The following is a 41895-nucleotide window of genomic DNA, read 5'->3' as shown; positions in this document are numbered from 1 at the left end:
AGTTTACTGCTGGGGGTGATGGCGTGCCTTTTGAAGAATGAGCCTGCGAGTTAGTGGCATGTCGCGAGGTTAACCCGTGTGGGGTAGCCGTAGCGAAAGCGAGTCCGAATAGGGCGATCGTAGTGGCATGCTCTAGACCCGAAGCGGAGTGATCTACCCATGGCCAGGTTGAAGCGACGGTAAGACGTCGTGGAGGACCGAACCCACTTAGGTTGAAAACTGAGGGGATGAGTTGTGGGTAGGGGTGAAAGGCCAATCAAACTCCGTGATAGCTGGTTCTCCCCGAAATGCATTTAGGTGCAGCGTCGCGTGTTTCTCACCGGAGGTAGAGCTACTGGATGGTCTAGGGGGCCCACAAGCTTACCGAAATCAGCCAAACTCCGAATGCCGGTGAGTGAGAGCGCGGCAGTGAGACTGCGGGCGATAAGGTTCGTAGTCGAGAGGGAAACAGCCCAGATCGCCAGCTAAGGTCCCTAAGCGTGTACTAAGTGGAAAAGGATGTGGGGTCGCGAAGACAACCAGGAGGTTGGCTTAGAAGCAGCCACCCTTGAAAGAGTGCGTAATAGCTCACTGGTCAAGTGATCCTGCGCCGACAATGTAGCGGGGCTCAAGTACACCACCGAAGCTGCGGCATTCACGCAATAGCCCCCAGTTGATCCACGGATTTTCTGGCAGGTGTGTGGATGGGTAGGGGAGCGTCGTGTGGCCATGGAAGCGGCAGGGTGACCTAGCCGTGGAGGCCACACGAGTGAGAATGCAGGCATGAGTAGCGAAAGACGAGTGAGAAACTCGTCCGCCGAATGACCAAGGGTTCCTGGGCCAGGTTAATCCGCCCAGGGTGAGTCGGGACCTAAGACGAGGCCGACAGGCGTAGCCGATGGACAACGGGTTGATATTCCCGTACCCGTGTGAACGCGCCCATGGTGAATCAGTGATACTAACCATCCTGAAGCCACGAGAAGACCTTCGGGTCTCGAGTTGGTGGATGCATGGGACCTGATCTGGTAGTAGCCAAGCGATGGGGTGACGCAGGAAGGTAGCTGAGCCAGTCAGTGGTAATACTGGTGTAAGCGTGTAGGGCGTGACCTAGGCAAATCCGGGTCGCACATAGCCTGAGACGTGATGCGTAGCCGATTGAGGCGAATTCAGTGATCCTATGCTGCCGAGAAAAGCCTCTAGCGAGCTTTCACACGGCCCGTACCCCAAACCGACACAGGTGGTCAGGTAGAGAATACTAAGGCGATCGAGATAACTATGGTTAAGGAACTCGGCAAAATGCCCCCGTAACTTCGGGAGAAGGGGGGCCCTGTCTGGTGACGACATTTACTGTCTGAGCTGGGTGGGGCCGCAGAGACCAGTGAGAAGCGACTGTTTACTAAAAACACAGGTCCGTGCGAAGTCGTAAGACGATGTATACGGACTGACGCCTGCCCGGTGCTGGAAGGTTAAGAGGACCGGTTAGTTCTTCGGAGCGAAGCTGAGAATTTAAGCCCCAGTAAACGGCGGTGGTAACTATAACCATCCTAAGGTAGCGAAATTCCTTGTCGGGTAAGTTCCGACCTGCACGAATGGCGTAACGACTTCTCAGCTGTCTCAACCGTAGACTCGGCGAAATTGCATTACGAGTAAAGATGCTCGTTACGCGCGGCAGGACGAAAAGACCCCGGGACCTTCACTACAGCTTGGTATTGGTGTTCGGTTCGGTTTGTGTAGGATAGGTGGGAGACTGTGAAGCGGTGACGCCAGTTATCGTGGAGTCGTTGTTGAAATACCACTCTGATCGAATTGGACCTCTAACCTCGGACCATGATCTGGTTCAGGGACAGTGCCTGGTGGGTAGTTTAACTGGGGCGGTTGCCTCCCAAAATGTAACGGAGGCGCCCAAAGGTTCCCTCAGCCTGGTTGGCAATCAGGTGTCGAGTGCAAGTGCACAAGGGAGCTTGACTGTGAGACTGACAGGTCGAGCAGGGACGAAAGTCGGGACTAGTGATCCGGCACCGGCAAGTGGAAGCGGTGTCGCTCAACGGATAAAAGGTACCCCGGGGATAACAGGCTGATCTTCCCCAAGAGTCCATATCGACGGGATGGTTTGGCACCTCGATGTCGGCTCGTCGCATCCTGGGGCTGGAGTAGGTCCCAAGGGTTGGGCTGTTCGCCCATTAAAGCGGCACGCGAGCTGGGTTTAGAACGTCGTGAGACAGTTCGGTCTCTATCCGCCGCGCGCGTTAGAAACTTGAGGAAGGCTGTCCCTAGTACGAGAGGACCGGGACGGACGAACCTCTGGTGTGCCAGTTGTTCCGCCAGGAGCACCGCTGGTTAGCTACGTTCGGAAGGGATAACCGCTGAAAGCATCTAAGCGGGAAGCCTGTTCCAAGATGAGGTTTCTCACCCCCTCGAGGGGGTAAGGCCCCCGGCAGACCACCGGGTTGATAGGCCAGAACTGGAAGTGCAGTAATGCATGCAGGTGACTGGTACTAATAGGCCGAGGACTTACCACAAAGAAGCTACGCGTCCACTGTGCGGTATCTGAAACAACACACAGATACTGATGAGAAACCCTGTTTTCTCCATCCCCCAACACCAGAAACTGGTGTTGACGGGTGGTGAAACCAGGTGATCAGAAGAAGGTTACTGTGACAGTTTCATAGAGTTACGGCGGTCATAGCGAAGGGGAAACGCCCGGTCCCATTCCGAACCCGGAAGCTAAGCCCTTCAGCGCCGATGGTACTGCACTCGACAGGGTGTGGGAGAGTAGGACACCGCCGAACACACATTAGAGAAGCCCCCCAACCAGTGATGGTTGGGGGGCTTTCTCGTACCCAAAACACCCCACCACCACCACCATCACCCGAAAGCACCGCCGCCGGCACCCCCGACTTCGAGCGAACGGCACGTTCGTCGCCTCAGATCGACCCAACGCACCGTTCACACCATCAAAGGGGCGGGCACGCCGCCGACTCACCACCCCGCCCGGGATCGAGCGAACGACACGCTCACCCTCTTAGGCGAGGGGAACGGTACGTTCACACCATTAGGGGCGTGAAAACGCCTGAGGACGACAGGCACTTTGCCCGGATCAGTCGATGCCGTCGGCCGTGGCAGTCGCTTACTTCGGCCGGCCAGCCGGCAGATACCTCTGAATCGTCACGCCCTTTGATGTGGCTCGCGATTCGGCCAGCTCTAGTGCGATGTCCGGTCCGGAGTCGGGAAACAGTCGCGTGCCCTGGCCTACCACCACCGGAACGATCAGCAGGATCATCTCGTCGACCAGATCGTTCGCGAAAAGCCAGCGGCACAGGTTGCCACTGCCGTGCACCTGAAGCTCACCGCCGGGTCTGGCTTTCAGTTCGCCGAGAGCTGTGGCGGTGTCACCTGAAAGGGCTGTCGTGTTCGTCCATTGCGGATCGGTGAGCGTCGTCGACGCAAGGTACTTGGGCCGCGAATTCAGTGCGCTTGCAATGGGGTTGACGTCGGGATTCTCGAACGCGCCCCAATAGCCGGCGAAGATCTCGTACGTGTGTCGCCCGAACAGGAACGCGTCAGCTCGCTGGTAGACCTGGACGAGGTAATCCATGGCTTCGGTGTCCACTAATGGCGCGGACCAGCCGCCCCGCTCGAATCCGCCACGGCGATCTTCGTCCGGACCACCGAGTCCTTGCATCACCCCGTCGAGAGTGACGATGGTAAAGGTCGTCAGTTTCATAGTCGTACCCATCTCCCAGGCGTCGTCGGATTTTCGCTGTGCCGATATAGACCGTCGAGAAGCGGGAAAGTCATCGAGCGAACGTGGCGTTGATCGCCTTGGACCGACCGAACGTGCCGTTCGCTCAGGGGGGAGGTGGGGTCAGGGCTGAACGGGCACGGAGTCTGACGGGCTGGTCTCGGACTCCAGAGCGTCGCACGGAATCGCGAGCTCGGTCTGTTCGAGGCGGCCGCGAAGGGTGATGTTCTCGGTGATCGACCACTGTGCAGCCTCGGCGCTGTCAGCGGCAGCCACAGCCCGACCGGATGCGGCGACGTTACCGGGAACCGTCTTGGCAACTTCGGACAGTCGCGCCGCCTCGTTGACGGGATCACCGATGACGGTGTACTCGAATCTCTCTCGCGCACCGACGTTCCCGGCTACGGCAACACCTGCGGCGACGCCGATTCCCGCGCTCACTTCCGGAACCTCGGCACGCAGGCGCTGCTGAATCTTGCGGGCAGCGGCGAGTGCGCTGCCGGCGTGATCGTCGAGTGTCGTCGGCGCTCCGAAGATCGCCAGCGCTGCGTCGCCCTCGAACTTGTTGACGAATCCGCCGTGTGCGTCGACCTCGTCGACTATGACGTCGAAGAAACGGTTGAGTAGAGCGACCACCGCCGTAGGGGAGTTGGTGGCCGCGATGGTGGTCGATCCGATGACGTCGACGAAGAGTACGGCAACGTCACGTTCTTCACCGCCGAGTTCCGGGTTTCGGCGAACCGCGTTTGCGGCAACCTCGTGTCCGACGTGGCGCCCGAAGAGGTCGCGTATTCGCTCTCGCTCGCGCAGACCCTCGGCCATGCGATTGAAGCCGGCCTGCAGTAGTCCCAGTTCCGTTCCGTCGTACACGACGACGGACGCGGTGAGGTCGCCACGGGTGACTTGTTCCATGCCTCGGCGTACGGACCGAATGGGAGCCGCGGCTGATCGGATGTTGATGTACGTCAGCCCGAGTCCGACGCACAGAGTGATTCCGCCGATGACGAGGATCGCGGTCGCGAGGGCTTGCCACGAAGCAGGCCGGATGAAGCTGAAGACCGCTACGAGCATCAAGCCGGTGACGGGGACTCCGCTTCCGAGCAGCCAGACGAGGATTGTCCGGCCGGTCAGTCCGAGAACGGCAGCCTTGCGGGGTGCTCCGGATTCGAGTGCACGCGCAGCAATCGGGCGGAGTGCGAACTCGCTGAGCAGGTAGCAGAAAGCGCACGTGGTGATACCGCTGAAAGCCACGGTGAACAGAACTTTCGGAATAGTGTCGGGGTCGACGATTCCGTACATGGTCGTGAAGGTGATGAGCGCGGCCGTCCACAGGACGGCTTGCACTCGGGTCAGTCGCCACGGCCCGCGCAGCGCCGCGCGTTGATTCTGCTCTGTCGGTGGGTGATCCTCGGTGGCCCATCGAAGATCCCGCATCAGCCGTTTGGTGCCCCACAGCAGTCCGATGAGAAAGACACACCCGATGAAGACGGGCACGGCAATGAAGTTGATCCATGCGAATTCGGGGTGGATGATCGCGGGTCCGGGAACCACGAATCCGATGAGCACGATCGCCAGTACCGCTCCGATCAGGTTTGTGACCAGGAGGGGGGCGGTGAGTAGTGCCTGGACGCGGATTCGGCGGCGCCTGGGGCTTTCGTCGGTGGATCCGAGCAGCCACGACCCCAGGGGCGCACTCGGGACACGGCTTCGCTGCATAGTGTGTCGAGAGTAGTCGTAATGATCGCTTAGGGTGGTCCGGTGCGCCTAGTTATTGCTCGTTGCCGTGTCGACTATGTGGGACGCCTGACCTCCCACCTCCCTACCGCAAGACGACTGCTGTTGGTCAAAGCCGACGGCTCGGTCAGTATCCATGCCGACGATCGGGCGTACAAGCCGCTCAACTGGATGAGTCCGCCGTGCTGGTTGGTCGAGACCACCGGGGACGGCGACGACATCCTGTGGGTCGTCACCAACAAGGCGGGCGAGGAACTGCGGATCACTCTCGAAGAGGTCGAGCACGATTCGTCGTATGAACTCGGTCTCGATCCGGGATTGATCAAGGACGGTGTCGAGGCACACCTTCAAGAACTTCTGGCGGAGCATGTCGAGACACTCGGCCCCGGCTACACGTTGGTGCGACGTGAGTACATGACGGCCATCGGGCCGGTCGATCTTCTGGTCCGAGACGCGGACGGTGCATCGGTGGCGGTGGAGATCAAGCGTCGCGGTGAGATCGACGGCGTCGAGCAGTTGACGCGCTACCTCGAATTGCTCAACCGCGATCCGCTGCTCGCGCCGGTCACGGGAGTTTTTGCAGCGCAACAGATCAAGCCGCAGGCAAAGACTTTGGCCAACGACCGTGGGATCCGTTGCCTGGTCCTTGACTACGAGGCCTTGCGGGGCACCGAAAGCACCGAGTTCCGCCTCTTCTGACGCTGTTTAGACTCGAACCATGCCGCGCCGCAAACCTTCGCCGAAGCAAACCCGTCGAACGGATACTCGGCGTGCTCGGGATTCGAGCGCGGAGTCGGCGTCACCAAGCGGCGTGTTGTTCGGCGGAGCGCTGGTCCGGGAGGAACCCGGGCCGGGCGGTGAAATGTACATGGTGAGGCCGATACCCGGCTCCAACGCGACGAAGTTCTATCGATGCCCCGGTTGTGATCACGACATCAGACCCGGCGTCGCTCACGTGGTGACGTGGCCTTCGGAACCGGGCGGCGCGAACGAGCGTCGACACTGGCATACCGGATGCTGGTCAGGCCGCGGTACGCGCAGCCTGACCAGACGGTGGTCCTGAGCGTCGATCAGTTCCTGGACTGGGCTCGCTGCTCGACGGCGCGGGTGTCGATCTCGGCGGTGTTCGTCTCGTCCGAGTCCTCGAGAACGTCGTCTTCGTCGATACTCGGTTCTGATTTGACCGGATCTGCGTCGACCTTATCTGCGTCGGCCTTCTTGTCTTCGATCTCGAGATCTTCCTCGGCTTCGACGATGACCGGAGCGGGCGGTGCATCGAGGAGTTCGCTCTCCCGGTTGACCGATGCGAGCATAGCCGGAACCGAATCGAGTTGTCCGCGAATGCCCAAGAGCTGAGCCAGGATTCGGCCACGGAGAACGCGCAGTTCTTCGGTGAGTTCCTTCGCGTGAGCGATCTTGCGCTCGGACTGATCAGTGGCGGCCTGCAGCCTGCGCTGAGCCTCGTGCGACGCATCGGCGAGTCGACGCTCGGCCTCTGCTTTGCTCGATGACTCCAGCTCGTTGACGGCGGCGACGACCTTGGCGCGGCGCTCCGACATCGAGATGTCGAAGTCTTCGCGGATCTGAGTGCGCTTGGCCTCGGACTCGGCAGCCAGTCGATCCCGCTCGGCCTGCGCGGCTTCGACGATCCGGGCGGCTTCGGTACGGGCCTGCGCCATGGTCTGCTCGTGCATGGTTTCCATCGCGTTGCGACGGTCCTCGAGTTCGGCGATCAGCGACTCGTAGTGACCACGAAGGCGGGCGCCGTCCTGTTCGGCGATGGAGGTCATCTCGGCTGCGTCGGCCTCGGCCTTCGCGCGCACCTCCGAGGCCTCGTCGGAGGCAAGGCGCAGCATGCGGCTGATGCGATCGCTCATGCCCTCCGCAGTGGTGGGCGGTACCGAGAGGCGGTCGACGTCCTTGCGGAGGTCGTCGATGTCGTCGCGTGCATCGTCGAGCTGCTTGGCGAGGTCACGGGCCTGCGCAGCGGCAGCATCACGATCTGCCGCGGTAACTCGCAGCTCCGCGTCGAATCGCTCGAAGTAGTTACGTACCTCGTCGCGGTCGTATCCCTTCCGTGCGATCTGGAACGGAAGTTGGATCGAACCGCGGTCCTGCTCGTATGCCATGGCGACAATCTACCTGGCATACGAGCTGGAGTCGGGTCTGCTAGTGGCTCGCGTCGGGTTCGACCAGTTCCACCAGGACGCCGCCGGCGTCCTTCGGGTGGATGAAGTTGATGCGCGAGTTGGCCGTACCGCGTCGGGGAGCGTCGTACAGCAACCGAACCCCGCGGTCGCGAAGCTCGGCGGAGATGGCGTCGATGTCGGTGACCCGGTAGGCGAGCTGCTGGAGTCCGGGGCCGCTTCGGTCGATGAACTTGGCGATGGTCGAATTCTCGTCCAGAGGCGCGAGCAGCTGAACGGCAGTGGATCCGGCGGGGGAGCCGACGACGGAGAGCATGGCCTCACGCACGCCCTGCGATTCGTTGATTTCCTCGTGGGTCGACACCATGCCCAGGTGCTGCGTGTACCACGCGATTGCCACGTCGAGATCGGGCACCGCGATTCCGACGTGATCGATCGCGACGACGAGGTCGGACGACAAAGGTGCGAGTGCAGAACTGGGGGAGGTCTGTGTCATACCTTTCACGGTAGCGCTACCGTTTGAGGAGTACACGTCGGGATGTGACTTGGCTCTTAGGCCGCACGGAACCGACGACTATCTCTCTTTTGCAGCCGGAGGAAATCGTGACCAGTTCTGTGATTGTTGCGGGAGCTCGTACCCCGATGGGTCGACTCCTCGGATCGTTGAAAGACCTCTCCGGGTCCGACCTCGGCGGCATCGCCATCAAAGGCGCCCTCGACAAGTCCTCAGTCGCCCCCGAACAGGTCGACTACGTCATCATGGGACAGGTCCTCACCGCCGGCGCCGGCCAGATGCCCGCCCGCCAAGCCGCCGTCGCCGCCGGCATCCCCATGAACGTCCCCGCCCTGAGCATCAACAAAGTGTGCCTCTCCGGCATCGACGCCATCGCCCTCGCCGACCAACTCATCCGCGCCGGCGAATTCGACATCGTCGTCGCCGGCGGGCAGGAATCGATGTCCCGCGCACCCCACATGCTCGAAAAAAGCCGCGAAGGCTTCAAATACGGCGACGTCACCCTCCGCGACCACATGGCCTACGACGGCCTCCACGACATCTTCACCGACCAGGCCATGGGCCTGCTCACCGAACAGGTCAACCAACAAGAAACCGCCCACATCACCCGCGCCGAGCAGGACGCCTTCGCCGCCGCCTCACACCAGAACGCGGCCCGCGCCTGGAAAGACGGCCTCTTCGACAACGAAGTCGTCCCCGTCTCCATCCCCCAACGCAAGGGCGAGCCCATCGTCTTCGCCCAGGACGAAGGCATCCGCGCCGACACCACCACCGAATCCCTCGGCAAACTGCGTCCCGCGTTCAGCAAGGACGGCACCATCACCGCCGGCTCCGCCTCCCCGATCTCCGACGGCGCCGCCGCCGTGATCGTGATGAGCAAAACCAAAGCCGAAGAACTCGGCCTGACCTGGATCGCGGAAATCGGCGCCCACGGCGTCGTCGCCGGACCCGACTCCACCCTCCAGTCCCAACCCGCCCGGGCCATCGCCAAAGCCTGCGCGAAGGAAGGCATCGACCCCACCGACCTCGACCTCGTCGAAATCAACGAAGCATTCGCCGCCGTCGGGATCGCCTCCACCCGCGAACTCGGCCTCGACCCCGCCAAGGTCAACGTCAACGGCGGCGCCATCGCCGTCGGCCACCCCCTCGGCATGTCCGGCGCCCGCATCGCCCTGCACCTCGCCCTCGAACTGCAACGCCGCGGCGGCGGCATCGGCGCAGCCGCACTCTGCGGCGGCGGCGGACAAGGCGACGCACTCATCGTCCGCGTCCCCAAGGCCTGAGTGTCTAAATACACCTGAACGAGCGCTCTCGCTCTGCGACGCCCCGTGGTTTTGCTCACACAACTACGGGGCGTCGTAGTTGTTCGGGCACAATGGCCTCATGGCGAACATCTTTGACGTATCCACTCCCGCGAAACGCTTCCGTCTGGTGGCGTGGTGGGAAGCTGTGACCTGGGCGGCCTTGCTGGTTGCCATGTTCTTCAAGTGGGTCCTCGGACACGAAGAAGCGATTCGCATCCCCGGAATGGTCCACGGAACCGCCGGCTTCCTGGTGTTCATCGTTGTTGCACTCCTGACCGCGTGGTCGCTCAAGTGGGACGTCAAGACCACGATCCTTGCGCTGATCTCGAGCGTTCCGCCCTTCGGCACCGTCATCTTCGAACGCTGGGCAGTGCGAAACGGCAAGCTCGGTGAGCTGTCCACGGAGTTCGAGGCGTCCAAGGGCAACGCGGCGCTCGTCTGAGTGCTGCATCCCTCTACGTAGCTTCTCGCAACTCGTGACAAACTGGGAGCCGTGACTCGACCAGGTTCCAGGCCCCCCGCGCGTTCGTCCGCAGTTGCTGCCGCCATGAGCGGCGCAGTCGACTTGTCCGCCTTCAAAGAGCGGGCCACGGCCCCACCACCGCCGCGTAACACCAGCGGCGACGGGGCCGTTTCTGCTGTCTCCGGGGCAGTGATCGAGGTGACCGAGGAGAACTTCGAAAGCGAAGTCCTGCTGAAGTCGAGCCAGGTGCCGGTGATCGTCAACATCGGTGGCCGCGCATACGAGCCCTCGGTCGTATTCACCGAAGTTCTCGAATCATTTGCAGCGCGAGCCGGCGGCAAGTGGATTCTTGCCAACGTCGACGTCGACGTGAGTCCTCGCATCGCGCAGGCTTTCGGCGTCCAGTCGGTGCCGACGGTTGTTGCCGTCGCGGCCGGTCAGCCGTTGGCCGATTTCCAGGGCGCTCAGCCGGAGGCGCAGCTCAGCCAGTGGTTCGACGCAGTCCTCCAAGCTGTCGAGGGCAAGTTGAGTGGGCCGGTCTCCGACGCGGACGAACCGGTGGAGGAGGTCGAGGATCCTCGCTTCGTGGCCGCTGAAACCGCGCTGGACGAGGGCGATCTCGACGCCGCCATCGCTGCGTACCAGGAAATTCTCGACGCCGAACCCAACAATGCGGAGGCCAAGAGCGCTGTCCGCCAGGTGAAGTTCATGGCTCGGGTTCAGGGTGTCGATCCCGAGTCGATTGCGGCCGCGGATGCTGATCCGTCCGATCTCGAACTGCAGTTCGCTGCGGCCGACCTGGAAATGTTCGCCCAGCAACCCGAGGCGTCGTTCGCGCGCTTGATCTCGGTGGTCTCGCGAACTGCCGGCGACGACAAGGCTGCCGCTCGGACGCGCCTGCTCGAACTGTTCGAACTGTTCGACCCGGCAGAACCGATCGTCATCGCGGCCCGTCGTAAGTTGGCTTCCGCTCTCTACTGACGTGTGGACCGGCAGTCGCTACTCCGTGTAGCGGCTGTCGCACACTTCCCGGCCACCGAGAACGCCGGTTCGGAACGCGTCGACACGTGCGAACCCGCTCGGAACCGTCTCACCGTTGACGTCACTGGCAGCCAGGCCGTCGGTCAGCAGCCCCGATACGGCTTCGTCGAGGTCGCCGGGGGAGAGTGTGACCTGTGCTCCGGACGCCGCGGCGTTGGTGGGACTGAGCGCTGCGGTGATGACGCCGGACAGGCAGGCGGCGCGCAGGGCAGTCTGCGGAGTGTCGAGCGATTGGCCGTTCTCCTTCTGCATCGCGAGGGTGTACCTCGACGCGAGCAGGACATAGGCGTTGTAGTCACCGGTGATGTTGGTCTGGATCAACTCGCGTCGCCCGACGCGACCCGGCGTGCCGCGCTCGGCAAGGTCGTCGACGCTGATTCCGATGGTGTTCGTCGACGGGCAGTACGAGACGGGTTCGGTCGCAACGGCATCGCTGCACCCGGTGTCTGCGCCGGTGAACACGACCTTCGGCGGCTCGGGTAGATCGAAGATCGCTTGGAAGGTCTTCACGAACTCGTCGAGAGTTGCCTCGGTGACGGGCAGTTCTCCGGAATCGTTGCCTTCGGCGAACTGCTGCGGGAGGTCTGCACGTCGTGACTCGATTTCGTCGGCGTCCATCTTCGCGCACGCACCGGCGCCGTCGGTGAAGCCGATCTGAGTGGCGGTGACGCGCTCGAACGCCGAACCATGGTGGCTCTCAGGATCATTAGGGTCTTCGTCGCGGATGGCGACCGCCGACGCCAACACCTTGTTGAGTCCGTCGGAGGTGTTCATCGTGAAGTGCGCGGCCTTGTCCTCGGCGACGTGCCGCAAGAAGGCGCCACCGAAACAGTCGGCTTGCTGTTCGCGCACCAGGGCTGCGTCTCGTTTACCGCCGACGATCCCGGCCTTGCGTTGAACGGCATGGCCGTACTCGTGCGCAAAGATGAACGCGACGGCCACATCACCGAACTTCTCCCGCACCTCGGGCAGCAGCAATTCACGATCCCAACCGATGGTGTGATCGATGCTGCAGTACCCGGCGTTGATGAGTTCTTCGGTGGTCTCCTCACAGAAGTCCGGGCCGTTCGATTCGGTGGGGTCCCACGAGATCAGCTCGTCGACCGGTTCGAAGGGCTTGTCGAACAGAGCCGGGTACTCGGCGGCCCAGTAGGTTTCGATGTCTGTGATGGCGTTGGCTGCCAGCGCGTCGATGTCCCCGCCGTCGGTGCCGGTGATTGCTCGGTCGGCGTTGGGGGCTCCCGGACGCAACCCACTTGGTCCTGCCGTTGCGTCGAGTCCGGCGACGCGGAAGGGATCGTGATAAATCGAGACGGCGTGGCCACTCGTTCCCTGGGCACAACCGGCGAGCAGTGCTGCCACTGCCAACAGTGACGACGTGACAATGACTACTCGCCGGCCGACCATCAACGCTCCAGACTTATCCAAATCGCTCCAGCAGCTGGCAGCGCCACCTGTGCGGAGGCTGGCCGACCGTGCCACGAATGCGACGTTGCTGTGACCGCTCCGAGGTTCCCGACTCCGGAGCCGCCGTACACCTCGGCATCGGTGTTGAGAATTTCCACCCATCGGCCGGGCTCTGGTAGCCCGACGCGGTAGCTCGAGTGCTCACTGCCCGAGAAGTTGAACAGGCAGGCGACAATCGAACCGTCAGTACCGTAACGCAGAAAACTGAGGACGTTGTTCTCGGTGTCGTTGGCGTCGATCCAGGAGTATCCACCGGGCGAGGTGTCGAGGGTCCACATGGCCGGATGACGTCGGTACGCGGAGTTGAGATCGCCGACCAGTCGCTGGACGCCGCGATGGAGAGTGCCGGTGTACTGATCGTCGAGCTGCCACCAGTCGAGGCCGCGTTCTTCCGACCATTCCGCACTCTGACCGAATTCCTGTCCCATGAACAGCAGTTGCTTGCCTGGATGCGCCCACATGTATGCAAGCAGTGAGCGCAGGCCGGACGCCTTGGCGAAGTCGTTCCCGGGCATCCGGGTCCACAGAGTTCCTTTGCCGTGCACCACTTCGTCATGGCTGATCGGTAGCAGGTAGTTCTCACTCCACGCGTACATCAGTGAGAACGTGATCTCGTGATGGTGGTAGGTCCGGTGTACCGGGTCGTGACCGAGGAACCCGAGGGTGTCGTGCATCCACCCCATGTTCCACTTCATGTTGAATCCGAGGCCGCCGACATTGGTCGCCCGAGTGACTCCGGGCCACGCCGTCGACTCCTCGGCGACGGTGACGACTCCTCGATGGTTCTTGTGGACGGTGGCGTTCATCTCCTGCAGGAACGCAACGGCTTCGAGATTCTCGCGGCCGCCGTGAATGTTGGGAGTCCATCCACCTTCCGGGCGTGAGTAATCCAGGTACAGCATCGATGCGACGGCGTCGACGCGCAGTCCGTCGATGTGGAACTCCTCGAGCCAGAAGAGCGCGTTGGCGACGAGGAAGTTTCGGACCTCGCGGCGACCGAAGTCGAATACGTATGTGCCCCAGTCCAACTGCTCGCCGCGACGCGGATCGGCGTGCTCGTACAGGGGAGTTCCGTCGAAACGAGCCAGGGCCCACTCGTCTTTGGGGAAGTGTGCAGGCACCCAGTCGACGATGACACCTATCCCTGCGGCGTGCAGGTGGTCGACGAACCAGCGGAAGTCGTCCGGGGTGCCGAAGCGGGAGGTCGGTGCGTAGTACGAGGTGACCTGGTATCCCCACGATCCACCGAACGGATGCTCGGAGACGGGCAGCAGTTCGACGTGGGTGAATCCGGTTTCGGTGACGTAGACGGCGAGTTGCTCGGCCATCTGCCGGTAGTCGAGCCCGGGACGCCACGATCCGAGGTGCACCTCGTACACGCTCATCGGGGACTGCGAAGGATCGACACCGGCGCGGGTTTCGAGCCAGGCCGCGTCGTTCCACTCATGCGAACTGGTGGTCACTCGCGATGCAGTCGCCGGCGGGACCTCGGTACCGAATGCCATGGGATCGGCCTTGTCGCGAACGGAGCCGTCGTGGCCGTGGACCCGGAACTTGTACAGCGAACCGACTGCGATGTCGGGCAGGAAGAGTTCCCAGACCCCAGTGGATCCGAGGACTCGCATGGGGGCGAATTGCCCACTCCACCCGTCGAAGTCGCCGACGACGGTCACGCCGCGGGCGGCCGGAGCCCAGACGGCGAACGAGGTGCCGTCGACGGGTCCATCCGGTGTCTCGTAAGAACGCGGATGTGCACCGAGGATGTCCCACAGTCGTTCGTGCCGACCTTCGCCGAACAGGTGTAGGTCGAGTTCACCGAGAGTAGGCAGGAACCGGTAAGGGTCGGCTGCGAGAACCGTGTGTCCACCCGGGTACGTCACGGAATAGCGATAGTCGATCAGGTCGGGGTAGGGGACCAGAGCCGCGAAGATTCCGTTCGAAACATGTTCGAGAGGAAAGTTTTTGCCGCCGATGACGGCGCTGACGGACTCGGCGTTGGGACGCAACGCTCGCAGAACGGTGCCGTCGGCGTGGGGATGGGCGCCGAGGACACTGTGCGGATCGTGATGTTCACCGCGCGCCAACAGCTCCAGATCGTGATTGTCCGGTGCGATACCCGAAGGGAACTTCTCGGTTGACATCACTTGCCTCCACCTGCGCGGTGCGCATTGCGTGCTTGGTAGGCCAGAGAGATCCGGGCCGGATACGGAACGGGTGGGAGCGCGAGGATGTGCGCCACCGAACGCCAGGGCTCGAGGCGGACGAAATTGGCTTGGCCCCAATTGAACTGCTCACCGGTTACCTCGTCGAGCACGGTCATGTGGTCGTGCCATTCGCGTCCGAGCGCCGGCATGTCCAACCAGACGGTGCCCTCTTCTGCAGCGAACGGGTTGAGGTTGATCACCGTCAGGACGGCGTCACCGGTCGAGGCGTCGAACTTCGAGTAGGCGATCAACGCGTCGTTGTCGATGTGGTGAAAGTGCAGGTTCCGCAACTGCTGCAGGGCCGGGTGTGCACGCCGGATGCGATTGAGTGCGGTGATCCACGGCTCGAGAGATTCGCCTCGCGCTGCTGCTTCGGCGAAACGGCGCGGCCGAAGTTCGTACTTCTCGGAGTCGAGGTATTCCTCGCTGCCGGGGCGAACGGCTTGGTGTTCGTAGAGTTCGTAACCGGAGTAGACGCCCCACGTCGGCGCCAGGGTGGCGGCGAGAGCTGCTCGTAGAGCGAACATTCCGGGCCCACCGTGCTGGAGGGACTCGTGCAGGATGTCCGGCGTGTTCACGAAGAGGTTCGGTCGGGCTTCGTCGGCCTTCGCCGCCAGCTCGTTACCGAATTCGGTGAGTTCCCACTTCGCAACTCGCCAGGTGAAGTACGTGTACGACTGCGTGAACCCGCGCCGGGCAAGGCCGTACATGCGCGCCGGACGAGTGAATGCCTCGGCGAGGAACAGGACGTCGGGGTCGGTCTTCTTGACCTCAGAGATCAGCGTCTCCCAGAAGTTCGGCGGCTTGGTGTGTGGGTTGTCGACCCGGAAGATCTTGACTCCGGCACTGATCCAGTGTCGGACGACTCGCAGGATTTCCTTGTCCAGACCGCGAGGATCGGTGTCGAAGTTGATCGGGTAGATGTCCTGATACTTCTTGGGCGGGTTCTCGGCGTAGGCGATGGTGCCGTCGGGAAGGACGTTGAACCACTCCGGATGCTTCTTGGCCCATGGATGATCCGGGGCGCACTGCAGCGCGAGATCCAGTGCCACTTCGAGATCGAGCTTGCGGGCCGCCGCGACGAAGGCCTTGAAGTCCTTGAGCGTGCCGAGTTGCGGGTGAACAGCGTCGTGCCCGCCGTCGACCGAGCCGATGGCCCACGGCGAGCCGACGTCACCGGGTTCGGGAGTGAGAGTGTTGTTGCGTCCCTTGCGGTTGATCTCGCCGATGGGATGGATCGGCGGAAGGTAGACGACGTCGAAACCCATTGCGGCGATGCGGGGTAGGTCTTCGGCCGAGGTTCGGAAAGTACCGTGTTGCGGCACCCCGTTCTCGTCCCAACCGCCCGTCGAGCGGGGGAAGAACTCGTACCACGATCCGAACAGTGCACGGTTGCGATCGACGACGACGGGGTGGGACTCGCCCTTGGTGACCAGTTCACGGAGCGGAGTGGCGCGGAGCAGTTCGGCGACGTCGGAGGCGAAGGCCGGCGCGACGCGAGCAGTCAGCGCCTGATCGCTGCGCAGCGACGCCGTGACGGCCTCGAGCCTGGACCTGTTGCCCCGCGGTACCTCGTGCGCGGCCTGTTCGAACAGGCGCGCACCGATTTCCAGGTCGTTGGCCAACTCGGCCGCCCCTTGCCCGACGGCGAGCTTTGCTTCCACGGCGTGCTTCCAGGTGGCGATGGGATCGCTCCACGCCTCGATCCGGAACGACCACATGCCTTCGGCGGACGGCGTGAACACCGCGTCGACGGTGTCCGGTTCGGTCCCGGGATCCATCGGAATGCGCAGCGGCTTGGTACCGCGCGGACCACGCACGACAAGAGTGGCGGAAATGGCGTCGTGGCCTTCTCGCCACACGGTGGCGTGCACTGGGAAGACTTCACCGACCACGGCCTTTGCCGGATAGTTACCCGAGATCTCGGGTACCACGTCGTCGATACCGAGGCGTCCTGACACGGGAAGCTCCATTTCTGGTGATGGATCGCGGTAAAACTTTCTTTCGCCGGGTTCAACCGTAGTGGGTGCGGCGCTGGAGTGCTGATAACGACGAATTCGGGTCTGTCGGTGGTCAGGTCGGCTCGGGCGTTCGGTTCCACCGGACAGAGTGCGAGGAACTCGACTAGGGTTCGCGGGGTGAAAGCCTTGCGTCGGTTCACTGTCCGAGCCCACCTTCCGGAGCGCCTCGCCGCGCTCGGCCCCCTGTCCACCAACCTTCGGTGGTCGTGGCATCCCGAGACACAGGATCTGTTCTCGCGACTCGACCCCGAACTCTGGCAAGCAGTCCAGTTCGATCCGGTCCGCATGCTCGGGGAAGTCGACCCCACCCGTCTCGACGAACTCAGCAGTGACGAGGCATTTCTCGGTGACCTCGACACTGCAGCAGCCGATCTCGATGCTTATCTGAGCACCCCGCGCTGGTACCAATCCCAGCAGGCCAAGGGCACATCGTTAGCCGGCGGAATTGCGTACTTCTCCATGGAGTTCGGAGTCAGCGAAGTTCTGCCCAACTACTCCGGTGGATTGGGCATCCTGGCGGGCGATCACCTCAAGGCCGCGTCCGACCTCGGGCTGCCGCTCATCGGCGTCGGACTGCTCTACCGATCCGGCTACTTCCGCCAGTCGCTGACCGCCGACGGTTGGCAGGCCGAGCACTACCCGCCGCACGACCCTCAAGGGTTGCCTCTTCGTTTGCTGACGGACGCAGGCCCGGCTTCCGAAGACGGATCGCCGGTCGTCATTCACGTCGCCATGCCCGGTGGCCGGGTGCTGCGCGCGCGAGTGTGGATCGCTCAGGTCGGACGAGTGCCGTTGCTGCTGCTCGATTCCGACATCGCCGAGAACGACGCGGATCTGCGCGGCGTCACGGACCGTCTCTACGGCGGGGACCAGGATCACCGCATCAAGCAGGAGATCCTCGCGGGTATCGGCGGCGTCCGCGCGGTGCGCGCCTACACCGCGGCGTACGGATTGCCCGATCCCGAGGTGTTCCACATGAACGAGGGGCATGCCGGATTCCTCGGCATCGAACGGATTCGGGAACTTGTCACCACCAGCGGTCTGGACTTCGATTCGGCTCTGGCCGCGGTCCGTGCCGGAACGGTCTTCACGACGCACACTCCGGTTCCCGCCGGAATCGACCGCTTCCCGGCGGATCTGGTCCGTCACTACTTCGGCGGAGCGAACGGCGAGAACGAATCGAGTCTGCTTCCCGGCCTGACCGTCGACCGCATCGTCGGGATGGGGCGTGAAGCCGATCCGTCGATCTTCAACATGGCGCACATGGGTCTTCGCCTGGGCCAGCGAGCCAACGGCGTCTCGAAGTTGCACGGCATCGTCAGCCGCGACATGTTCAACGGTCTCTGGCCGGGCTTCGACGCCGACGAGGTGCCGATCGGTTCGGTCACCAACGGTGTTCACGCGCCGACGTGGGCGGCGCCGGAGTGGATGGACGTGGCCAGGCGGATCGTCGGTCAGGAGCAACTCGAAGAAGCACGCGGGTGGGAGCGCCTGCACGAGTTGTCGGCAACCGAACTGTGGGAAACACGTAATGCGTTGCGCGGCAAGTTGGTCGACGAAGTTCGTCGTCGCGTCCGAGCGTCCTGGCTCGAACGCGGCGCGACCGAGGCCGAACTCGGCTGGACCACTGGAGTATTCGATCCTAACGTCTTGACAGTCGGATTCGCGAGGCGCGTTCCGACGTACAAGCGGTTGACGCTGATGCTGCGTGATCCCGAGCGTCTGCGTGCGATGTTGCTCGACGAGAAACGTCCGGTGCAGTTGGTGGTGGCCGGCAAGTCGCACCCCGCCGACGACGGCGGTAAGGCACTCATCCAGCAGGTCGTGCGGTTCGCCGACGAAGCGGATGTGCGTCACCGCATCGTCTTCCTGCCTGATTACGACATGTCGATGGCCCGCTACCTGTACTGGGGCTGCGACGTGTGGCTCAACAACCCGCTTCGCCCACTCGAGGCGTGCGGTACTTCCGGCATGAAATCCGCGCTCAACGGCGGCCTCAACCTCTCCATTCGCGACGGATGGTGGGACGAGATGTACGACGGCGAGAACGGGTGGGCCATTCCGACGGCCGACGGTGTTCTCGACGACGTGCGGCGTGACGATCTGGAAGCCAGCGCCCTCTACGAACTTCTCGAGCACGCGGTACTGCCGACGTTCTACGACCGTGATGCAGCCGATCTGCCGACGCGCTGGGTCGAGAGGGTTCGCCACACCCTCGAGAATCTGGGCCCGAAGGTGTTGGCATCACGCATGGTTCGTGACTACGCCGTCGACTACTACGCCCCTTCGGCGGAATCAGCTCGAGCGGTAGTGGCGGACGATTTTGCCGGCGCGCGTGAGGTGGCCGAGTTCCGTCGCCGTATCGAGTCGCAGTGGCCGTCGGTCGCCGTCGAGCAGGTTGACGGTTCCGGCCTGCCGGACACCCCGGAGATCGGTGCGACCATCTCTTTGAAAGCCAAGGTCCGCCTCGGCGGCTTGTCGGTCTCGGATGTGGAGGTTCAGGCAGTCCTGGGACGCGTCAGCCCAGGCGAGGAACTCACCGACGTGGTGACGTTCCCGATGACACATTTCGGAACCGAGGACGGAGCCGAGATCTTCGAAGCCGAGGCTGCGCTTCCGGTCTCCGGCTCCGTGGGTTACACCGTGCGGGTGTTGCCGCATCACCGGTTGTTGGTCGATGCCTCCGAACTCGGGTTGGTGACCACTCCGAGCGTCTGACGTAATACATTCTGCCCCGGTCCGTTCGGTCGGTACCGGGGCAGAATTGTGCCCGCGTGAGAACTGGGTCAGGGACGTGAGTCGCGGATGCGGGTGAGTGCCTTGCGGACGACTTCGGGGTTGGTCGTCTCCCAGAACGGAGGCAGTGATGCGCGAAGGTAACCCGCGTATCTCGCCGTGGCCAGACGCGGATCGAGTACGGCCACCACGCCCTTGTCGTCGGTGCTTCGAAGCAGGCGACCCACGCCCTGTGCCAGGAGCAGCGCCGCGTGATTGGCCGAGACGCTGAGAAAGCCGTTACCGCCATGGGATTCGATAGCCTGCTGGCGAGCCATCAACAGTGGATCGTCCGGGCGCGGGAACGGAATCCGGTCCAATATGACGAGGCTCAGTGACGGACCCGGAACATCGACGCCCTGCCACAGGGACAACGTGCCGAACAGTGACGTGGGTTCGTCCTTGGCGAAGGCCTTGACGAGGGTGCCGGTGGCGTCGTCGCCCTGGCACAGGATGGGGGTGTCGAGGCGTTCACGCATCGCCTCCGAGGCGGCTTTGGCGGCGCGCATCGACGAGAACAGGCCGAGGGTGCGTCCGCCCGCAGCCTCGACGAGTTCGGCGATCTCGTCGAGATAGACCGGGGAGAGGCCGTCGCGGCCGGGCGTGGGCAGGTGGCGGGCAATGTAGATGATGCCGGCCTTTGCATGGTCGAAGGGCGACCCGACGTCGAGTGAGTTCCAGCGGAAAGCCGAAGCGTCAGAAGGTGCTTCGGTGCCGATGGCGGTACCCGAGTCGGGGCGCGCGGACGACTCCGCAGGAAGACCCCAGTTGACGGCGAGACCGTCGAACGATCCGCCGACGGTCAGTGTCGCGGAAGTGAGAACGACGGTGGATTCGGCGAACAGTCGCGAGCGCAGCAATCCGCCGACCGAGAGCGGAGCCATCCGGACGGAGCGCCGCACCGATCCGCGGAACTCGTCCGAGGACAGCCAGACGACGTCCTTGCGCTTGGCCGGGTCGGGTTCGTCGAAAGCGGTGAGAATACGCACGGCACTGTCGTGGACGTCGTCGACGGACGAGAGTGCGGCGTTGCGGGCCGCAGCGGCTTCGGGATCTGCAGCAGCCATTCCCGGTTTGGCCGGACCGATAGCGGTGCGCAGCGACCAGGCCGCGTCGCGGATCGCAGCCAGTGCGGGTGCCGCCCCGTCCGGGAGGCCTTCCCAGCGACCTGGGCGCAATTCCTCGAGGAGTCCAGCCCACCCCTCGCCGGCAGCTTCGAGGCGATCGGCATCCTGCTCTTCGGCGATCTTGCCGCAACGCCGGGCCGCGGCACTGATCGAGGCGGCAGTGAGATCGGCCGTGGCGACGCCGGTGACGCGGTCGACCAACTCGTGGGCCTCGTCGATCACCACGACGTCGTGGTCAGGCAGGATCTGGATGCCGGTGATGGCGTCGATCGCGAGCAGTGCGTGGTTGGTGACCACTACGTCGGCCTTCGACGCCTCGACTCGGGCGCGCTCGGCGAAGCAGTCCTCACCGACCGGGCACTGGTTCTTACCGATGCATTCGCGGGAGGTGACACTGACCTGCCGCCACGCCTGATCGGATACGCCCGGCACCAATTCGTCCCGATCACCGGTTTCGGTGTCTGAGGACCATTCGGTGAGGCGGACGACCTCCCGGCCGAGACGCGAGACCGTGAACGGATCGAACAACTCGTCCTCGGGTGGCTGCTCGGACGCGCCGGTATGGATCTTGTTCATGCACAGGTAGTTGTTGCGGCCCTTGAGGATTGCGAACTCTGCGCGTCGGCCGAGTGGCTTCTTCAGGGCATCGGCGAGCCGAGGCAGATCTCGGTCGACGAGCTGACGCTGCAGCGCGATGGTGGCGGTGGACACGACCACGGTGCGTCCCGATTCGACCGCGTGGCGCAGGCTCGGAACGAGGTAGGCGAGCGACTTACCGGTACCGGTGCCGGCCTGGACGGCCAGATGCTCGCCGGTGTCGATCGAGTGCGCCACGGCGGACGCCATCGTCAGCTGACTGGTTCGTTCGGCACCGCCGAGCGACCGCACCGCTGTCTGGAGCAGTTCGGGAACGTTCGGGAGTTGATCGGCCACCCACGAAGGTTAATGGATCCCTACGTCAGAAACGTCCACGGATGATTCCCGGGGTAGTTCACCGGCATTCGAGTCTTCTTGCGACGAGGCCTCGTCTCGCCCGATCAGCTGCACTCCCGCCTCCCGCATCTGCACCAATGCCGACTCGATCGTGGCGGTCGACACACCAGCGGTGAAGGGGAGAAGGACTGTCGTGGCGAACCCCGCGCGCGCGGCATCGACGGCCGTGGCCTTGACACAGTGATCCGTGGCAATTCCGATCACGTCGACGTCGGTGATCTCGTGGGCGCGGAGCCAGTCCTCGAGCGTCGTGCCGTCCTCGGCTGCTCCTTCGAAACCGGAGTAGGCCGCGCTGTAGGCGCCCTTGGAGAAGATCGCCGACCCGGCGACGGAAGCGTCGAACGCCGGATGGAACTCGGCGCCGGCTGTCCCGACGACGCAGTGAACCGGCCAGCTGTCGATGAAGTCGGGATTCTCGGAGAAGTGCGCCCCAGGGTCGATGTGGAAATCGCGAGTCGCGACTACGGCGTCGTACTCGTGGGAGTTGACGAAATCGTTGACGGCTCCCGCAACCGCAGCACCGCCTTCGACTGCAAGAGCTCCACCTTCACAGAAATCGTTCTGAACGTCGACAATTATCAGTGCTTTTGCACTCACTGGTGCTCACCTCCGGTGAATCGAACGGGCACAGCCGAGTCTCCGCGCGAGAGCTTGAGGCCTTCCCACGGCAGGCTCACGAGCCCTGCCTTCAGAACCGCTCTGCTCTCTTCGAGCGTCGGCGCGCTGTCGACGACCTTGCCTTCGCGAACCAGCGGGATCAGCAGTTCGGTCGCTCCGTCCGCCTCGGAGACAGGTGACGGTGATCCGGCGGGGTAGATGACTTCTTCGACGATCGTGCCGGTCGGACGCACTACGCGCAGTGCCTTCTTTGCGCCGCCGCGAGATGCCTTGTTGGTGCTTCTCTTCTCGACCGCGATTCCGTCGACCTCGACAAGTTTGTAGACCATGCCGGCGGTGGGGGCGCCTGATCCGGTGACCAGGGAAGTGCCGACGCCGTACGAGTCGACGGGTTCGGCGCGCAGAGCCGCGATCGCGTACTCGTCCAGGTCGCCGGAGACGACGATGCGTGTTTTGGTAGCACCGAGATCGTCGAGTTGTTGGCGTACCTGACGAGCAAGAACGCCGAGATCGCCGGAGTCGATGCGAACCCCGCCCAGCTCGGGACCGGCAACGGCGACAGCCGTTTTCACACCCTCGGTGATGTCATAGGTATCGACGAGCAACGTGGTGGATACGCCGAGTGCCGCGACCTGACCGCGGAATGCCGCTGCCTCGTCCGGACCGTCTTCGGTGGTGTGCAGGAGAGTGAAGGCGTGCGCGCTGGTACCTGCACTGGGTACGTCGTGACGCCGCGCGGCTTCGAGGTTGGAGGTGGCGTCGAAGCCGGCGAGATACGCGGCACGTGAAGCGGCGACGGCGGCCTGTTCGTGTGTACGACGCGAGCCCATCTCGATCATCCGTCGACCGCCCGCTGCGCTCACCATGCGGGCTGCGGCCGAAGCGATCGCGCTGTCGTGGTTGAGGATCGAGAGAATCAAGGTTTCGAGGATGACGCACTCGGCGAAAGTTCCGCGGACCGAAAGGATCGGTGATCCGGGGAAGTAGAAATCGCCCTCGCGGTAGCCGTCGATGTCACCGGAGAATCGATAGTTGCGCAGCCACTCGACGGTCGTGTCGTCGAGGAACTTTGCAACGATCGCCAGTTCCGGTTCACCGAACCGGAACTGCTCGAGTGCGTCGAGAAGGCGCTCGGTACCGGCGACGACGCCGTAGCGACGACCGTCTGGCAGCCGCCGTGCAAATACCTCGAAACTGCAGTTGCGGAAGGCAGATCCGTCGGCGAGAGCCGCCGAGAGCATGGTCAGTTCGTACTGATCGGTGAGCAGTGCGGTGCTGGCACCGGCGTCGCGGATGTCGGAAATTTGCGTAGGCACGCACACAACTCTATGCGCGAGACGACGTGGGTGGGTGTTGTCGCCTCTCGTCGCGCCGTACCCTGGATACATGGTTTTCGGCGGCGCGACCGTGTCCGGCACTTACTCGGCGAACGTAACGATGAGAGGCGCTACGGCTTCCTCTCCTCAAGCCACGCCCGAGCAATCGGAGGCTGTTTCGACCATCGAAGCCGCAGATCGGCCCTGGGTGACCATCGTCTGGGACGACCCGGTCAATCTCATGCATTACGTGACTTACGTGTTCCAGAAGTTGTTCGGCTACAGCAAAGCCAAGGCCACCGACCTGATGATGCAGGTCCATTCGGAGGGCAAGGCCGTGGTCTCGAGCGGTTCGCGCGACAAGATGGAGGCCGATGTTCGTCGCCTCCACGCTGCCGGTCTCTGGGCCACGATGCAACGCGACGACACCTGAGAAAAGCACTTTTTCGACCGATTTGTTCGCCTAACTCGTAGACGGGAGTCCGACGCGTGCGGACGTGGAGTAGGAAGAGTTCACTCGGCGGAGTGAAGTTCAAGTCCGAGATGGACGGCCACGAGGCGGCGGTTCTGCGCTCGCTCGTGGAGTCGGTGACCGGGCTTCTCGACGAGCGCGCGTCTTCGGCGCCGCAAGACGAGCTCGCCGCGCTGACGGGTCTTCGTACCGGAAATTCGGAGACGCCCGACAATCCGGTGTTGGCGCGTTTGCTTCCCGACTTCCAGCGCACCGATCCGGACAAGGTCGCTCCGGACAGTGACGATCTCGACGACGCCGGCGCCAATGTCAACGGCGCGCTGCGCAGTTTGCACGAACCCGAGATCATCGACGCCAAGCGTGAGTCCGCTCGCATGTTGTTGGCTTCGCTTCCGGAGGCCGGCGGCAAGGTCGTTCTCACGCAGGAACAGGCCGACGCATGGCTGTCCTCGCTCAACGACGTCCGTCTCGCGCTCGGAACCAATCTCGGCATCGACGCCGACACCCCGGAGAGCCTCGAACCCGACGACCCGCGAGCCCCGCATCTCGACGTCTATCACTGGTTGACGTGGATGCAGGACTCCCTCGTCCAGGCGCTCATGCCATGACCACAACGCGGACCGGGCCCACTGATTCACTGACAGATGTCGCCGGCCTCGCCGTCGGTCATCACCACAAGCTCGACGAGGGAGCCACTCTCGGAAGCGGCGCAGCCACCGGCTGCACGGTCGTGCTCGCGTCGGCCGGTGTGGTCGCCGGAGTCGACGTCCGGGGCGGCGGTCCGGGTACCCGCGAGACCGATCTGCTCGACCCGAGCCATTCGGTCCAGCAGGTCAATGCCGTGCTGTTGACCGGCGGTAGTGCCTACGGACTTGCCGCGGCCGACGGAGTGATGCGCTGGCTCGAGGAACACGATCACGGGATCGCGATGGGCGCTCCCGGCCAGGTGGTACCGATCGTGCCCGGCGCCGTGATCTTCGATCTGCCGGTGGGGGACTGGACCGTTCGTCCGACCGGCGATTTCGGATTCCTCGCTGCCGACACTGCTTCGCGCGAATTCGCCACGGGCACGGTCGGCGCGGGGGTAGGTGCCAGAGCCGGAGCGCTCAAGGGTGGGGTGGGAACGGCCAGCGTCGTGATCGCCGACGGCCCCGCCGAGGGGACTACGGTCTCCGCCTTGATCGTGGCGAATCCGGTGGGTTCGGTCTTCGACCCCAGAACAGGCCTGCCGTGGGGCGTCGGCTCGGACGGCGCGGAGTCGTTCGGCGTCAGGCTCCCCGACGCGTCCGAACTCGCGGCGGCCAATGCCGTTGCAGCCAAGGGAACTGTCCTCAACACCACGATCGGTGTGGTCGCCACTGACGCCGCCTTGACGAAAGCCGGGTGCCGACGCGTCGCCGTCGCAGGTCATGACGGCCTGGCCCGAGCGATTCGGCCCGCACATTCGCCGCTCGACGGCGACACGATCTTTGCGCTCGCCACCGGTGATCACACTCCGAATTCGGAGATCACGGTTCCGGACGCTTTCCCGAACGATCTGCCGATACTCGACGCGGTGTGCGCGGCTTCGGCCCAGGTGGTCGAACGTGCGATCGTCACAGCGATTCTCGACGCCACGTCGGTAGCCGGAATCCCGAGCTACCGCGAACTCTTCCCGTCCGCATTTCTCTAGGCAGCACTCCTGGAATCGGCGGTAATCTCGAATTGAGCCTGGTCGCAAGTGACCGGATCAGAAGACCGGATCGACGGTGGAGGACGCACACGATGACGATGGATTTCAACAGTCCGGACTTCGGCACCCGGACGCCGGCACGGAAATCCGGTCCGCCCTCGGTGTGGAAGCAGTCGGCCGTGTTGGTGGGCGGCTTCGCGATCCTGCTCTACGTGATCGAGATCGTGGATGTCATCTCCGGTCAGAACGTCCAGAACGCCGGCGTCACCCCGCGCACGCTCGACGGCCTGTGGGGAATCCTGTTCGCCCCGGTGTTGCACGACGACTGGGGTCATCTGATCGCCAACACCATTCCGGTGCTGATCCTCGGATACCTCGTGCTGGTGTCGGGAATTGCGCGGGGACTCGCGGCGACCGGCATCATCTGGGTGATCGGCGGCGTCGGGACCTGGTTGTTCGCCGGCTCGAACTCGAATCACGTCGGTGCGTCCGTGCTGATCTTCGGCTGGGTCACCTACCTGCTGGTGCGCGGGTTCTTCACGCGGAGTTTCACACAGATCCTGATCGGCGTTGCCGTCTTCGTCGTGTACGGCGGAGTGCTGTGGGGCGTTCTGCCGAGCGATCCACGGGTTTCCTGGCAAGGGCATCTGTTCGGAGCGATCGGCGGCGTGGTTGCCGCCTGGGCGTTGACGTCGGGGGAGAGGGCCAAGCGCGCCGGGTCGGCGCCGGCCGTTCGACCACCGAGTTTCTGAACGGACGTGGGTCACACCCTCACTGCGGTGTGACTTCGACGCGCCAAAACCACCAAGAGCTTTTTCCCAGACGGGTAGACGTGGCAGCATGACCGGTATGCGCATGACCGTCCTGGGGTGTTCCGGCAGCGTCACGGGTCCGGATTCACCGGCTTCGGGATACCTGCTCACGGCACCGGGAACTCCGCCGCTCGTGATCGACTTCGGCCCGGGAGTTCTTGGGGCGTTGCAGCGATACGCCGATCCGGGCGAGGTGACGATCCTGCTTTCGCACCTTCATGCGGACCACTGTCTCGACATGCCCGGCCTGCTCGTCTGGCGTCGCTATCACCCCAACCCGCCGGTCGGCCGTGCTCTGGTTTACGGCCCCACCGACACCGCGTGCCGCATCGGAGTGTCCTCCGCCGAGTGCGCCGGCGAGATGGACGACATCTCCGACACCATCGACGTCCGGCTCTGGGCCGAGAACGAGCCGGTGACGTTCGGTGAACTGAGCGTCGTCGCCCGCCGGATGAATCATCCACCCGAGGCTTACGGTTTCCGGATCACCGGCGCCGACGGCCGCGTCCTCGTCTATACAGGCGACACCGGTATGTGCGACAACGTCGTCGAACTCGCGCGTGGTGCAGACGTGTTGCTCTCCGAAGCGTCGTGGACCGACAGTCCGGATCGCCCCGAGGGAGTTCACCTCTCCGGTAAGGAAGCCGGCCGTGTGGCTGCGCTCGCCGGCGTCAAGGAACTTCTCCTCACGCACATCCCGCCGTGGACATCGCGTGAAGACGTGATCGCCGAAGCGAAATCCGAATTCTCCGGACCGGTCCATGCCGTCTCCGCCGGAAGTGTCTACGACATCTGATTCCCCTCACATTCGGTGCAGCGCTCACCGGGCGACCGCTAGGCTCACGAAGGTGACTACACGAGAAGACGGTAGGGCGGACGACGAGCTCCGCACGGTCAAGATCACCCGCGGGTTCACCAGTCACCCGGCCGGATCCGTTCTGGTCGAGTTCGGGAACACTCGCGTCATGTGCACGGCCAGCGTCGAAGAGGGTGTACCCCGCTGGCGCAAGGGCTCCGGCTTGGGTTGGCTGACAGCCGAATACGCGATGCTTCCCGCCGCCACGCACACACGCAGTGGCCGCGAATCGGTCAAGGGCAAGGTCGGCGGCCGCACGCAGGAGATCAGTCGACTCATCGGCCGATCACTTCGAGCGTGCATCGATCTCGCGGCAATCGGTGAGAACACCATCGCCCTCGACTGTGATGTCCTCCAAGCCGACGGTGGCACTCGCACCGCGGCAGTGACGGGGGCATACGTGGCCCTGGTCGACGCCGTGACGTACCTGCGCGCAGCCGACCTGCTCTCCGACCCACAGCCCATCTCGTGTGGCATAGCGGCCGTCAGCGTCGGGGTCGTGGACGGACGAGTGCGTCTCGACCTTCCGTACGAAGAGGATTCGCGTGCTGAGGTCGACATGAATGTCGTGGCCACCGATACCGGCACGCTGGTGGAAATTCAGGGAACCGGTGAGGGCGCCACCTTCCCACGCTCGACGCTGGACAAGCTGCTCGACTCCGCTCTGGCTGGTTGTGAGCAACTTTTCGAGATCCAGCGTCAAGCGTTGGCCGAGCCGTATCCCGGGGTGCTACCCGAACCGAAGAATCCGGAACCCAAGAAGAAGTTCGGTGCCTGAGCTGTGAGCGTACGAGTACTGGTTGCCAGCCGAAATGCCAAGAAACTGAAGGAACTTCACCGGGTGCTCGACGCCGCCGGAGTGAGCGGAATCGAACTGGTCGGGCTCGACGAGGTCCCGCCGTTCCCCGAAGCCCCCGAGACCGGAGCGACGTTCGAGGAGAATGCGCTCGCCAAAGCGCGTGACGGAGCAGCTGCAACCGGAATGCCCTGCATCGCAGACGATTCCGGTGTCGAGATCGACGCACTCAACGGTATGCCCGGCGTGCTGTCCGCGCGATGGTCGGGCAATCACGGAAACGACGGCGCCAACACGGCTCTGGTCCTGGCTCAGCTGGGAGACGTGCCAGACGAGCGTCGAGGCGCGGCGTTCGTCTCCGCCTGTGCACTGGTGATCCCCGGCGGCGACGAGACCGTCGTGCGCGGCGAATGGCGCGGGGTGATCGGCCGCGAACCAGCCGGCGACGGCGGCTTCGGATACGACCCCATCTTCCGTCCGGACGGCGACACCCGCTCGGCCGCAGAACTCACCCCGGCCGAGAAGGATGCGGCGTCACATCGAGGGCGCGCGCTCGTACAGCTCGTTCCCGCGCTGGCGGCACTGGCCGGCTGAACCGAATCCGAAAAGTGGAGCCCTGAACGCGTCTGCGTTCAGGGCTCCACTTTTTGAAACTCTCAGAGCTGGTAAGCCTGCTTCACCTGGGCGGTTCGCTTGTGCTCGAACACGAACGACAGGAACGGGATCGTGCCGGCGAGCGCGGTGGCAACCGTCGTACCGGGCTTCCACCGGGCCTTGATCGCCAAGTCGATCGTGAATACGAGATAGAGCATGTAGAACAGGCCGTGGATCTGGCCGATGTAGAACAACCACGACGGTGCGTCCGCCGAATTGTCGAGAATCAGGTACTTGTAGACCATCTCACCGGTCAGGAACAGCAGCCAGAGGCCGGTGATCCAGGCGAGAACGCGGTATCGGACCAGCGCCGACGCAACCTTCTTCTGCTTTTCTGCGTTGACTGCGGGGGTAGCGATGCTCGCTTCCGAACCGGTACTCACGTCGTGCTCCTATCGGACTCGCGAGCGGCGAGCTGCGCAAGGTAGTCGTTGTATTCCAGCATTTGGCGGGCTTCAGGGTCGTCGACGTCGAGGTTCACATCGTCGAACTCGGCCCGCGGGCGTTGCGGCAAGAGGTCGGCGGGAATCTCACGCGGCTCAGCGGCGGCTTCCTCGGCTTCGGCCTCTTCGGGGTCCACGTCTTCGAGCTGAACGAACTTGCGATACGCGTACACGACAAACGCCGCGAACAGCGGCCACTGGAACGCGTACCCGAGATTCTGTCCCGAGCCTCCGACGGCTTCGAAGCGCTCCCACTGCCACCAGCCGAGCGCGAGGCAGCCGGCAGCTGACACGATGACCAGCAGAATCAGCGCAGGTCGGCGTTTAGTAGCGTTCTTGGACACACTAAGACGGTACCTGAGAGCTATAGTGCCTCGCCCTGCGATCTCCGACACGGTGTCGTAGAAGCCGTGCCACGGCGTGTCGTAGGAGCCGTGCCACGGCGTGTCGTAGAGGCCGTGCCACGGCGTGTCGTAGAAGCCGCTCCACAGCACCTGTGCGCTATGCCCATCCTCACCCGCAACGCCAGGGCACTGAACACATTCTCCCGGCTGTGCTGCATCGATAACCTCGGCGCGTATCCGAAAGCAGGGGAGTGTTTGATGCACATCAGAGTGATTCGCCCGGTCATCGACACCACACTGACTCCGGCGGTGACAGACGAGGTGGAGCACTGGGCGGCGCCCGGCACGACGGTCGACGTCGTTTCGCTGCCTACCGGTACGGCGAGCATCGAGTCCGAGTACGACGAGGCACTTGCCGGCCCCGGGATCGTGCAGCGGGTCGAAGAGGCGGCAGCCGACGGCGTCGACGGTGTATTCATCACGTGTTTCGCCGATCCCGGAGTGCATGCCGCCCGAGAGGTCATCGACGCTCCGGTGGTCGGCGGCTTCGAGCCGTCATTTCTGACAGCGATGAGTCTGGGCGATCGCGTCGGTGTCGTGACCATCCTGCCGAACGTCGTGCCGATGCTCCGATCGCTCACTCGGCGGTATGGGCTGGACAATCGGCTGGGCAGTATTCGAGTCGTGGACATGCCGGTGCTGGGCCTCACCGATCGGGAGGAACTGATCGATCGACTGGCCGCTCAGGCGTCTGCGGCAGTGGAGAACGGTGACGCCGACTCCGTCGTTCTCGGTTGCACCGGGATGCTCGGTGTGACCAGTGCGGTCCGAGACAGGCTGCATGGCAAAGGGATTCACGTTCCGGTTGTGGATCCGACGGCCTCGGCGATCACCTGGTTGGAGAGCTCGGTCCGTCTGGGGCTGACACCGAGTCGGACGACGTACATGACTCCACCGGTCAAGGATCGAAAGCGCTGACCTTGCTCACGAGAACCGAAAAGCCCCGCCGGATCAGATCCGGCGGGGCTCTTCGTTGTGCGCGAGGGGGGACTTGAACCCCCACGTCCTGAGACACTGGAACCTAAATCCAGCGCGTCTGCCAATTCCGCCACTCGCGCGCGGAATTCAAAGGATACGCGAGTGGAATCGCTCGCGGGCACACCACCCTGGTCGGGATGCGCCCGCCCGCTCTCAGGCCGTTTCGGCGAGTGGATCCGCTGCGGGCGGCATGGTGGATTTCTTCGACCGGCGAGGTTGCTCGGCCGTGCGTTGATATCGCCACGCAGCGTGGGTGAGCGTTTGAACATCGACATCGAGATGTTCGGCAACCGCAACGAGCAACTCGGCTGCGTCGGTGCTCGACAACAATTTCTCGCTACTGCTTGCTTCGGTGGCGAACCGTGCAAGTAGATCTATCGAAGTTACCGTCAACTTCCCGGACAGGAACACCAGCGTCTCGAAGGTCCTGGGGCCGAGCCCCGGAACGGAGACAACTGCCGAACGGAGGCTTTCGGTGTCCTCGACGTCGGCACTGGACCGGCAACCGGATTCGACGAGCGCCTTGGCCGCGCGAGCCGCACCCTCGGCTTTGGTGAAGTAGTTGCCCGGCACGCGCTGGCGATTGCCGAGAATCGTTGCGAGCTCGTCGCCACGGTCGGTGAAGGCGGCGAGAGCGGGCAAGCTGTCGAGGCGATCGTCGGCGGCTACCGAGCGGTGTGTGCGCCAACGGTCGACGACGGCGCGGACTCCGGTCTTCGGTGTTCCATAGGCGGCGCGCGACGAGAAGATCGCATCGAGAAGGGCGGCTTCGGACTCGCGCGGCCATCCCTGATTCCAATGCGGCCACGCCTCGCGCGGAAGCTCGGCGCCGATGAATTCGGCCGCTCTGACTACGTCTGTGTCTTTCATGATTTCTCCCCCCGAGAAGTTGTCCGGTGTGGACGCGCTGAACGTAGCGAGGGAGTCCGACAGATTGTGGCCCGGAACGCACGGGATCGACCGTCCGTCAAGGAGGTCACGAATTGGTAACAATAAATATGAGGGGTTCCTCAGGTTTCTGAAAATCCCGGTAACAGTCCCAGGCAGGGCGTTCGCGACCTACTCGCGAGTCACTTTCTCGAAGTCTCGTGAGGAAGATCACGGCCCCGAAAGTCCAGATTTCCAGGGTGCCGACAAACGTGAGGAAATCCTCATGATTCTGTGTAAACCTTGTCTTGCACGAACGCCCTGACTCCGTCGATTCTCTCGACGAATTCGCGAGCACTTCAGCCGGGCAGCACACCGCAAATCCCACCTCGCCGCAGAGGTGACCAGGAGAGGACGTACGCGTGACGATCGATGACACGACACCTACAGGAAACGGACGCGACTCGAAGGGTGGACGCCGTTTCGGCGTCGATGGGGGACAGTCCCGCACGACCAGCAAAGGTGCCCTCGTCGATTCGCTGAACAACGGCGTTTCCTACGCAATCGCTTTCGGTGGACAGGGCGCTCCCTGGCTCACCTCGCTCGAGGAGCTCAGCCGTGACAACGGACTGGAGCCCGTTCTGACCGATCTGGTCAATGACGCAGCAGCACGCCTCGCGCCCGTCGCGCAGGATCTCCTCGTGGTTCGCCCGGTCGGATTCGATCCGATCGCGTGGATGCTCGAAGCCGAGATCGTCGACGAAGAAGAAGGTGAGAAGTCGGCCGGGCCTTCCGCTGCCGCGCTCACCGCAGCTCCGGTGTCACTCCCGGGCGTCTTCCTCACGCAGCTTGCGGCGTTGCGTGCACTCTCCGCTCAGGGTCTGGATGTAGCCGGTAACCCGCCGGCTGCCGTCATCGGCCACTCGCAGGGCCTTCTGGCCACGGCTGCCGTAGCCGCGCAGGGCAATGACGACGGTGAACTCCTCGCCGTCGCACAGCTCGTCGGTGCTGCTGCCAGCTTGGTCGGCCGTCGCCGCGGCGTCATCGCCGGCGCCTCCGCGAAGCCGATGGTTGCGGTCTCGGGCGTCGATCCCGAGCGTCTCGCCGCCATCGTCGCCGAGCTTGCCGAGGGTGTGGCGCCTGAGCGCGCGGCTGTCCTCGCCATCCGCAACGGCCGTCGCCGCGTCGTTCTCGCCGGGCCGCCCGCTGAGCTGGCACGCGTGCAAGAGCGTTGTGAACAGATCGAAGCCGAGGAAGCCCGCGAGCGTGAGGGTAAGAAGCGTGGCGGTTCCGTCTTCGCGCCGTCCTTCGATCCGCTCGACACCGAAATCGGCTTCCATCACCCCGCATTGACCGAGGCCGTCGAACTCGTCGGCAGCTGGGCGACCCGTTGCGGTCTCGACGCGGACCGTGCGCGCGAACTTGCGCAGGGTGTCCTCGTCGATCCGGTCGACTGGGTCGAGGCTGTCGACGGCGCAATCTCCGCCGGCGCCAAGTGGATTCTCGATCTCGGACCCAGCGATCAGCTGACCCGTATGACGTCCTCTTCGCTGCGTGGACAGGGCATCGGCATCATTGCCGCAGCCACCCGCGGCGGACACCGCAATCTGCTCACCCCCGGTGCAGCACCTGAGGTCTCACGTTCGTGGTCCGAGTTCGCGCCGAAGCCCGTTGCGCTTCCCGGCGGCCGTATCGGCGTCGAGACCGCGTTCACGAAGCTGACCGGTCGTTCACCCATCCTGCTAGCAGGTATGACGCCGACGACGGTCGACGCCAAGATCGTTGCCGCGGCAGCCAATGCCGGTCACTGGGCCGAGCTTGCCGGTGGCGGGCAGGTCACCGAAGAAATCTTCGAAGACCGTGTCGCAGAGCTGAAGATGCTGCTCGAGCCGGGCCGCGCGGTCCAGTTCAACTCCCTGTTCCTCGACCCGTACCTGTGGAAGCTGCAACTCGGTGGCAAGCGCCTCGTGCAGCGTGCCCGTACCGCCGGTGCTCCCATCGACGGCGTCATCGTCACCGCCGGTATCCCGGAACTCGAAGAGGCTGTTGCTCTCATCGACGAGTTGTCCGAGATCGGCATCACCAACATTGCATTCAAGCCCGGCACCGTGGCGCAGATCCGCTCCGTGATCCGCATCGCCAACGAGGTTCCGAACTTCCCGGTCATCGTCCACATCGAAGGCGGCCGCGCCGGCGGACACCACTCGTGGGAAGACCTCGACGACCTGCTCCTCGACACGTACGCCGAGCTGCGTACACGCCCGAACCTGGTCATCTGCGTCGGTGGCGGCATCGGAACACCCGAGCGCGCAGCTGATTACCTGACCGGTCGCTGGTCCGCCGCAGCCGGTTTCCCGGCCATGCCCGTCGACGGCATCCTGGTCGGCACCGCAGCCATGGCGACTCTCGAGGCCACCACCTCTCCCGAGGTCAAGCAGCTCCTCGTCGACACACCCGGTACGCCGGACTGGGTCGGTGCAGGTACCGCTGAAGGCGGAATGGCCTCCGGCCGTAGCCAGCTCGGTGCCGACATCCACGAGATCGACAACGCGGCTTCGCGTACCGGGCGCCTCCTCGACGAGGTTGCCGGCGATTCCGAGGCAGTGGCCGAGCGCCGCGACGAGATCATCGCCGCCCTCGACGTCACCGCCAAGCCGTACTTCGGCGACGTCGAGACCATGACGTACGCACAGTGGCTGCGCCGCTACCTCGAGCTGACCGTCGGCATCGACGCGGCGAAGGAATTCGACTGCGGCGCCGATCTTCAGGACGCCATCGTCGAGGCGACGTCGAGCCCGTGGCTCGACATCACCTGGCGTGCTCGCTTCGGCGAGATGCTCCAGCGCACCGAGGCGCGTCTGCACCCGGTCGACCGCGGCCCGATCCCCACGCTGTTCGCTGACGCCGAGACCCTCGAGCGCCCCGAGGCTGCAATCTGCGCACTGCAGGCGTCGTACCCGGACTACTCGACCACCGTTCTGCATCCCGCAGACGTCTCGTTCTTCATCTCGTTGTGCAAGACGCCGGGCAAGCCGGTCAACTTCGTTCCCGTCGTCGACGGTGACGTGCGTCGTTGGTGGCGCAGCGACTCCCTGTGGCAGGCACACGACCCCCGCTACACCGCCGATCAGGTTTGCGTCATCCCCGGCACCGTTGCCGTCGCCGGCATCACCCGTGTCGACGAGCCGGTCGGTGACCTGCTCGATCGCTTCGAGAAGGCGACCTACGACGAATTGGTTGCTGCCGGAACCACTCCGGTTGCACTCGCGAGCCGTCGCCACCAGGATTCCGCACCCGGACTTCTCGACGCCGTTCTCTCGGCTCCTGACCTCCAGTGGGCCGGCCGCCTGACCCAGAACCCCGTCCGTCGTCTCGGCGACCTCGACGAGTGGAGTGCAGAGTCTGCCGACAAGGCAGTTCACGGCACCACCGGTTCCAGTCTGACCGTCGTCGATTCCTCGCACGTGCTGCTTTCGGTTCCGTTGGTGGCAGGCAAGTCGGTCGACATCACGATCACGATCCCCGAGTCCGTCGTCGACGGCGGCGCTCCGGTTGTCACCGAAGCCGATGCCGAAGGTGCGATGTCCGCGCTCCTGGCAGTTGCTGCCGGACAGGAACTTCCGACAGTCAAGAACGGCAAGGCTCGCCTCAACGTCGCGTGGGTTCCCGATCGCATCGCCGATCACGCCGGTGTCACCGGTTCCGGTCTGCCCGCCACGCTCAGTGTCAGCGGCAAGGCTGTTCCGGACGTCGTCGTCGGAGCATGCTGGCCTGCAGTGTTCGCAGTCCTCGGCGCAGCCAAGCTCGACAGTCTTTCCGTTATCGAAGGCATGCTCGACCTGGTCCACCTCGACCACACCGTCGACTTCGTCGGTGAACTTCCCTCCGAGACAAGCATTCTCGTGGTCAATGCCGAGGTCGCCTCGGTTCTCGACACCGACCTCGGTCGTGTCGTCGAGGTCAAGGTCGAGGTCGGTGCCATGCTCGGCGAGGGCCTCGACGCCCCCGCAGTCGTCACCATGACCGAGCGTTTCGCGATCCGCGGACGCACCGGTGCAGGCGAACTCGCCGACCCGGCTCGCGCCGGTGGATCGATCAGCGATGCGGCTGTCGACACCTCGCGTCGTCGTCGCCGTGACGCGAAGATCCTCGCTCCGGTCAGCATGGGCGCCTTCGCTCAGGTTTCCGGTGACCACAACCCGATTCACACCTCCGACAACGCCGCTCTGCTGGCCGGCCTCGGAACGCCGATCGTGCACGGCATGTGGCTCTCCGCCGCAGCGCAGCAGGTAGTCACCGCAGTCGACCCGGCCGAGACCCGCGTCCCGCCGCGCCGCCTGACCGCCTGGACAGCTCGCTTCCTCGGGATGGTTCGACCCGGCGCCGAGATCGACGTCCGTGTCGATCGTGTCGGTATCGACCAGGGCGCGGAAATCGTCGAGGTCGGCTGCCGCATCGACGGTGAACTGGTCATGGTCGCCACCGGCCGCACCGCCGCGCCGAAGACCGTCTACGCCTTCCCCGGCCAGGGCATTCAGCGCCCGGGCATGGGCCTCGACGCTCGCGCACGCTCCAAGGCCGCCCGCGACGTCTGGGAGCGCGCGGACAAGCACACTCGTAAGGCACTCGGATTCTCGATTCTCGCTGTCGTGCGCGACAACCCGGTGACCGTCAAGGCCCGTGGTGTCGAGCACAGGCATCCCGACGGTGTCCTGCACCTGACTCAGTTCACCCAGGTGGCCATGGCCGTTCTCGGTGTTGCCCAGGTTGCCGAGCTGCGCGAATCCGGAACCTTCATCGAGGATTCCCTTCTGGCCGGTCACTCGGTCGGTGAGTACAACGCACTCGCCGCTGTCGCCGAGGTTTTCCCGCTCGAAGCACTTCTCGAGGTCGTCTTCCAGCGTGGCTCCGCCATGCACCAGCTCGTTCCCCGTGACGAAGCCGGACGCTCCGACTACCGCATGGCCGCTATTCGCCCGTCGCAGATCGGTGTTTCCGACGACGACGTGCAGGGCTTCGTCGCCGGTGTCGCCGAGACCTCCGGTGAGTTCCTCGAAATCGTCAACCTGAACCTGCGCGGCAGCCAGTACGCCATCGCCGGTTCGGTAGCCGGTCTCGACGCACTCGAGGTCGAAATCGATCGTCGCCGAGCAGAATTCGGTGGCAAGCGGGCATACATCCAGGTTCCCGGCATCGACGTGCCGTTCCACTCCACCGTCCTTCGCGGTGGCGTGGCGGACTTCCGCGTGTGCCTGCAGGACTTGCTCCCGCACGACATCGACCCGGACATCCTGATCGGCCGCTACATCCCGAACCTGGTTCCGAAGCCGTTCTCGCTGCGTCGTGACTTCGTTCAGGAAATCGCCGACCTGGTGCCGTCCGAGCCGCTGCAGGAAGTCCTCGCAGACTTCGACAGCTACGCAACGCGCACTCACGAGTTGTCCCGCATCATCCTGATCGAGCTGCTGGCTTGGCAGTTCGCCAGCCCGGTCCGTTGGATCGAGACGCAGGACCTGCTCTTCGGTGACGAGTCCGAAGGTGGACTCGGGGTCGAACGCTTCGTCGAGATCGGTCTCGGCGCTGCCCCGACCGTTGCAAACCTCGCGTCGCAGACCCTCAAGCTGCCGGGCCGCTTCGGCTACCCGGTCGAGGTTCTCAACGTCGAGCGCGAAGCCGCGATCGTCTACGGCACCGACGTCGACCCCGCTGTCGATGACGACGACGAGATCGAAGCGCCTGCCGCGCAGGCTGCTCCGGCCGCCGCGGCCGCTGCTCCGGTTGCCGCTGCCGCGCCGGCTGCACCTTCGGGTGGACCGCGTCCGGACGACCTCACCTTCAAGGCGCCCGACGCCACGAAGGTCCTGATCAGCCTGTGGACCAAGCTCCGTCCCGATCAGGTCGGCCCCGCGGACACGATCGAGGCACTGTGCGACGGCGTTTCCTCGCGTCGCAACCAGCTTCTGGTCGACCTCGGCTCCGAGCTCTCCCTCGGTGCCATCGACGGGGCCGCAGACGCCGACATGGGCTCCCTGGGGGCAACCGTCGACAAGCTCGCCCGTACGTACAAGCCGTTCGGACCGGTGCTCTCCGATTCGATCAACGATCACCTGCGTAAGGTCTTCGGCCCCTCGGGCAAGCGTCCCGGCTACATCGCCGACCGCGTCAAGAAGGTCTGGGAACTGGGCGACGGCTGGGCACACCACGTCACCGCAGCAGTGGCTCTCGGTACCCGTGACGGCGCCAGCATCCGCGGCGGCGACCTCGGTGGCCTGAGCTCCGGCGCACTGGCCGACGCGGCAGCAGTGGACGCAGTCATCGACAGCGCAGTTGCCTCGGTCGGGTCTGCTCGTGGAGTCAGCGTCTCGTTGCCCGCTACCGGCGGCGGAAGCGGCGGAACCGTCGACGCAGCCGCTCTGGGTGAGTTCACCGAGAACATCACCGGTCGCAACGGCGTTCTGGCCTCGGCCGCACGCCTGGTACTCGAGCAGCTCGGACTGAACGAAGAAACGGCAGTCGCGACGGTCGAGGACACCGAACTGGTCGACCTGGTCTCGGCTGAACTCGGCTCCGACTGGCCGCGTCTGGTTGCTCCGGCATTCGACGCGCAGAAGGCCGTTCTGCTCGACGACCGCTGGGCAAGTGCGCGTGAGGATCTCGCTCGCATTTGGCTCGGTGACACCGCGTTGTCGGTCGAGAACTTCATCGGTGCCGGCTCCACCGTCGCCGCACAGGCGAAGTGGTGGGCCACCCGTGCGACCGACGAAGGCCGCACCGCACTCGCCGAGGTCTACACCCGCATCGCTGATGCGGCTGCTGCGGCAGAATCCGACGCACCCGAGTGGGCAGGCGAGGTCGCAGTAGTGACGGGCGCCAGCAAGGGTTCCATCGCGGCAGCGGTCACGGGCAAGCTCCTTGCCGGTGGCGCAACGGTATTCGTGACCACCTCGCGACTCGACGGTCAGCGTCTCGGCTTCTACCGCGACCTGTACCGCGAGAACGCTCGCGCCGGTGCCGCCCTCTGGGTGGTTCCCGCGAACATGGCGTCGTACACCGACGTCGACGCGCTGATCGACTGGATCGGCAACGAGGCCACCGAAAACGCGGGCGGCGCAAAGAAGCTCATCAAGCCGGCCATGACGCCGACGATGCTCTTCCCGTTCGCAGCTCCCCGTGTCGGCGGTGAACTTTCCGACGCCGGCGCTCGCGCCGAAATGGAAATGCGCGTGTTGCTCTGGTCGGTGGAGCGCCTCATCGGCGGTCTCTCGAAGATCGGTTACGACAGCGACGTCGACACGCACCTGCACGTGGTGCTGCCCGGTTCGCCGAACCGCGGAACATTTGGTGGTGACGGTGCTTACGGTGAGGCCAAGGCTTCGTTGATCGCCGTGGTGAACCGTTGGAAGGCCGAGCGCAACTGGGCCGAGCGGGTCACGTTGGCACACGCCGTCATCGGTTGGGTTCGCGGAACCGGACTCATGGGTCACAACGATCCGATCGTCGACGCAGTCGAAGCTGCGGGCGTCCGCACCTGGTCCACCCAGGAGATGGCGACCCAGCTACTGAAGACGGCAACGCGTGAGTCGCGTCGCGCTGCTGCAGAGGCTCCGCTCGAGGTCGACCTGACCGGTGGGCTCGCCGAGGCGAACCTCGACCTCGCCGCACTGGCCAAGGAAGCTGCCGAGGTGGCCGAGATCGCCGAGGCCGTCGACGAAGCAGTGGACGAGTCCAGCATCCTGGCGCTGCCCGCGCCGGCTCGCATCGACGACTCGGTCAAGGCTCCGAGCTGGCCCGAACTGGACGTCACCCCCGCGGACCTCGTGGTCATCGTGGGTGCCGGAGAGCTCGGACCCTACGGTTCCTCGCGTACCCGCTTCGAGATGGAGGTCGACGAGCAGCTCTCTGCCGCAGGCGTTCTCGAATTGGCGTGGAACACCGGACTCATCGTCTGGGAGAACGACCCCAAGCCGGGCTGGTACGACGTCGAATCCGGTGACCTGGTACCCGAGGCGGAAATCGCCGACAAGTACCACGACGCAGTCGTCGAGCGTTGCGGCATCCGTCGCTACGTCGACGAGGGCGCGATGATCGACAACACCGCTCCGCTGCTCACCTCCGTGTTCCTGGACAAGGATCTGAGCTTCGTGGTCGGCAGTGAGGCAGAGGCTCAGGCCTTCGTCGAATCCGATCCGGAGAACACGACGGCGACGGTTTCCGCCGAGTCCGGAGACTGGACGGTCACCCGCCGCGCAGGCACCGAGATCCGCGTTCCGCGCAAGATGAAGCTGACTCGTAGTGTGGGCGGTCAGATTCCGACCAACTTCGACGTCACCAAGTGGGGCATCCCCGCCGACATGGCAGATTCGGTCGACCGCGTCGGCCTCTGGAACATCGTCGCAACGGTGGACGCCTTCCTCACCGGCGGCTTCACTCCGAGCGAACTGCTCCGCTGGGTACACCCGAGCCTGGTCGCCAACACGCAGGGCACCGGCATGGGCGGCATGACCTCCATGAGGAGCCTGTACATCGACACGCTGCTCGGCGAGAACCGTCCGAACGACATCCTGCAGGAAGCGCTGCCAAACGTCATTGCAGCGCACGTCGTTCAGTCGTACGTCGGCGGTTACGGCGCGATGGTTCACCCCGTCGCCGCCTGCGCCACGGCAGCGGTATCCGTCGAAGAAGGCGTCGACAAGATCCGACTCGGCAAGGCGCAGTTGGTTGTTGCCGGCGGGTTCGACGATCTGAGCACGGAAGGCATCATCGGCTTCGGCGACATGTCGGCCACTGCCAAGACCGAGGACATGCATGCCAAGGGCATCGAGGATCGCCGCTTCTCGCGGGCCAACGATCGTCGCCGCGGCGGATTCGTCGAGTCGGCCGGTGGCGGAACGATTCTCCTCGCTCGCGGTGACCTGGCACTCGAGATGGGTCTTCCCGTCCTCGGTGTGGTCGCCTGGGCCGGATCGTTCGCCGACGGTGTCCACACCTCGATCCCGGCACCGGGACTCGGAGCACTGGGCGCCGGACGTGGGGGAGCGGATTCGCAGCTCGCACTCTCGCTCAACGCACTCGGCGTGAGCGCCGACGACATCGCCGTGATCTCCAAGCACGACACCTCCACTGCCGCCAACGATCCCAACGAGGCAGAGCTGCACGAGCGCCTCGCCGGGGCATTGGGACGCAGTGAAGGCGCGCCGATGTTCGTGGTCTCGCAGAAGAGCCTGACCGGTCACGCCAAGGGTGGTGCCGCAGCCTTCCAGCTGATCGGGCTCTGCCAGGTACTGAGCCAGGGCATCGTCCCGCCGAACCGCAGCCTCGACTGCGTCGACGACAAGATGGCCGAATTCGAGCACCTCGTGTGGGCACGTCAGCCGCTCAAGTTCGGTGAGCATCTTCCGCTGCGCGCGGGCCTGCTGACCAGCCTCGGCTTCGGTCACGTCTCCGGACTGATCGCAGTCGTGCACCCGCAGGCATTCGTCGAGTCGGTTCCGGCCGACAAGCGTGACGCCTATGTTGCTGCGGCCCAGCAGCGGACGATCGACGGTCAGCGTCGCCTCGCGAAGGCGATGTGCGGTGGCGACAGCCTCTACGAGCGCCCGGCGGATCGTCGCCTCGGTGCCGACGGAACGCCGGCCAAGGCGTCGCGTCAGCTCGAAGCGGACATGCTGCTGAGCGAGGACGCACGACTCGGCGCAGACCAGGTGTACCGCTCGAATCTGCCCGGCTGCAAGTAGTAGTCACGGTATGGGAGTTCTGGGTATCGGTTTCGACCTCGTGACGGTGTCGGAGTTCGCCGAGCAATTGAACAGGCCGGGAACGGCAATGCTCGACAACTTCACACCGGGCGAGCGTCGAGACGCCGCTACCCGGAGCTCCGAACCGGCACGACATTTCGCCGCCCGGTGGGCTGCGAAGGAAGCAGTGATCAAGGCATGGTCAACTGCTCTCTTCGCCGGCCCACCGGTGCTGGGGGAAATGATCCACAATCAGATCGAGGTCGTCTCGGACGCCTGGGGGCGCCCCGGCATCCGGCTTCGCGGTGACGTGGCCAAACACCTGACCGGAGTGAAGATTCATATTTCGCTCACGCACGACGGGGACATGGCGGGCGCTTTCGCGGTCATCGAATCCGACCCGGAGTAGCACTGCCGGACACGAAAGAGCCGGTCTCCCAAGGGGAGACCGGCTCTTTGTCGTTCGACTAGTCCTTCGTGCGGGATTCCTTCTCGGCGACGAGGAGATACGCGATCATCAACCTTTTCAGTTCGGCGACGGCGTCGGCATGCGACTGACCGTCCTGAACCGAGAAATTGAGCATCGAATACACCACGTGGACAAGAACTTCCGCCATCATCAGGCGACGATCTCGCCGCGTACGAGGCGTCAACGGGCCGAGCATTTTCGCAACGGTCTCGGCGAACTGCTTTTCGTGAATGACTCCGGTTGCCCGCGTGGACGGCGTCGACTGCATCGCCAGCCAGACCTCGCGGCGCGAC

30 protein-coding genes, 1 tRNA gene and 2 rRNA genes (2 of these 33 only partly in view) are annotated in these 41895 nt (G+C 64.2%); 18 read left to right on the top strand and 15 right to left on the bottom strand.

What is annotated here, in order from left to right; all coding sequences use genetic code 11:
- Both M0639_RS18875 and rrf read left to right on the top strand, forming a co-directional pair.
- Positions 1-2498, top strand: a 23S ribosomal RNA gene (locus M0639_RS18875); it begins 635 nt to the left of the window's first position.
- A 153-nt stretch (positions 2499-2651) separates the two neighbouring features.
- A 5S ribosomal RNA gene (rrf, locus tag M0639_RS18870) occupies positions 2652-2768 on the top strand.
- Positions 2769-3106: 338 nt separating this feature from the next.
- Here rrf and M0639_RS18865 read toward each other — a convergent pair.
- On the bottom strand, positions 3107-3703 hold the full coding sequence (locus M0639_RS18865) for a dihydrofolate reductase family protein (protein ID WP_064075793.1): 597 nt from the start codon (positions 3701-3703) through the stop codon (positions 3107-3109).
- 141 nt (positions 3704-3844) lie between these two features.
- Positions 3845-5437 (bottom strand): adenylate/guanylate cyclase domain-containing protein, encoded by a 1593-nt coding sequence (locus tag M0639_RS18860; protein WP_042452409.1) that lies wholly within the window; start codon positions 5435-5437, stop codon positions 3845-3847.
- Positions 5438-5479: 42 nt separating this feature from the next.
- On the opposite strand from M0639_RS18860, the gene nucS reads away from it, so the two are divergent.
- On the top strand, positions 5480-6154 hold the full coding sequence (gene nucS, locus M0639_RS18855) for an endonuclease NucS (protein ID WP_007733244.1): 675 nt from the start codon (positions 5480-5482) through the stop codon (positions 6152-6154).
- 19 nt (positions 6155-6173) lie between these two features.
- Complete coding sequence (locus tag M0639_RS18850; RefSeq protein WP_054828484.1) at positions 6174-6518, top strand: hypothetical protein; 345 nt, start codon at positions 6174-6176, stop codon at positions 6516-6518.
- Between the two features lie 7 nt (positions 6519-6525).
- Here M0639_RS18850 and M0639_RS18845 read toward each other — a convergent pair whose 3' ends face one another.
- Together M0639_RS18845 and mce are read right to left on the bottom strand one after the other, a co-directional pair.
- Positions 6526-7584 (bottom strand): hypothetical protein, encoded by a 1059-nt coding sequence (locus M0639_RS18845; protein ID WP_007733248.1) that lies wholly within the window; start codon positions 7582-7584, stop codon positions 6526-6528.
- Between the two features lie 40 nt (positions 7585-7624).
- A complete protein-coding gene (gene mce / locus M0639_RS18840; RefSeq protein ID WP_037131968.1) occupies positions 7625-8098 on the bottom strand; it encodes a methylmalonyl-CoA epimerase in 474 nt (157 codons plus the stop codon).
- 107 nt (positions 8099-8205) lie between these two features.
- On the opposite strand from mce, the gene M0639_RS18835 reads away from it, so the two are divergent.
- From M0639_RS18835 to M0639_RS18825, 3 genes are all read left to right on the top strand, one after another.
- On the top strand, positions 8206-9399 hold the full coding sequence (locus M0639_RS18835; protein ID WP_007733254.1) for an acetyl-CoA C-acetyltransferase: 1194 nt from the start codon (positions 8206-8208) through the stop codon (positions 9397-9399).
- Between the two features lie 100 nt (positions 9400-9499).
- Entirely contained in the window at positions 9500-9862 is a 363-nt protein-coding gene (locus tag M0639_RS18830; protein ID WP_003945330.1) for a DUF3817 domain-containing protein, read from the top strand.
- Between the two features lie 105 nt (positions 9863-9967).
- Positions 9968-10864 (top strand): tetratricopeptide repeat protein, encoded by an 897-nt coding sequence (locus M0639_RS18825; RefSeq protein WP_030537899.1) that lies wholly within the window; start codon positions 9968-9970, stop codon positions 10862-10864.
- Between the two features lie 18 nt (positions 10865-10882).
- On the opposite strand, the gene M0639_RS18820 is transcribed toward M0639_RS18825, so the two are convergent.
- The 3 genes from M0639_RS18820 to M0639_RS18810 are packed head-to-tail and all read right to left on the bottom strand — an operon-like array spanning position 10883 to position 16556.
- Positions 10883-12331, bottom strand: a complete 1449-nt coding sequence (locus M0639_RS18820; protein WP_058038867.1) for a neutral zinc metallopeptidase — start codon at positions 12329-12331, stop codon at positions 10883-10885.
- A complete protein-coding gene (glgB, locus tag M0639_RS18815) occupies positions 12331-14532 on the bottom strand; it encodes a 1,4-alpha-glucan branching protein GlgB (RefSeq protein WP_003945366.1) in 2202 nt (733 codons plus the stop codon). The genes M0639_RS18820 and glgB overlap by 1 nt, the downstream gene beginning before the upstream one ends.
- On the bottom strand, positions 14532-16556 hold the full coding sequence (locus tag M0639_RS18810; RefSeq protein WP_030537901.1) for an alpha-1,4-glucan--maltose-1-phosphate maltosyltransferase: 2025 nt from the start codon (positions 16554-16556) through the stop codon (positions 14532-14534). Before M0639_RS18810 ends, glgB begins: the two co-directional genes overlap by 1 nt.
- 177 nt (positions 16557-16733) lie before the next feature.
- Between M0639_RS18810 and glgP the strand changes: the two genes are divergently transcribed.
- Positions 16734-19334 carry an alpha-glucan family phosphorylase gene (gene glgP / locus M0639_RS18805; protein ID WP_064075828.1) on the top strand — a complete coding sequence of 867 codons (2601 nt, stop codon included), beginning with the start codon at positions 16734-16736 and terminating at the stop codon, positions 19332-19334.
- A 68-nt stretch (positions 19335-19402) separates the two neighbouring features.
- Here the strand turns inward: glgP and M0639_RS18800 are convergent, their stop codons facing one another.
- The 3 genes from M0639_RS18800 to M0639_RS18790 are packed head-to-tail and all read right to left on the bottom strand — an operon-like array spanning position 19403 to position 23445.
- Entirely contained in the window at positions 19403-21451 is a 2049-nt protein-coding gene (locus M0639_RS18800) for an ATP-dependent DNA helicase (protein ID WP_058038870.1), read from the bottom strand.
- A 9-nt stretch (positions 21452-21460) separates the two neighbouring features.
- The gene (locus tag M0639_RS18795) at positions 21461-22108 is read right to left on the bottom strand and encodes a nicotinamidase (protein ID WP_064075829.1); all 648 of its coding nucleotides are present in this window, start codon (positions 22106-22108) and stop codon (positions 21461-21463) included.
- Positions 22105-23445, bottom strand: a complete 1341-nt coding sequence (locus M0639_RS18790) for a nicotinate phosphoribosyltransferase (RefSeq protein WP_030537905.1) — start codon at positions 23443-23445, stop codon at positions 22105-22107. The genes M0639_RS18795 and M0639_RS18790 overlap by 4 nt, the downstream gene beginning before the upstream one ends.
- Positions 23446-23566: 121 nt before the next feature.
- Here M0639_RS18790 and clpS point away from each other — a divergent pair, with 121 nt between their 5' ends.
- The 7 genes from clpS to rdgB all read left to right on the top strand — a co-directional run bounded on the left by clpS (position 23567) and on the right by rdgB (position 28647).
- Positions 23567-23878 carry an ATP-dependent Clp protease adapter ClpS gene (clpS, locus tag M0639_RS18785; RefSeq protein ID WP_037132099.1) on the top strand — a complete coding sequence of 104 codons (312 nt, stop codon included), beginning with the start codon at positions 23567-23569 and terminating at the stop codon, positions 23876-23878.
- Between the two features lie 56 nt (positions 23879-23934).
- A complete protein-coding gene (aosR, locus tag M0639_RS18780) occupies positions 23935-24525 on the top strand; it encodes an oxidative stress transcriptional regulator AosR (protein ID WP_003945318.1) in 591 nt (196 codons plus the stop codon).
- On the top strand, positions 24522-25589 hold the full coding sequence (locus tag M0639_RS18775; protein WP_064075830.1) for a P1 family peptidase: 1068 nt from the start codon (positions 24522-24524) through the stop codon (positions 25587-25589). Before aosR ends, M0639_RS18775 begins: the two co-directional genes overlap by 4 nt.
- A gap of 92 nt (positions 25590-25681) precedes the next feature.
- Positions 25682-26341, top strand: coding sequence for a rhomboid family intramembrane serine protease (locus M0639_RS18770; protein ID WP_030537907.1), 660 nt, complete (start codon positions 25682-25684; stop codon positions 26339-26341).
- Between the two features lie 97 nt (positions 26342-26438).
- Positions 26439-27197, top strand: a complete 759-nt coding sequence (locus M0639_RS18765) for a cyclic nucleotide-degrading phosphodiesterase (protein ID WP_007733274.1) — start codon at positions 26439-26441, stop codon at positions 27195-27197.
- 52 nt (positions 27198-27249) lie between these two features.
- Positions 27250-28035, top strand: coding sequence for a ribonuclease PH (rph, locus tag M0639_RS18760; RefSeq protein ID WP_003945332.1), 786 nt, complete (start codon positions 27250-27252; stop codon positions 28033-28035).
- A gap of 3 nt (positions 28036-28038) precedes the next feature.
- Positions 28039-28647, top strand: a complete 609-nt coding sequence (gene rdgB, locus M0639_RS18755) for an RdgB/HAM1 family non-canonical purine NTP pyrophosphatase (protein ID WP_042925783.1) — start codon at positions 28039-28041, stop codon at positions 28645-28647.
- 62 nt (positions 28648-28709) lie between these two features.
- Here the strand turns inward: rdgB and M0639_RS18750 are convergent, their stop codons facing one another.
- Positions 28710-29090, bottom strand: a complete 381-nt coding sequence (locus M0639_RS18750) for a DUF3817 domain-containing protein (protein WP_003945334.1) — start codon at positions 29088-29090, stop codon at positions 28710-28712.
- Positions 29087-29494: a hypothetical protein gene (locus M0639_RS18745; protein ID WP_020970031.1), complete on the bottom strand. Its 408-nt coding sequence runs from the start codon at positions 29492-29494 to the stop codon at positions 29087-29089. Before M0639_RS18745 ends, M0639_RS18750 begins: the two co-directional genes overlap by 4 nt.
- 258 nt (positions 29495-29752) lie before the next feature.
- Between M0639_RS18745 and M0639_RS18740 the strand changes: the two genes are divergently transcribed.
- A complete protein-coding gene (locus M0639_RS18740; protein WP_064075831.1) occupies positions 29753-30472 on the top strand; it encodes an aspartate/glutamate racemase family protein in 720 nt (239 codons plus the stop codon).
- 58 nt (positions 30473-30530) lie between these two features.
- Here the strand turns inward: M0639_RS18740 and M0639_RS18735 are convergent.
- Together M0639_RS18735 and M0639_RS18730 are read right to left on the bottom strand one after the other, a co-directional pair.
- Positions 30531-30612: transfer RNA gene (locus tag M0639_RS18735), tRNA-Leu, on the bottom strand.
- A 73-nt stretch (positions 30613-30685) separates the two neighbouring features.
- Complete coding sequence (locus M0639_RS18730) at positions 30686-31402, bottom strand: hypothetical protein (protein ID WP_064075832.1); 717 nt, start codon at positions 31400-31402, stop codon at positions 30686-30688.
- Between the two features lie 419 nt (positions 31403-31821).
- Between M0639_RS18730 and M0639_RS18725 the strand changes: the two genes are divergently transcribed.
- Positions 31822-41133, top strand: coding sequence for a type I polyketide synthase (locus tag M0639_RS18725; protein ID WP_064075833.1), 9312 nt, complete (start codon positions 31822-31824; stop codon positions 41131-41133).
- A 10-nt stretch (positions 41134-41143) separates the two neighbouring features.
- Entirely contained in the window at positions 41144-41542 is a 399-nt protein-coding gene (gene acpS / locus M0639_RS18720) for a holo-ACP synthase AcpS (protein WP_003945362.1), read from the top strand.
- 58 nt (positions 41543-41600) lie between these two features.
- Here the strand turns inward: acpS and M0639_RS18715 are convergent, their stop codons facing one another.
- Positions 41601-41895, bottom strand: the 3' end of a protein-coding gene (locus M0639_RS18715) for a TetR family transcriptional regulator (RefSeq protein ID WP_003945379.1). 407 nt of this gene lie beyond the right edge of the window; 295 of the gene's 702 nt are visible here — the last part of the coding sequence; its start codon lies off the right edge, out of view — the gene reads right to left on this strand; the stop codon is at positions 41601-41603.

The sequence above is a fragment of the Rhodococcus qingshengii JCM 15477 genome (assembly GCF_023221595.1).
In the GTDB taxonomy this organism is placed as follows: domain Bacteria; phylum Actinomycetota; class Actinomycetes; order Mycobacteriales; family Mycobacteriaceae; genus Rhodococcus_F; species Rhodococcus_F qingshengii.
The sequence above is the reverse complement of the archived record's forward strand: the minus strand, read 5'-3'. Positions and strand labels throughout refer to the sequence as shown.

Bases quoted from the DNA above. Each gene is read 5' to 3' on its own strand.
- M0639_RS18820 (WP_058038867.1), bottom strand. From the start codon at position 12,331: ATGGTCGGCCGGCGAGTAGTCATTGTCACGTCGTCACTGTTGGCAGTG.
- M0639_RS18850 (WP_054828484.1), top strand. From the start codon at position 6,174: ATGCCGCGCCGCAAACCTTCGCCGAAGCAAACCCGTCGAACGGATACT.
- M0639_RS18770 (WP_030537907.1), top strand. From the start codon at position 25,682: ATGACGATGGATTTCAACAGTCCGGACTTCGGCACCCGGACGCCGGCA.
- M0639_RS18865 (WP_064075793.1), bottom strand. From the start codon at position 3,703: ATGAAACTGACGACCTTTACCATCGTCACTCTCGACGGGGTGATGCAA.
- M0639_RS18775 (WP_064075830.1), top strand. From the start codon at position 24,522: ATGACCACAACGCGGACCGGGCCCACTGATTCACTGACAGATGTCGCC.
- M0639_RS18730 (WP_064075832.1), bottom strand. From the start codon at position 31,402: ATGAAAGACACAGACGTAGTCAGAGCGGCCGAATTCATCGGCGCCGAG.
- clpS (WP_037132099.1), top strand. From the start codon at position 23,567: ATGAGAGGCGCTACGGCTTCCTCTCCTCAAGCCACGCCCGAGCAATCG.
- M0639_RS18765 (WP_007733274.1), top strand. From the start codon at position 26,439: ATGCGCATGACCGTCCTGGGGTGTTCCGGCAGCGTCACGGGTCCGGAT.
- mce (WP_037131968.1), bottom strand. From the start codon at position 8,098: ATGACACAGACCTCCCCCAGTTCTGCACTCGCACCTTTGTCGTCCGAC.
- M0639_RS18845 (WP_007733248.1), bottom strand. From the start codon at position 7,584: ATGGCATACGAGCAGGACCGCGGTTCGATCCAACTTCCGTTCCAGATC.
- acpS (WP_003945362.1), top strand. From the start codon at position 41,144: ATGGGAGTTCTGGGTATCGGTTTCGACCTCGTGACGGTGTCGGAGTTC.
- M0639_RS18825 (WP_030537899.1), top strand. From the start codon at position 9,968: ATGAGCGGCGCAGTCGACTTGTCCGCCTTCAAAGAGCGGGCCACGGCC.
- M0639_RS18860 (WP_042452409.1), bottom strand. From the start codon at position 5,437: ATGCAGCGAAGCCGTGTCCCGAGTGCGCCCCTGGGGTCGTGGCTGCTC.
- M0639_RS18830 (WP_003945330.1), top strand. From the start codon at position 9,500: ATGGCGAACATCTTTGACGTATCCACTCCCGCGAAACGCTTCCGTCTG.
- glgB (WP_003945366.1), bottom strand. From the start codon at position 14,532: ATGTCAACCGAGAAGTTCCCTTCGGGTATCGCACCGGACAATCACGAT.
- M0639_RS18740 (WP_064075831.1), top strand. From the start codon at position 29,753: ATGCACATCAGAGTGATTCGCCCGGTCATCGACACCACACTGACTCCG.